This window comes from Acinetobacter sp. ANC 3929, from assembly GCF_000369405.1.
In the GTDB taxonomy this organism is placed as follows: domain Bacteria; phylum Pseudomonadota; class Gammaproteobacteria; order Pseudomonadales; family Moraxellaceae; genus Acinetobacter.
On record NZ_KB850002.1, the window covers coordinates 230,685 to 288,355 of the forward strand.

Genomic DNA, 57,671 nt, shown 5'->3' on the forward strand with positions numbered 1-57,671 from the left:
GTTTTGATGTTGCGTATTCTAGCAACTTATTCAGCTAACACAAGAGGAAATTCAAAAACATGTGCATGATTGTTTATAAAAAGCACGATTTCCTCTTTTTTAGCTAAAAAATAAACTAGAAACGGTATTGATAGCTTTGAATATTATCAAAGATCTCAGTGTTTACATCACTATAGCTACTTGCGCCTGGTAATAAAACCAGTAAACGTTCAGACGTTTTACTCGGATTAAACGAGTCTTCTTTGAGTTTATTCTTCTGGTATTTAAATGTCCCAGTTGTTTCAACTTTCTCTTGAACACGTAAAAAGACGGGAATGGCATAAGAAGGCAAGCATTTCTTAAACACATTGACCATGTCGCTTAAATCCGTTTCATTGAGTTCTGCACCATCGACCAAGGTGATCGCTGCCATACCTGCGCGACCATTGGTATTTGGAATTTCCACGCCGTATACCACAGCCTCTACGATCTTTTCATATTCGCAGACCATGTTTTCAACTTCTGTTGTAGAAACGTTTTCACCTTTCCAGCGGAAAGTGTCGCCTAAACGATCCACAAACTGTGCATGGCGGAAACCGATATCACGAACCAAGTCGCCCGTATTGAAATAAGAATCACCTTGAGTAAACACATCTTTCAAGATCACAGATTTGTTCTTCTCTGGATCTGTATAGCCATCGAATGGTGAACGGCTAGTGATCTTACCAATCAGTAAACCGACTTCGCCTGTTTTTACTTTTTTGCAGTGACCTTTCTTATCACGTACCAACTCATTCTTTTCTTTATCGAATTCAACGATGGCATATGGTGTTGGTGAGAAACCAACGGTATTGTCAAAGTTAAAGATATTGCTGAAACCTACATTACCTTCACTTGATGCATAAAGTTCAAGTACTTCTTCCACACCAAAACGTTCTTTGAACTTGCCCCAAATATTCGGGCGCATGCCATTACCAATCATTTTGGTCACGCGGTGTGCACGATCTTCTTCAGTCACGGGTGCATCGATGAGGTAACGACACAGTTCACCGACATAACCGATCGCAGATGCATTGAACTTTTGGACGTCTTTCCAGAATGCACTGGTTGAATATTTACGACGCACAGCAAGTGTTGCACTGCCTGCGATTACGCCACACCAGCACACCACCACACCCGTCGCGTGGTAAAGTGGGAGGGTCACGTACATTACATCATCTTTGCCCAGATTGAGAATGTGGCCATAAGTGCCATAAGCGAGCGTCCAGCGACTATGGGTGAAAATCACCGCTTTTGGTAAGCCTGTCGTACCCGAGGTATAGATATAGAACAAACCATCTTTACCTGTCACGGTACGTGTGGTCGATGGATTGAATTTTGGGAATTGATCAATTTGCTGGGCAAGATTTACATAACCTTGTGGTGCAGTCCCTGCATTTTTACGGGTTTCTTGGTCAGCAAACCAGTGGAAACGATCTTGAGCAACCTTCAAGTCTTGGCGTGCTTCATCAATTGCAGCACGAACTTCTTCACCTGCAATCACCGCAATTGGATTGACCAAATTAATACTGTGCGCCAGTACCTTACCCACTTGAGAGGTATTTACAAGCGCAATGGTTACCCCTATTTTTGCTAAAGCAACGATAGAGGCAATCAGCTCAGGACGGTTTTCAACCATCACAGCAATAACATCGCCTTTTTTTGCCCCAAGTGACAAATAGTAATGTGCAATTTGGTTTGCCCATTCATTGAGTGCTTGATAGCTGTAGCTTTGATCTTCAAATAACAGTGCGATGCCTTGAGGGTTACGCTTGACTGCTTTTTCAAAGGCAATACCTAAACCTGCGGGAGATGTTGGCGTTCGCAAATATGCTTGTTTAAGACCATTGAGGATATGAGGGACTTTAGTAATGAAGTTCGGAAGTCGAGTAGCAACATCACCAAGGGTAATAATATCGGTCTGCGTAGTTTGGCTCATATCAATCCTGTTTATTTTTCGATCAATCCAAGAAATGGCTATCCGTTAGAACACAACCATTCACACCATTGTTGTTGATGCTGTTTTGTAATGGTAAGTGCCTAGAGCAATCAACCTAATTTGACAAAATAACAAAAAAGCCTAGTCATCGAAATGACTAGGCTTAGCCTTATTGAGTGCAATTTAGCAAATTACTCACTCAGCTGTGGCTTTTTTAGGTGGACGACCACGTGGACGACGAGGGCGGCTCGACTTTTCTTTTTCAGCTTTCGCTGCTTCATCGTCTAGTTCTGCTTCTGTAGCAGTTGTCGCTTGTTCAGTTTTTTCAACAGCTTGAGCTGTCTCAGTAACTTCTACAACGGCTTCTGGAGCAGCTTTAACCTCATCAGTAACAACAGGTTGTTGTTCTGATACTGTTTCAACTGGTGCAGATTCTGCTGGAGCAACTTCGGCATTGGCAAGTTCCAAAGGTTGCTGTTCAGGTGTTGCAACAACAGCTTCCTCTACAACAGCCGCAACTTCTTCTGTTACTTTCACTTCTTCTTTCGATTCAGGGTTTTCTACAGGAGCTGGCGTCGCAATTGAAGCAACATGTGCTTCTTTTGCTTGTTCCGCAGCCATTTTCGCTAAACGGCGACGTTCACGCGGGTCATTGGCAACACGGATCGCTGCAGCTTCAGGCGGTGTCAGTGCTAATACTGGCGCTGGTTCAGCTTCTTCCACTACTTTTTTGCTTGGAAGTTCAGCATCACGCGTAACAGGGCGCTTATCTTCTTGGACAGATGTTTCCACCACTAAAGAGCTTGCATATTGTTCAGCAAACTTTTGTAGCGCGCGGTTAAACGTGGTGATTAAGCCAAATTGATCAATCAGAATGGTGCAATCCTCACCATACACATGACGAATCAAACTGCTGACCGTGTATTGACCCAAAGTCGGAATTTGCGATGGTGCCACAACGACTTTAGGTGCTGCTTTTTGAGCTGCTTGTGCACCACGTTGACGACGACGTGAACGTGGGTCATTGGCAGCACGTTTTACAGGTGTTTGAGCAGTTTCAGTCGCAGGTGCTTGTTCAGCAACAGCTGCCTTTTCTGCTTGAACCTCAGCTGCAGCTTCAACTTTTTCCACAACCTTAGCAGCAGCTTCAACTTTAGCCGTTGGAGCAGGTGCCTGTTGTGCGTTGAGTGCCACAATTTCACTTTGGCCTTGATCAATGTTCACAATCAATGCCGTGTTCATTGGTGCTGAACGTGGTACATCTACCACATCAACTTTGACCTGTTGTGGATTTGCTGCTGCTTCAGTTGTTGCTGGAGCTTCATTCAACACGCTTTGGTCGCGATGACGATTTGGACGATTTGGGCGTTGTTGATTACGGTCACGACGTGGCAACGGTGTAGCTTCATTACCATGTGCAGCATCATTGTTATGCGGTTGCTGGTTTTGTTGCTCTTGAGGTTGCTGACGTTTTTGCTGACGTTTTAGCTCACGTTGCTCATGACGCTGTTCTTGACGTGAAAGCTGTACCACTTCTTCATGCACTTGGGCTTGTTGTTCATGTACATGCGCGTGTTGCTCACGTTGTTCTTTGTGCTTACGCTTCTTCTGGTTTTGATTTGGACGGTTTGATTTCTCGTCTTTATCAAATTGCTCACGCGCTTCTTGTTTCACAGGGTTTTGCGAAATATAAGCATTGTTAGCTGCTGGGGCTGCGACTTCAGCAACGGCAGGTGCATTCACCTGACCAAATTGACCACGGCTTACAGCACCATTATTCACCATTTGTTCAATGGCCGCCGCTGCATTTTGTGCAGAACGTGCTTGGTCAGTCGTTTGTGCTTGCTTTTGAACAAATAAGTTCTCTAACCATGCACAAGGACTTGCTGACTTTTGTGTGGTTGCTTGTGTCTGTTTTGCTTGAGCAGCTTGTTGTTGTGCCGCTTTCTTTTGTGGTGCTGCATTATTTTGTGTTGGTGCAGCATGATGGTGTTCAGCATCTTCTAAATGCCAGTCAGAAGATTCATAACCGAGTTCTTTTTCGCTTGAACGGGTTGCTTCTGTACGTTCATAACTCGAAGGTGCAAAGCCATCTGGATTGAACTGGATTTGATAGTGTGGTGTTTCTAAGTGCGGGTGAGGTAATACTGTCACACGAACATTGGATGTTTGTTCAAGGTAAACCAGGCTGTGACGCTTTTCATTCAGTAAGAATGCTGCAATTTCAACAGGGACTTCGACTTGCACTTCACCTTGACGCTCACGTAAAGCGATTTCTTCCACTTTACGCATAATCGAAAGTGACAGTGAACGTAAGTCGCGTACCATGCCTGTGCCATGACAGCGTGGGCAAACATAGCCAGTCGCTTCTTCTAAAGAAGGGCGTAAGCGTTGACGGCTCATTTCCATGAGACCAAAACGTGAAAGCTGACCGAACTGGATACGTGCGCGATCGCTTTGCGTTGCTTCACGTAATTTCGCTTCAACCATACGCTGGTTGCGGTCTTTGGTCATGTCGATGAAATCGATCACGACTAAGCCGCCGATATCTCGTAAACGTAGTTGACGTGCAATTTCTTCGGCAGCTTCTAAGTTGGTGTTGAGCGCAGTTTCCTCAACATCATGGCCACGTGTTGATTTTGCCGAGTTGATATCAATCGATACCAATGCTTCGGTTTGGTCAATCACGATTGAACCACCAGAAGGAAGTTTGACTTCACGCTCATACGCAGTCTGGATTTGGCTTTCGATACCGAAGTGAGCAAATAAAGGCTCGTTCAAGGTATAGGTTTTTAATTTGTCGAGCTGACGTGGCATCACTGCTTTTACGAAGTTATAAGCTTCGTTGTAGGCTTGCTCACTATCAATCAGGATTTCAGCAACATCATCACGTAAATAATCGCGAATCGCACGGGTGACGACACCCGCTTCTTGATGAACCAGCATTGGTGATGGGCCAGAACTTGCTGAACCTTGAATTTGTGCCCAGAGATCGAGCAAATGTTGTAAGTCGAGTTGTAACTCTTCTTGGGTGCGACCAATACCGGCGGTACGAACGATGACGCTCATGCCACGTGGTAGATTTAAAGACGCTAAAATTTCTTTCAGCTCTTCACGAACTGAACCAGAAATCTGACGGCTAATACCACCACCTTTCGGATTGTTTGGCATGAGTACCAAATAACGACCTGCAAGCGAGATAAAAGTAGACAGGGCAGCACCTTTATTGCCGCGCTCTTCTTTTTCAACTTGAACCAGTAATTCAGTGCCTTCAGTGATGAGTTCACGAATATTTGAGGTTTGACGGGGGTCAGCTTTGAAGTACGAGTTTGCAATTTCTCGCATTGACAAAAAGCCTTGACGCTGCGCGCCATACTCAACGAAAACCGCTTCTAAAGACGGTTCAACGCGAGTGACATGACCTTTATAGATATTTGATTTTTTTTGTTCGCGTGTACGATTCTCTAAGTCGAAATCGTAAAGACGATTACCAGTGATAAGTGCAACGCGAACTTCTTCTGCGTGGGTTGCATTAATCAACATACGTTTCATGGGTGTGACACCTAATAGTGATGCACACAAACAACCAGCTCAATATTTTTGAGCAGACATCAAATTGGCGCGATCAAGACTCAGAAGCAACGTTGTGTAGGCTGCTCTGAAACCACTGACTGTAAATATCCAGCGGGGGTTTTGATACGGTTACTTCGATGTCAGCAATACTGCTTCAATCTTGAATCCGTTGATATTTCATGTATGTCTTACATCTGTGAAATATCACTAGATCCGACATAATCAAAGTTTCCTGTACGCTTCACTGGCGGGTGAGCGGTGCATTGGATGGTGACTTTCACTGTCATTAAGCATTGAAGTCGATCCATCTGGAAGTCTTGATACGGAATGATCATCGTATCTCTGCTTAGCAGTTCCAATGCATCAACGCTTTAGCCTGAATGCGACATCAGGGAGCAAATTGTCTGATGTGGATCAGTTTACGTTTAATAACCAGCAAATTGCTGGCGACATATTTTTTCTGAACAAACTGTATGTGCAGATGCACAATTAAACGCAACAGTTTGCCATTTTGCCGATATAATAAGCCTTCGGCGTCGGCATAATTCTTTAGGACCTATCCGAGTTGTTGGTGAATATCTCATCGATTTAAAATTTTATCTAAATAAAATTTTTGATTTGATGCTCACTTACGGTGGTATCCGTGCGCTGAATATATCAAACCTTGCAGCATCTGCCTATGGGCTAAGTTTAGGTTTCTTGTGAAATAACTTAGCTAAATGATCAATTTTTAATCATATTTAACAAATCTTGGATTAATCGAGCGTATGAATTCTACACAGCAATGGCAAAGTGTCACTTGGTTTGACGTGGATGAACATCAAGAAGGGCAGCGAATAGATAATTTTTTATTTACCCGATTAAAAGGTGTTCCAAAAAGTCGCATTTATCGTTTAATTCGTGAAGGGCAAGTACGCGTTAATAAAAAAAGAATAAAAGCAGAATCACGTTTGAGCATTGGTGACCAAATTCGGGTCGCTCCAATTCGTTACGAACAAAAAGATGAATCTGATGTACCCGTGAGTGATGATGTGGCACAAAGCCTACTGAGTCGCGTGGTCTATGAGGACGAAGGCTTGTTGGTGATTAATAAACCTTCAGGGATTGCTGTACATGGCGGCAGTGGTGTGGCCTATGGCTTGATCGAAGCATTACGTGCTGCGACAGGCAAAAAATATTTAGAACTGATTCATCGTATTGACCGCGACACTTCGGGTCTGGTGATGATCAGTAAAAAGCGCAGTACCTTAAAATTGCTGCAAGATTTATTACGTGAGCATAAAATTCAAAAAACTTATGCTGCAATTGTGAAAGGTCAGGTCAGTTTAGATCAGCAAATGATTGACGCGCCATTATTGCGTTATGAATTGGCCAATGGTGAACGTCGTGTTCGTGTGACCAAAGAAGGCAAGCCAAGCAAGACCAACTGGAAAGTGGTTGAGCGTTATAAAGCAGCAACTTTGGTTCACGCTTCTCCGCTGTCGGGTCGTACTCATCAGATTCGTGTTCATGGCTTGAGTATCGGTCATCCTTTGGTGGGTGATGATAAATATGGGCACAACACGCCATACGCAGGTCCTGAGGCACGCCGTTTGTGCCTGCATGCCATGCGTTTAGACATTCCAAACTATCCAAGCATTGAAGCGCCGATGCCTGAAGATATGCAACAGGTGATTAACGAATTGAGAAAGCAGAAATGAAGCAGAATATCGAACTCGTTATTTTCGATTGGGATGGCACCTTATTTGATTCGGTTGGTCAAATCGTGGCAAGTCTGCAATATGCTGCCCAACAGTTTGAGCAACCCCTCACAGATGACGCGGCAAAAAGCATTATTGGTTTAGGCTTGCCTGAAGTGATGCAGATTTTATTCCCGCAGGTACCGCACCTGCAGCAAGATATTTTGCAGTGTTATGCAGACCATTATGTCGCCAATTCAAAAGGTGATGCTTGGTTTAATGGTGTTTCAGAATTACTCGCAGATTTAAAACAGCAAGGCTTAAAGCTCGCGGTGGCAACAGGCAAAAGCCGTAAGGGCTTAGACCGAGTTTTGGCACAAACCAATAGCCATGCGCTGTTTGATATTACCCGTGCAGCCAGTGAAACCAAATCCAAACCTGATCCATTGATGTTGCAGGAAATTCTTGCCGAGATGGGTGTGACAGCTGATTGTGCTGTGATGGTGGGTGATACCAGTTATGACCTCGAAATGGCTCGAAATCTGAATATGCCGCGTATCGGGGTCAGTTATGGGGTGCATAGCATTGAAACGTTACAGCAGTACCAACCTTTGACGATTGCGCACAATGTGCAGGACCTACATGCTGCTTTGCAAAGCATTTTGCCTGTGGTCGATGTAAGCGCAAGTTAAACTGTTCATTGAGATGAAACAATAATGATGGGAGAGTGCGCTGTCCCATCATTCATAATAACAATAGGGACCGTATGAGTCGTTCAATCCGCTTGCTTAATCTATTACAGCTACTCAGAGAATACCGCTATCCTGTGACCGCACAGGTATTGGCAGAGCGTTTGCAGATTAGTCAGCGCAGTGTTTATCGAGATATTGATACCTTGCGTGAGCAAGGCGTTTGTATTGATGCCGCGGCTGGATTAGGCTTTCAGCTGAAACAAGATTTCTTATTACCTCCCATGACATTGAATGAAACTGAAATTGAGGCTATTTTTTTGGCCTTAAACTGGTTGAGTGAAATTCCTGATCTGGCTTTGAAATCAGCTTCGACTTCAGTATTGGCCAAACTCAATGCGGTATTGCCTGAACACTGCCAGCATCAGCTTGAACATACCACTTTACGATCAATCAATGCTTGGTTACCCGTAGATGAAACGTTGGTGGAACAGGTACGTTTGGCCATCCGTCAACAAGTTAAAATTGTGGTGGATTATGCTGACGAGCAGCAACGTGTGAGTTCTCGGACCATTTGGCCGTTTGCTTTAGGTTATTTTAATGATCGGATTGTACTGGCGGCATGGTGCGAGCTAAGGCAGAGTTTTCGGCATTTTCGGATCGATCGTATGCGGCAGTTAAGTTTGAGTCAGGAACTGTATCCTCAATTCAAACAACAACTATTTCAACAATGGTGGACACAAGAGATGTGTCGTTCGACTACTGACAAAAACTGACAATCAAAACAATTACATTGAAATAAGAATAACTCATCAAGGAAATATCAACATGGCACTTCAACTTTATACCAATAATTTTTCGCGTGGCGTCGTCGTAGACTGGTTGCTGATCGAACTTGGCATTGAATGTGAACGCATCGAAGTCGCTTTTCAAACCGAAATGAAAACACCTGAATATTTAAAAATCAATCCATTTGGCAAAGTGCCTGTCTTGGTTGATGGCGATATCGTCGTGTATGAACTGGATGCAATTTGTGCTTATCTGGCAGATAAATTTGCCGAAAAAGGTTTGGCACCTGCTCTGAATGATCCAAAACGTGGTGTGTATTATCGCTGGCTGTTTTTTATTTCTGGCCCTTGGGAAGCAGCAGCGACCAATAAAATGTTAGGCGTAGAGGTTAAACCTGAGCAAAAATCATCGGTTGGTTATGGTGACTATCAAGATGCTTACAATGCGTTTGTACAGGGCTTAAGTGAGGTTGATCCGTATTTATGTGGCAAGCAGTTCACCGCTGCGGATGTATCCGTTGCCGCAATGTTATTTTGGCAACTTAAAATGGGAGAGGTCGAGTCTCATCCTGCTATTGAGCATTATTTGGAAAACATCAAACAACGGCCAAGCTATCAGAAATTTGCAGCATTCTTTAGTAATGTGTAGAGATTAAATAGCAGTAAAAAAAGCCGAATCAATCGGCTTTTTTTACGTTATGTGACTTTGCTTGGATGCAAACGGCTTTTCTAAGCCAAATACAGTTTGAATTTCATCTATGAGATGTTGTGTTGCTGTACTGGATTCGTGCTTTGGGTAACTCATAAACACATCGAGATAGGGAAGAGCATACTCTAATGGTCGTACCACAATTTGATCTGTGGCCAAGGCCTGAATGTATGCTGGTAAAATCGCACAACTTTGCCCAGAGCGTACTGCTTGAATTGCTTCGCCAATCGTATTGGCTTCATCGATGTTTTGAAAATGGATCTGCTGCTGTTTGATGTATTGGGTAATCGTTTTGGCGAGGGGCTGAGAAAGCTTGTCGGTCAATATGGTGAGAATGAGACCTTGTAATTGGGCGGTGGTGATTTCTGAACATTGGGCCAGAGGATGTTGCTTGGGCAGCATCAAAACCAACGGTTCTTTTAATACCAGTTGGCTGGCAAACGTTTCATTTTCAAATTTTTGATTAATAAAAATAATGTCTAAATCACCTTTCTTCAGTTTGGCAATTTGGTCACTTTCTTTGAGATTGAGGCTGCGAATTTGTAGTTTGGGTAACCTGACTCTCAAACGGGGCAAGATATAAGGGAAAATACGAATTTCAGCAGAAGGCACAAAACCGATTCTTAAGCACAAGACTTTAGCTGCGGCGACCTGTCTTGCCATGGTCACGGCTTTATCTGCTTGCGTCAGCGTTAAGCGAGCTTGCTCCAGAAAAACCTGCCCTTCATCGGTTAATTCAACTTTTCGTTTGGTACGGTGTAAAAGCTGCACACCTACACCATCTTCAAGATCTTTAATTTGTTGACTTAAAGAAGGCTGAGCTGTGTGTAATTTAAGTGCCGCTTTACTGAAGCTGAGCTCTTCAGCAACGGTAATGAAATAGCGTAAATGACGTAACTCCATAAGGCAGGTCCAAAGGTGTCTGACTGTTTTTATAGTTTTAGTGATGAGAACACCATGCTATTGGCGAATTATAGCTAAGGTGATTTTATATACAATATGCTTTTTTATAAAATATAAAAAAAGATAAAAAACTCATGCTTACCGATTGGCCTGAATTGTCAGCAGGGTTTATTAGTTCGGTAAAATTGTGTTGACTCTGCATCAGAAAATCAGCATAACTAACAAGCTTATGTTAGGATCAAAGACCGATTTTATGAATCTGGAATAAGACGAGAATCCTAAAAAAATCATCATGGTTTGAAAGGTTCAGCTTAAACAGGATTCATGATCTGAACGGGATATAACATTACCCACCTCATGCGATGAGATTCCACCAAAGAAGACGTACATGAAAGATAAGCCGACATTAACCTACCAATTGCCGACCCAATCTTGCTTGAGCCATACTTGGGGGAAACCTCCTTTTCCACACGAGGCTTCTGATCATTGTGGGATCGATCGTTTCTATAATTTACAGAAACCGCTCACACCTTTTGATCGTAAAGGCCTGTTAAAATGGTTGGCGACTCGTCAATCATCCACTTGGAATGTAGATCGTTCGCATGAGTGGAATATGCGAAATCACATGCTGGAGCTGCCACAAAATCGTGCACATGCCGATCTCAATGACTGGCAAATCTGGTTTGTTGGACATGCCACCGTTTTAATTCAAATTGGCCCCTATAATTTTCTAACTGATCCCGTCTGGTGTGAATATGTCAGCCCGAAACAGGGGAATGGCCCACGCCGTGTCTGCCCTGCGGGGATTGCTTTAGAACACCTGCCAACGATTCATGGCGTGCTGTTGAGTCATAATCATTATGACCATATGGACTTGGCGACTTTAGAATGGCTGCATCAAAAATTTGAAATGCCGATTTATACTGGTTTGGGTAATGCCTATTACTTGCCGAAGCATCTGCATGTCATCGAGATGGATTGGTGGCAGGAGATTCCGTTTCATGATGAGTTGAAGATTGCCTATACACCTGCGCAGCATACTTCTGGACGAGGTGTACGTGATCAAAATAGAGCACTGTGGGGCGGTTTTTCATTAGTTGCTAAAACAGGACATTGTTTTTTTGCTGGGGATACGGGTTATTCCCCGCACTTTAAGCAAATTCATGAGCGTTATGGCGATGTCCGTGTGGCGTTATTGCCAATTGGTGCTTATGAACCACGTATGCTGATGCGCTATGTACATATGAATCCACAAGATGCATTTCATGCCCATCTCGATTTACATGCCCACCGTTCTTTGGCAATTCATTATCGAACCTTTCAATTGACTGATGAAGATCGTGATGACCCTGAGCATGAACTACAGCAAGCCATGAAATCATCTTCTAAATTGGTCAATCCATTTTATTGCATCCGTGAAGGACATTTTATTCGTGCTTAGCATTCTGCAGTGCTTTGATACACCACAATGAAACCACTGAAAGGCTTGCAAGCGCAATATTCATGACAACGGGATTGAAAGCTTGATAAACCTTGTCTGGATAAATGCACAACACGAAAATAAGTAAGCTGATCAGGCTGATGATGTTGAGCCAGTGCAAATATTGATGGCTAATCCATAAAAATAGGCCGCCAAAAATCATTTCAGCAATCCCTGAGAATGAAATCATCCAAGCAATATAGGTTGGAGCGATATTGAGTTGTTGCCAGACATACTGCTCATCTTGCACCTGAAAAATCAATTTGGGAATCAGTCCTTGATAAATCCAAAGGCTTGCAATAATCAACTGACAAAACTTTAAGATCTGTTGAAGGGTTGGGTTCTCGCTGTTCATATTAGGGCCTCATCTAATAGAAAATGTTGCTGCGTTTCAGGTGTGACGCGATAGCATTGTTGGGTTTTCCCAAAGAGGCGGTAACGATTGAGTGCAATTCGGCGATAAGCAAAATCACGGATGGTTTTTGGAATGATGCTGGCGTATTTCAAACTGGTGTATGGGGAATCTAGGCGCTGAATGATACGTAGAAAGGCAGTTGATTCGGTATAGTATTGACCATTCTCTAGCAATACCATGGTTTCAAAATGGTCAGTCGGAAGATGGCAATAGGCGAGAAGTTGTTGTCCAATATGCGATTGCACGGACACCAGTTTGAATTGATAGCTGGTATCCTGCTTGATCATAAAGTCAGCCCATGCTGAACACAGCACACATTCTGCATCAAACAAGATGATGTGATGGGCTTGAATCAGTTGCTCTAATGGTTTTGGCATGCTTATTTTTCTAATTGGGCATTGAATAAATTGTCCCCTAACTGCATTAAAAAAGCCATCCGAAGATGGCTTTTGTTTTAGTCTTTCAAAGCTTATAGGAAGCTTGGTAAATGACGCGCTGGATCAGTTTCACGCGCTGCCTGAGCATCTGCAACGGTGAGCCCTAATGCTGCGGCAACACCTTCACCATAAGCTGGGTGGCATGCGTAGCAGTTACGGATATGACGATATTTGATGAAGTCTAAAGCATCACCCATCGCACGTGCGGTATTACCAAACAGTGCTTGTTGTTGCTCAGGTGTCATCAGTTCAAATAACGCACGTGGCTGACTGAAATAATCATTGTCATCTTCACGATAATCCCAGAAATCAGCATCGCCATTAATTTTCAATGGAGGCTCTTTGTACTGTGGCTGCTCTTGCCATTGGCCAAAGCTGTTTGGCTCATAGTGAGGTAAACCGCCATAGTTGGCATCGATACGGCCTTGGCCATCACGGTGATTACTATGTACAGGGCAGCGTGCTGCGTTGACTGGAATTTGTTGGTAGTTCACACCGAGACGATAGCGTTGAGCATCTGCATAGTTAAACAAACGCGCTTGTAACATACGGTCTGGTGAAACACTGATCCCTGGCACTAAATTGCTTGGTGCGAAAGCTGACTGTTCCACATCTAAGAAGAAGTTTTCAGAATTACGGTTTAACTCAAATTCACCAACTTCAATCAATGGATAGTCGCCATGCGGCCAAACTTTGGTTAAATCGAATGGGTGATATGGAACTTTTTCTGCATCTTGCTCAGGCATGATTTGTACAGCCAAAGTCCATTTAGGATAGTCTTTGCGCTCAATTGCATCGAATAAATCACGTTGGTGGCTTTCACGATCTTGACCCACCAATTCGCCAGCTTCAGCATCGGTTAAGTTTTTAATACCTTGCTGAGTTCTAAAGTGAAATTTGACCCAGAAACGCTCATTGGCAGCATTGATAAAGCTATAGGTATGACTACTAAAACCATGCATGTGACGGTAGCTTAAAGGGATACCACGATCAGACATAACAATCGTGACTTGGTGTAACGCTTCTGGTAATAAAGTCCAGAAATCCCAGTTATTGGTCGCACTACGCATATTGGTTTTAGGGTCGCGTTTTACTGCCTTGTTTAAATCAGGGAATTTACGAGGATCACGCAGGAAGAACACAGGCGTATTATTCCCCACCATGTCCCAGTTACCTTCTTCGGTATAAAACTTTAAAGCAAAACCACGGATGTCACGTTCCGCATCCGCAGCGCCACGTTCCCCTGCAACCGTGGTAAAGCGTGCAAACATTTCAGTTTTTTTACCGATTTCGCTAAAGATTTTTGCGCGCGTATATTGCGTAATATCATGGGTGACCGTGAACGTACCAAATGCACCTGAACCTTTGGCATGCATACGACGCTCAGGAATGACTTCACGAACAAAGTTGGCAAGTTTTTCATTTAGCCATAAATCTTGGGCTAATAATGGTCCTCTGGCACCAGCGGTCATGCTGTTTTGGTTATCAACGACAGGTGCACCAAAATCAGTGGTTAAGTGGCTGTAAGGACATTTTTTATCGTCTTGGCTCATGTTCTATCTCCGTCAACATGACCTGTGAGCTAGGTCATCTCAACTGTTGGACCGTTCTAAGATATGAATGCTTCGCTGTATCACTCATCAATTGGGTATCGAAATTTCAGATGCCTAAATGTGATTTGTAATGATTAAGCTCAGCCTTTGTATTTTTACTCTAGGTTGATGAAAGCTTTTTTTCCAATGGATTAAAGTTGATGTCATAAATGCTTTATTCGATTGAAGCTGTCTAAATCTTAAACATGAGTCATGCTTTTGTGGATATGAAAATTGTTAAAAAAGGATAAAAGATAATGGAAAAATAAAGACTTACTGTTTTAGTTGGGTTGAATGGAAAGTCAGTGATGGCATCCTTTAAATGGAATAAATAGACTCCAATTTGTTCTAAGAAGGATGACTTTTGCCTGTTGCAGTTATGTAAAAAGGCCTAAATAGATTTCTAGAATTAATTTTTCCGTATCGCTAACGCTGCGAGCTACATTCTAAAAAGATGATTGCTGCCCTTAAGCAATTTAAGTTTCTAAACATAAAGACTAAGTTGGAGATATGTAAATCCTCAGATTTTAGGTGCTAGCATATTGCTTTAGCTTACTTTTATGAGATTAAAATAAATGAAAAAATTAGCATTAAGTTTCGGATTATCTTTAACCGTTTTAGCAGGATGTACTTCCATGCCACAAAAAGATGAGGCTAAAGCAAACTCATTGAATGTTGAGTTTGTTGGACAAGGTAATTATGCGATAACGCCACAGCAGGGTACAGTGAGTTTGTATGCGGTGGACAGTCAGATTGCCGATGTTCCAGCAACGTTGATTCAGCAGAAAAAGGTTCAGATCTCTCAGGTGCCATTTGTAGTTGATTTTACTGTGCCAGCAGATCACCGTAAGCTTATTCAGCCCTCAGTTCGGGATGACGCAAATATCAAGTATTACGTGACGTGGGAATCAGATGCCAAGAATTTGACAGGCAAAGATGCGATTGTGATCGATTATGATCGTAAATTTCCGAACGTGACGTTAAATGGCACTAAACAACAGATTTACCTACGCCTAGCAAAATAAGCAGATAAATTGAAAAAGGGCGATCTTGTTGAAAGAATCGTCCTTTTTTATGTTTGGTCTTATGTGGAAATGTCTCGTTTAGACATTGAGCATGCGATTTGATTTCACCATATCGGCCAAACCGTGGGTTCTAAAATAATGTTCGAGCCAGCTTTTAATCACCAGTGGGTTATTCATTTGCAGAACGTCATCCAAGAGTTTCTTGGCATCACTCATCGGAACATGGCAAATTGCTTTGCGGACTCTCAGAATATTACTTGAACTCATCGACAGGGTATTAAAGCCCATTGCCATCAGGAGAATAGCTGACAATGGATCACCAGCCATTTCACCACAGATGCTGACGGGTTTTTGATGCTCATGACAATCCTGTACCAAACGTTTTAAGGCACGTAGGATAGATGGGTGGAAATGCGAATAGACGTTGGCCACATGAGGATTATTACGATCAACGGCCAGTAAATATTGGGTTAAATCGTTGGAACCGACCGAGAAGAAATCAACCAGTTCTGAAAACTCATCAATTTGTAACAGGACACTTGGCACTTCAACCATAATGCCGATCTTCGGTTTGGTAATCTTGACCTGTTCTTCTTCCTGTACTGCGATCCAGTCACGCTCTAACAGATATAGGACTTCTTCAACTTCACTGACACTCGTGACCATTGGCAACAAGATATGCAAATTATTCAGGCCGATACTGGCTTTGAGCATGGCACGGATTTGTGCAGAGAAAATTTCTGGATGATCCAGTGTAAAGCGTAAGCCACGCCAGCCTAATGCTGAGTTTTCTTCTTCAATACTAAAATAAGGTAAGTCTTTATCCGCCCCAATATCCAGGGTACGCATGATTACGGGTTTATTGGCAAAATGGCTGAGCTGTTGACGGTAAATGGCACGTTGCTCTTCTTCACCAGGAAAGCGTTCACGTAGCATGAATGGAATTTCACTACGATAGAGACCAACACCTTTAGCACCACGTTGTACGCCACGGACCACATCAATCATCAAACCTGTATTGACGAACAAAGGAACCGATACGCCATCTGGAGTAATCGCATCTTTGGTTTCATATTGCTTTAAATCTTTTGCAATTTGTTCTTCTTCTTTTTGAACTTCTTTATAGCGTTGACGTAAGCGACGCGGAGGATTGACGAAGATACGCCCTTGATAGGCATCGACAATCATCTCGATATCATCGAGTGTAGTAATGGGTAATTCGGTCACACCGACGACCGTTGGAATGCCCAACGCACGTGCCACAATCACCATATGTGAGTTTGCAGCACCTTCAGAAGTAACAATTGCCGCAATATTATCCACCGGAAGCTCAACCAATGCCGCGGTACTGATTTCTTCGCCAATCAGAATACTATCGGGACTGAGTTCGCGGTGACTGGTATCATTTTCTTGCAAGCAAGCCAGAATTCGACGACCGAGATCTTTCAGATCTGAGACACGTTCACGCAGGTAGTCATCTTCCATTTGAGCAAACAGCGCAACATGTTTATCGATGACTTTACGCACAGCACCTTGGGCCCAACTGCCTGCACGAATATGGTCTTTGATTTCGCTTGGCAAAGCATTTTCATCAAGCATTCTTAAGAACACGCTAAATAAGGCACGCTCTTCAGACATGAGTGAGTCTTGCATTTTTTCATCTAGAGATTGAATCTCCAAACGTACTGCAGCAATGGCTTGATCCAATAATTCTAATTCATCACTGATATCTTCTGCTTCACGATCTGGAATCGCAGCAAGATCAGCAGGCGGATAAAGAACAATGGCACGACCTAAAGCGACACCACCTGCACCCGAAACTCCTTGGAAGGTTTTATAGCTAGGACCATTGCTGGGTTTACGGAAAACATCAATATTTCCCACTGCGTGTGCATGGGCAATAACCCCTGAAAGTTGCGCACACAGTGTAACCAAGAATGATTCAGCCGCTTCGCTAAAGTCTTGAGATTCTTTATTTTGAACAACCAAGACACCCATAACCTTGCGGCGATACATCACTGGAACGCCAAGGAATGAGTTGAACAGTTCTTCACCTGTTTCAGGTAAATAAGCGAAGCGTTCATGTTTTGGTGCATTGTCTAAGTTAACGATTTCTTCACGTTGACCAACGAGACCGACCAGACCTTCACCCACACTGAGTGATACTGCACCAACTGCTTCAGGCTTTAAACCTTTAGAGGCCATTAATACATAGCGGCGATTACGTTCGTCTAATAAATAAATCGAGCAGACATCCACTTGCATGGCATCGGCCACATGATTGACCATAATGTCCAAGGAATCATGCAAACTGACGGACGCATTGATTTCTTGCACAATGCGTCTAAGCGTGTCGAGTTGCATGTTTGACATGGATGTTTACTCCAATTTATTGAATCGTTATAGGCCTAGTTATAACAGCTCTGTTGCCAAAAATCATTGCTTAAAATGATGATTTCATGACAATTAGCGCTGAGGTAGTTGTAAACATAATTCCATCATGGCTTTACGGTAAACATCACGTTTGAAGTTGACCACTTGACCCAGTGGGTACCAGTAACTTACCCACTGCCATTCATCGAACTCGGGTGGGTCTGATAGGTTTAACTGAATATGATGCGGCGAGGCCGTTAACTTCAGTAAAAACCATTTCTGCTTTTGTCCAATACATACCGGATCTGAATCTGACCGAATGTACCGATGTGGCAAACGATAACGCAGCCAACCTTTTGTTTGCGCTATAATTTGGACATGTTCGGGCAATAAACCGACTTCTTCTCTTAGTTCACGAAAAAGTGCCTGTTCAGGGGTTTCTCCAAATTGGATTCCTCCTTGTGGAAATTGCCAAGCATTGTGACCAATGCGTTTTGCCCATAAAACTTGTCCGTCATCGTTTGCCAAAATGATCCCGACGTTGGGTCGGAAACCTTCTGAGTCGATCATTTGGCTACCTAAATTTTATCTATATCGTTGACTTTGATCTCGGGGACAGACTATCTTCCATGTCCAACTCGAAAAAGGTCAAAGTAAAATGTTTAAATTGCTACGATCTTAACGAATTTTTAGTGACTTACGGAAATAGATTTACGTTTTTTTTCTTTAATTTGCATTTAAATGAGCATTTATATGAAATTGGCTTTATTTGATTTAGATCACACCCTATTAAATACTGACTCTGATCACTCTTGGGGTGAATTTTTGGTCAATGAAGGTTTGGTTGATCCAATTCATCATCGCCAAATGAATGACAAGTTTTATGGGGATTACAAAGCAGGGCAACTTGATCCGATTGCCTATAATGAATTTGTTTTTCAATTTCTGACTAAACATGATAATGATTATTTAACTGAGTTACATCAGTTATTTATGCAGAAAGTAATCCGTCCACAGATGCGACCTAAGGGTTTTGAGGCGATAAAACGACATCAAGCACTGGGTCATGAGCTGGTTGGAATTACAGCGACCAGTGATTTTATTACTGCACCTATTTTTCGTGAATTTGGCATTACTGAAATTATTGCCACCAATGCCGAAGTGCTTGATGGTCAATATACAGGTAAGGTGACAGGTATTCCTTGCTACCAAAAAGGTAAGCTGGCACGTTTGGATCAGTGGTTGGCTGGACGGACGGTCAATGAATCTTGGGCCTATTCCGATTCAATCAATGATCGTTTCCTACTGGAATATGCGACGCATGCGATTGCAGTAAATCCAGATGATCGTTTAGAGAAATTGGCACAAGAACGCGCTTGGGAGATCCAGGACTGGTCGATATAAGCCATGCTTTAATGCCAAATATCACCTTAGGCAAGAGGGATATTTGGCAATGTATGAACAACAATAAAAAATATTGAATGACGCATTATAGTTTAGAGAAATATAGAAAATTTTACTCAATAGATTGAGCGCGTGATATGCCAAAACAACGCATTGCATTACCAGAAAAACTTTGGACAGCACAAAGTATTGATCTCACTCGACACCGCTATCAAGGCAAATTGCTCACTAAAAGTGATGGCTTTGCTTTGGGAAAAGCACAACGTAAAAAAATTCCACGTGAGCAATTGGCTCACTTGTCCGAGCGACCCAAAGATATCACGGCCTTAACACTCTATGATTGGAGTAATGAAGGTCGTTTAGAGCGACTAAAACCCATTCGTGCCAAGCGTATGAGCGTATCTCCGTTTACCTTCTATCGTGGCATGCCTGCGCTGATGTTGTTTGACCAAGTGTGGGAACAGCACAATTCAGGCCTATTTCAACAGATTTGTGGGGATTGTCATTTAAGTAATTTTGGTGGATTTGCCAGTCCAGAACGTAATCTTTTATTTGGTATTAATGATTTTGATGAAACGCTGGTTGCGCCATTTGAGTGGGATCTCAAGCGCTTGGTCACTAGCTTTGTGATTGCAGCAAAAGAGATCGGTTTAGGCGAAAGTGCGGGTTTAAAAGCGATTCAGCGCATGCTCAACGCCTATATCTCGCATTTAGATCAACAAATTGCATTGTCTCCTTTGCAAATCTGGTATGAGAAAATTGATGCCAGTATTTTATTGGAAAAAACTGAAAACCAAAAAGTCCGTAAAAAATTAGCAAAGAAAGTGAATAGTGCCTCAGCTCGAGACAGTGCTTCGGTGTTGCCAAAACTGACTCAACAGGATGATGAGACCGGATTTCGGCATTTTATTGAGGACGCGCCTTTACTTTGGCATCCCAAAGCAGGTGAGCCATTTAGTCAGGATAATGATGCATTTTTTGAGTGCTATCGCAGCACGCTGAAATATGATCGCCAAGTTTTATTTGACCGTTACCAATGTACTGACATCGCATTAAAAGTGGTGGGTGTCGGGAGTGTGGGAACGCGCTCAGCCATTGCGTTATTTGAAGATGCTGATCGGGAACCGCTTATTTTACAAATGAAAGAAGCCAACCCTTCGATTTTAAGCCCACTGTTTTTGCAGAAAGTGCCTCATGAAGGTGAACGGGTGGTGTATGGTCAGCAACTTATGCAAGCCGCCAGTGATATTTTCTTGGGATATTCAACTGCCCAGCAGCAACATTATTTGATCCGTCAATTACGTGATATGAAAGTGTCTATCGATTTGGCTGGGATGGATGATGCATTTTTTTATGAATATGCTGATAGCTGTGGTTTGGCTTTGGCACATGCACATGCTAAAGCAGGTAATGCCGACGTTTTGATTGGATATCTGGGGGAAGGCGGGACGATCATCCAGATCTTGCAGGATTATGCGATGCAGTACGCGGAGCGAAATTTAAGTGATTATCTGCAATTCATGAATGCGATTGCCGATGGTAAAATTCAGCTCGCTGGAGAGGAAGCACTTTAATCATAAATTTGCTGCTCAAGATGAAATCATCGTCAGGATCTGAAAGAAAAATGTTGAATAAAATTATGTCGGGTTTAGGCTTGCAAGGCGTCACTGTTGAAACACATTTGCATAATCCAACAGTACAAGCAGGTGCAACATTACAGGGAGAGATTAGTTTTAAAGGGGGCTCATCCGATAAGGACATTAAAGGTTTATATTTGCAATTGATGACCATGGCAGAAGTTGAGTCGGGAGAGCATGAATTTAATCAGCCTTTGATACTCGTCCAATGGTTAATCAGTTCAAATTTTTCTTTACCAGCACATCAAACCCACCATGTTCCATTTAGCATAGATTTGCCGCATGAAACGCCGATCACCGAAGTGGTTTGTCGCCGTAATGGTACGCGAGTGTGGATCAATACCCACATGGATGTAGATTGGGGATTGGATGCCACGGATCGAGACTACTTGAGTGTATTACCAACCCCGGCAATGCACGCGTTTTTACAGGCCATGCAGCAATGTGGTTTTGTACTTTCTTCTGTTGATGTGGAAAAAGGTCAACTTACTGGGCAAAATTTTAGTTCAACAATCGGTTGCTACCAAGAGCTAGAGTTTGTTTCTTCGCATATGTTCAGCGGCTTTAATGAAGTTGAGGTTTCTTTTGTCGCCGAAGCAACTCAAACCCATGTCATGCTTGAAGTTGATCGCCACTTTCGTTCCGATCAATTACTCACCATGACCGTGTTGCATCACAATTTGGATGTCGACCAAATAGCGCAACAAATTCGCCGTTTATTACACATCTGATCTGTTTAATTTGACCTCCCTAACGGGAGTTTTTTTGTCATATTACTGTCATCATTTATTTTTAAGATCAAAGCATGAAAATAAAAATAAATCAGGAAGCACAGACTTCCAATTTGCTTGATGCATTATTGAAATTAGAACGACAACAGCCAATGATCAAAACACGATGGATCATCGTTCCAATCGTGCTGTTACTGTTGATGTACAGTTGGCGGCAACAAGTTTTTAGCGCTTGGGTGATACTTCCTTTTCTATGGGTAATCATTGTGCTGAATTTAGCTCTTATTGCTCGGTCTAAACGAGTGAAGTTGCAAAAGATTGAGCTATTCAAATTTGATCCAATCTTTTGGCGTAAATTTAGATTCTATTATCCAGAACTTGGTTTAAAACAACGACAACTTATCGAAGCTGGGTTTAAAGATTATTTGGCATTACATGTTATGCAAAAACAAGCCTATGCCATGCCTTCACATGCGGTAGATAGCTTATGGCATGTGATGTTGGAGTTTCCGAAACAATATCAACAATTATGTGAACAGGTGCTAGGTCGACAGTTGCATCATGATCCCTATGATGCAACCACTACATCTAAGCAGCAAACGCAACAATTGTTTGAAGCATGGCGAATGAGTTGCACTTTACATGCTTACCAGCCAAGAAATACTACTTTGTTGCCTAGACTATTTGCGATTGATCAAGCACTCCATTGGCAGGAGGGGCAATATTTTAATTTAGAGTTGATGACCAAGGATTATGCTCAATATTTACAAGCTCAGTCCTCGTCATCTTCTTCAAGTTGTGGAAGTAGCAGCGGCAATAGCTGTAGTAGTTGCAGCAGCTGTGGTGGGGGTGGCGGAGATTAATCGAGGCTGCTAGCCAACCTGCATCATTCGAATCAGTTCTTCCGCTGCTTTGGACTGAATTCTTGCAGGATGCCAAACCATGCCCAGTTGACGTTGCATATCCAGTTTCAAATCGAGCTGTTTTAAATCCTGATTGACCAAGGTTTTTGGTAAAACCGACCAACCTAAACCAATTGAAACCAACATTCGAATAGATTCTAATGGGTTGTTGCTCATGGTGATTTTGGGTTTTAGGTTATTCTTTTCAAATTCAGCTAAGGTGATTTGACTGGTATAGGTCTGTGCTGCAGGTAATAGGCTTGGATAGGCAATCAGGTCTTCGAGTTGAAGTGGTGTTTGTTGTGCCAATGGATGGAAGGGCGCAGCAACAAAAACCAAAGGATCATTCCAAATGGTCATATATTTAAGACGATCATCCCCAACCGGTGGCAAGGTTAAAAAAGCGAGTTCGAGTTCACCTGCCAATACCTGCTCATGTGCCTGTTCAGAATCGACAAAATGTACGTCTAAGATCACTTGGGGATAATGTTGGACGAAATTTTTAAGTAGTTCAGCTAAATGGTGCAGACCAATGTGATGACTGGTGCCAATCTTTAAACGACCTTGAACCTGCGCTTGTTCATGGCTTAAGGTATGGTGAATTTCTCCCAGTTCATTGAGCCAAGTGCGAACCTTCGGTAATAGAGAGTGTGCGGCATGGGTTGGCTGAATTCCCCGACCTGCAGATTCAAACAGTTTGACCCCAAAATAGTCTTCTAGGCTATGAATTCGTTTGGTGACTGCAGGTTGGGTAATAAATAATTGTTCTGCCGCGATGGAAATTGAACCAGTTTCCATCACTTTTACAAATGCTTCAAAAGCAGCGAGGTTCATACAAGCTTGTCCAAGGAGATTTTAAAATTAGTTTTATAAGCAGTATTTTTGAATTAGAAATAATTCCATACTTTTTCATGAAAGAAAAAAGCAAAGGCTTGTACTGTCGGCTCAATCAAACTTAGTGTTGCTGCCATGAGCCAATTGCCTGTAATGAGATAAGCAACGATCATCGCAACACTAATATGCATGATGTAATAACTCAAGGTTTTTTTCAAAGTCCTGCTATTGTTCATTACGAATTGTTGAATATTTGACATCGGCTTCGCCCTACACAATCTCTATTTAATTAAATAATAATCATTATCATTTAAAATGTAAAAAGGAAATTTCAATTTAGGATGATTGGATTTATAAATCATGAGATGATTCATTTCAAATAAGTAGCTCAAAGCTATAATGTGCATGAAATGTACTAAGCTAAGATTATTTAAATTTTTTTTAATTTAATGAGACGATCAAGATATAAAATTTCAATTTATCATTCCTAAAAGTTTGTTAATTTATAAAAATGATAAATTAGATTTATGTGAAGTGATTGCTATAATGAATTCAAGATGAAAAATACCCAGACCAATGGCAAGCACGATGGAGGGCGACGACATGGCAGGCAAGACTTTATATGACAAATTATGGGACGACCATTTAGTAAAACAACGCGATGATGGTTCGAGCTTAATTTACATTGATCGCCACTTATTACATGAAGTGACTAGTCCTCAAGCATTTGAAGGTTTGCAACTTGCTGATCGTCAACCTTGGCGTTTAAGTGCCAATGTGGCAACACCTGACCATAACGTACCGACCTCTAAAAAAGAGCGTGAACAGGGAATTGCAGGGATTGAAGATGATACTTCTCGTATCCAAGTCCAAACCTTAGACGATAACTGTAAAACCTTTAATATCGTTGAATTTGGGATTAATGATATCCGTCAAGGGATTGCCCATGTGGTGGGTCCCGAGCAAGGTTTGACTTTACCTGGTATGACTGTGGTTTGTGGTGACTCACATACCGCAACCCATGGTGCTTTTGGGTGTTTGGCACATGGTATTGGTACCTCAGAAGTTGAACATGTCTTGGCAACACAATGTTTAGTACAGAAAAAATCGAAAAACATGTTGGTTCGCGTCGATGGTGTATTAGGTAAAGGCGTGACTTCAAAAGATGTCGTGTTAGCAATTATTGGCAAAATTGGTACAGCGGGCGGTACCGGCTATGCCATCGAGTTTGGCGGACAAGTATTCCGTGATATGTCAATCGAAGGCCGTATGACCGTATGTAATATGGCAATCGAAGCGGGTGCTCGTGTCGGGATGGTTGCAGTTGATGACAAAACCATTGCTTATGTGAAAGACCGTAACTATGCACCAAAGGGCGAACAGTGGGATCAAGCTGTAGCCTACTGGGATACCTTGCATTCGGATGACGATGCTGTATTTGATGCGGTCGTGGTCTTGAATGGTGCCGAGATTGAGCCACAGGTCTCTTGGGGAACTTCTCCAGAAATGGTGATTCCTGTTTCCCAAGCAGTGCCAACATTAGAACAAGCCAAAGATGATGTACAACGCAATGACTGGACCCGTGCTTATCAATATATGGGCTTAACTGCAGGTCAAGCTTTGGCTGATATTCAGTTAGACCGTGTCTTTATTGGCTCATGTACCAATTCGCGTATCGAAGATATTCGCGCCGCCGCAGATGTGGTGAAAGGCCGTACAGTTGCTTCAAGTATTAAGCAGGCGATGATTGTTCCTGGTTCTGGTTTAGTGAAACAACAAGCTGAGCAGGAAGGTTTAGATCAAATCTTCTTGGCAGCAGGTTTTGAATGGCGTGAACCTGGTTGTTCAATGTGTTTGGCGATGAATGCTGATAAGTTACAACCTGGTGAGCATTGTGCTTCGACCTCGAACCGTAACTTTGAAGGTCGTCAGGGCAATGGTGGGCGGACTCATTTAGTCAGTCCAGCGATGGCAGCGGCAGCTGCGATTGCAGGCCATTTTGTTGACGTTCGTTCATTCTAAGGGAGCAATATCATGGAAAAATACACTGTAGAACAAGGTGTTGTTGCACCTTTAGATCGTGCCAATGTTGATACCGATTTGATCATTCCAAAGCAGTTTTTGAAATCGATTAAACGTACTGGATTCGGTGATAACTTATTTGATGAGTTGCGCTATTTAGATGAAGGTTTCTTAGGCCAAGACATCAGCAAACGTCCGAAGAATCCTGACTTTGTATTAAATAAACCACGTTATCAAGGTTCAAGCATTTTATTGGCGCGTACGAACTTTGGTTGTGGTTCAAGCCGTGAGCATGCGCCATGGGCATTGAATGAATATGGTTTTCGTACCGTAATTGCGCCAAGTTTTGCCGATATTTTCTTTAATAACTGCTTTAAAAATGGCATGTTGCCTGTGATTTTGGCTGAAGAAATTGTTGATCAGTTATTTAAAGAATGTGCTGAAGCAGAAGGTTATCAACTTACGATTGATTTAGACGCTCAGGAAGTTCGTACGCCTACAGGTGAAGCATTTAAATTTGAAATTGACCCATTCCGTAAACATTGCTTGTTGAATGGGTTGGATGATATTGGCTTAACTTTACAGGTTGCGGATGATATCCGTGCTTATGAAGAGAAAGCAAAACAATCGCGTCCTTGGGTGTTTCAGGAGATCCAAGCCTAGGTTTGGAGCGAAGAAATAAGACTTGGTCTTGGACATTTGTAACATAGCCATAGCGCAGAGATTGAACTCTTGTTAACATGCTAGCGGATAATATTTTGCTTACATGTTAACAAGACATGAGGACTGGGCTTGAATAATGAAAAGAAGACTCGCTCGCAGTATTTTACTGTGTCTAGGCGCTGCTACGACTCTAACTGCGTGTCAAAATGCACCGAATGTGGTTGATCAAGTTCGTATCGCACAAAACACGTTAGAAAGCAAAGCGGACAACGCAACTTTATATTGTTCAGGTGTTGAGAATTGTGAGTTTGAACGAATCGGTGATATTGCGGTCATTGATGCAAAGACACATCGGATCAGCCAACAGGCAATGCAACGTGGTATTGTTCGATTACATGGTTCGGTATTTAGCCGAAAGCAGCAGGTCTATTTAAGTATGCCTGCGAAGCAATATGAAGTCGTAATCCGTTTCTATCCAATTTCTCCAGATCGTGCGGAGACCTTTCATGTCATTCATGCATTTAAACCGCATGTGCGCTATACCTTTAAAATGTATCGAGACCGAACACGTCGTTCTTCAGGTAGTTTGTTGAATGTTTCTGTACCTGATCCGTTGTGTGTAGATTTACAGCAAGAGCAACACACCATTCGCCGTTTCTGCCGTCCTTTTGATGTCAGTACAGGCCTAGGTGAATTTGTTGAGAAAAAGATTTAATCGGCTCGCAGTCTCAAAGCTGCGCATAGGGAAACTGGAAAAATAGATGTCTAAACATATTTTAATTTTAGCGGGTGATGGCATTGGTCCTGAAATCGTGGCTGCTGCAGAAAAGGTTTTAACCAAGGTCAATGATAAATTTAATCTAGGTTTGACATGGGAACATGGTTTACTAGGTGGATCTGCGATTGATGCACATGGTGAACCGTATCCAACCGTGACCAGTGAGCAGGCAAAAAAAGCAGATGCAATCTTATTAGGTGCCGTCGGTGGTCCAAAGTGGGATACGATTGAACGTTCAATTCGTCCTGAACGTGGTTTATTAAAAATTCGTAGCGAATTAAATTTATTTGCCAATTTGCGTCCTGCAATTCTGTATCCGCAATTGGCAGACGCCTCAAGTTTGAAGCCAGAAATTGTTGCAGGCCTCGATATTTTGATTGTTCGTGAACTCACAGGTGGGATCTACTTTGGTCAGCCACGTGGTATTCGTGAACTCGAAAATGGTGAAAAGCAAGGTTATAACACGGATGTGTATTCAGAAAGTGAAATCAAGCGTATTGCCAAAGTTGCTTTTGAGCTTGCAGGATTACGTGGTGGAAAAGTATGTTCTGTCGATAAGGCGAACGTGCTTGAAGTGACTGAACTATGGAAGCAAACCGTCACTGACTTACAACAAGCTCAATATTCAAATATTCAGTTATCGCATATGTATGTTGATAACGCAGCAATGCAACTGGTTCGTGCTCCAAAGCAATTTGACGTGATCGTAACAGGCAATTTGTTTGGCGACATCTTATCTGATGAAGCAGCCATGTTGACGGGTTCAATAGGTATGTTGCCTTCGGCGTCTTTAGACGAAAATGGCAAAGGAATGTATGAACCATGCCATGGCTCTGCACCTGATATCGCAGGACAGAACATTGCCAATCCATTGGCGACTGTACTTTCTGTCGCGATGATGTTGCGTTACACCTTTCGTGAAGAGGCTGCTGCAAAAGCGATTGAGGATGCAGTCGGTCAGGTCTTGGATCAAGGTCTACGTACAGCGGATATCATGTCTGAGGGCATGAGTAAGGTAGGTACAGATGCGATGGGTGAGGCTGTCGTTGCAGCACTAAGCTAAGTACTTAAATCAATAAAAAACGCAGCATTGGCTGCGTTTTTTATTGGAGAGTTAGCAAGCTTTGCCTTCATAGCGAATTGAGCGCGCAATTTGTTGTTGATCAAGTTCAAAAATAATATGGCAATAGAAGTTCACATCATAGGACTGTTGGCTGGTCGAGACAGAGCCTAAACGTACAGAGCCACTCATGGGTGAACTTGCATCGCCATAAGACTGTGCGATTGGAACTGGAATATTGATTGGGCGAAGCACGGTAAAAACTAAATTTTGATTGCTTTTTTGTGGTTGTTTTAGCGTTTGAAAGCCTAAAGTTCTCAGGTTAAGATTCTGCTGAATTTGATCGGCTGATTGACCAATATAAGGTTGTAAATAGTCTTGTAGTCGCACTGATTGCCATCCAGACGTTGCACATCCTTGTAATGCTAAAACAGATGCAAGTAGACATATTTTATAATTCATCATCTTATTTTCCTTAATTTATCGTCCATAAATATAGTCTAATAATAGAAGATGAAGACAAAAATGTACAAACTTGTCTACTTTAGGGCAATGTTCAAGTTCAGCAAAATATGCTTAGATAGTGATGATAATTAAGCGATTTGGAAATTTCATGCGCAGAATAATATTGAGCCTCATCTGTGGTGCGATGGCGACATTGAGCTATGCAGATAATTGCGATAACGCTCGCAATACTTATGATGATATCTACTGTACCAATAAAATTTATGCCAGTGCTGATACCGATTTAAATAAAAACTACCAGCAACTAAGAAAACAATTGAATGAAACACAACAAAAAATTTTGAAGAAATCACAACTGGCTTGGATTCGCCACCGCGATGCAGAATGTACGGATGACGTGCAAAGCTCTGTCAATGTGCAGTGTCGATTAACGACCACGCAAGAACGCAATAACTGGCTGCAAGAACGTATACGCGAATGTCAGACAGTGGGCTGTAAAACCACGCGTTTGAGTGAATAAACTCACGTGAACAGTATAAAAAAAGCCACATGATGTGGCTTTTTTGCATTCACTAATCTGAGTTAGCGCGCACGATAAGTGATACGACCCTTAGTTAAATCATAAGGTGTCATTTCAACTTTTACACTGTCACCTGTCAAAATACGGATATAGTGTTTACGCATTTTACCAGAAATGTGAGCAATAACTTCGTGACCGTTTTCTAAACGTACACGGAACATCGTATTAGGAAGCGTTTCGGTGACAACGCCTTCGAACTCAATGAGTTCCTCTTTATTGGCCATAGCCTACCTGAGATCAAATTGGGAAGGCGCAAATTATAGTCAATTTATTTAAAATTTACAAGATCAAGTCTGCGAGAGGCTGTCAGATATTAACCGAAAGGAACTGTCGGACAATTCGTGATTTTTTTTAACAAAATAAGCAGAATATTGTTGTCAGTTTGGTCAATCAACGTTAATCTAAAATCGTTGTTCATTGTCATAATAACGTATCTACAGGGAAGGGCACTGCGTGGGTCAGCTAACAGATGCATCAGTTGTATTGCGCTTTGGTTATCAGGCAATTCGTAAAGCCGGATTACCGACTGAAGAGATTTTAACAAAGGCCGGCGTGGCATTAAATCAAATAGATACCAATGCCAGAACGCCGTTAAGTGCACAAAATGCATTTTGGATTGCTGCACAGGAAGTCAGTCATGATCCAGACATTGGGCTACATTTAGGCGAATATCTACCTCTGTATCGTGGCCAAGTCATTGAACACTTATTTATTAGCAGTGAGACTTTTGGTGAAGGACTGAAACGGGCTTTGGCCTATCAGCGCTTGATCAGTGATGCGTTCGATGCCAAGTTGGTTGTTGAGGATGGTCGTTGCTATTTGACCAATGCTGAGCAATTCTGGTCAGATAATTTAGTCAACCGCCATTTTTCTGAATGTGCGATGTCAGGCATTTTACGTTTCTTTAAGTTTATTACAGAAGGTCAATTTCAGCCGATTTACATTGATTTTAATTTCAGTGAGGGGGCGGCTGACGATGAATATTTTAGAGTGTATGGTTGCCCTGTAAGCTTAGGGCAAAAAGCAACACGGCTTTATTTTGATGTTGCTGTTTTGGATTATCCATTATGGCAAGCTGAACCTGAGTTACTTCAATTACATGAACAACTTGCGATTGAAAAATTACAAGAGCTGGCACGATATGATTTAGTCGGTGAAGTACGCCGTGCGATTGGTTCAACGTTAGAGAGTGGTGAAACAACCTTGGAAACGGTTGCTGCTCAGTTAAATATCACCCCTCGTCGCTTAAGAACACAGTTGAGCGAAGCCAATACCAGCTTCCAGCAAATTCTTTCTGATTATCGTTGTCGTTTGGCGAAAAAACTTTTGGCGAATACCAATGAAAGCGTAGAACGTATTGTGTATTTAACTGGTTTTTCTGAGCCAAGTACGTTTTATCGTGCCTTTAAGCGTTGGACCAATGAAACACCAGTCGAATACCGCAAGCGAAAACAGCGTTAATTATTTCTACAGAAAAAGCCTTATCACATTGATAAGGCTTTTTGTTATTCAGGCAAATTCAACCAGTGTGGACCTAAAGGCAGCTGTGGTAAATCAAACTCATCGGGATAATAAGATTGAATAAAATATAAGCCATCTGGTGGAGCGGTAATGCCTGCAGCTGTGCGGTCTTCTGCGGCAAACATGGTATCGATATGATCAATCTCATATTGACCTTGCCCGATCTCAAGTAGACATCCCATGATATTACGGACCATATGGTGCAAGAAGCCATCTGCTTGAATATCTAAGACTAGATAACGACCATGTGCAAATAAGTGACAGTGTTTTACATGGCGTACAGGTTGGTTGGACTGACATGCTGCCGCACGGAAAGTCTCAAAATTATGTGTACCCTCGAATTTTGCAGCAGCGGCAATCATTTTTTGTATATCAAGTGTTTGATAAAGATGTGTCACCTGTTTATACAATAAGGCAGGGCGAGTCGGGGCGTTATACACTACATAGCGATAACGACGTGCCACAGCTTTAAAACGTGCATGGAAATTTTCATCCATGCGTTTAATCCACTGGATGGAAATATCTTTGGGAAGTTGGCTATTGGCACCGCGGATCCAGCCAAGTTCAGGACGGATTGCTTCGGTGTCGAAATGTGCCACCATATTGGTTGCATGCACACCTGCATCCGTACGCCCAGCACCATGCAATACGATAGGTTCATCGGCAATCGTACTCAATACTTTTTCAATGGTTTCCTGAACAGTGATCACGCCAGCCTGTTGGGTTTGCCAACCACGGTATTGAGTACCGCAAAATTCAATACCAATTGCATAACGCTGCATGTTCTAACCTCAAAATTAGTGTTGATGCCAATGTTCGAACCATTGTTCGTGGGTCGGGTATTTTAAATACATTTGCAGGGCTTTTGCATATAAATCGGCATGGCTATGACAATCATTGACTAAAACCTTAGCAGATTGGATCCAAGAGCTGATGGCATAACGTTGATCGAGCTGACCAAAAGTCACTTGCGTGCTGATAATCGGCAGACATTGTTGCTCATATAAACGATCAAATAGTTCAATCACTTCGTCATTCACTGCAATATTACCCGTTCCGAAGCCTTGCAGAACTAAAAAGTTCGGAGGTACATTTAAGCTATTTTTTAATTGTAAAACCAGTTGCTCTTTGGCGATGGGTTGCAGCATCAGATTCAGTATGCTGAGTTGTGCTGCCCGTTCAAGATGTTCATTTTGAACCACAAAACAGTCAGCAGTTGTTGGACAGCTTTGCTCAGCCTTGATGCCGACAAAGGCATCTAGTTCAGTGGTATGCACTTTTAAAGTAGTTTGGGCATGAAAGACTTGCTGATGAAAGGCAAGATAGACACCACTGGCTAAGGTTAAGACCTGTTCGAGGGCTAAATACAGGTTGCCAATGGCATCCGTAAATTCGCGGGTATCATTTCCTTCAACATTGAGTAAAGGGTATTGGCTGCCTGTAATAATGGCATGGCAAGAATGCCCTAAGAAACGTGCCAGGGTTGCAGCAGCATAACTGAGTGTGTCTGTACCATGAATAATGACGAAATGCTGAAAACCCTTTAATTGTAGTTGTTGAATTTGTTGTACCAGTGCAAGCCAGTCAGTTGCTGTGCATGCACTACTATCTTTAATGCTTGGGGCTGCGAAACATTCGACTTGTAAATGCGGTGGAATGACCTTACTTAATAAAGGTAAAAATTGCTGTTCAGGCATTGGCATAAGTGGTTCACCAATACAACCAAACGTCCCACCCATATAAATTAAAGCGATTGTTTTCATCATAAAAAAAGCAGTCTGAGAGACTGCTTATATTAGACTGATCAAATTCAGGAAGCTATTTTATTCAGTAAATTTTCTGAACGTTGTTGTTGCTCTGCATTAAATGACGGGTTGTTTTTTAACAATTCACGAGCAGAATCATAAGCACCCAGTTCAATATACTGCTCTGCAAGCTCTAAATTAAGCTGTGCTTCATCAAGTTGTTGAAGGTCTGGAAATGATTGTGCTAAAGGATCATTGACTACAACATGAGGTGTCGTCGTAGCAGGGGCAGCAACCTCAATTTTGGGTTCAGCTACGGCAGCAGGTTCTGCAACTTCAAACGAAAACGCTGGGGTTTCAATTGACGGTTGAGGTTCTGTTTTAGCTAATGTCGGTTCAAAATTAAAATCTAAGCTTGGTGCAGTTTCTGCAATAGGCTCTTGTGATTTTGTTTGATTTGAGTCGACGTTTAAGTTTGAAAAATTAAAGTCGAGTTCAGGTGTTGTTTCTTCAGTTTTGGTTGCTTCAACTGGAGCAGCAGTATTTGGCTCTAAATTAAAAGAAAATTCAAGTGGTTGCTGTTGCTTACTTTCAGGTGCTTCGACGGGAACCTGTACTGGTTCAACAGCTTCTTTTTGCTGAAAAGAAAAATCAAAGTCCAAAGGTTGAACTTCAGGTACAGGTTCAACAGGCTTTGCTTCTTCGGCAGGTGCTGCATATTCTGACTGTAAATCATCAAAAGACTGTGCTGTTGGCGTTTGAACTAAAGCATCGAAATGGGCCGTATTGTTTTGCGTATTCGATTCAGCTGGCGTGTGGGTTTGATGAAAACCATGAATCGCTGAGTTAAATTCAATCGAGTCAGGTTGTTTATTCTGTTCGTATTCACGACGTTTTGCTTCAGCTGCTTGTGCAATATCTTCAAGTTTTAAGGCATGGATATGTTTGATCAATTGATCAATCGCTAAATCATCTTTTTGCTTCAAATGAAGATCAAGTAAAAAGAGATAAAGTTCATGTTGAGAGTTATCTTGCTTTAAGGCTTGATTGATTTGAGCTTCAGCGGATTGTAAATTTCCAGTTTGAATTTGTTGCTCAAGCTTTTGACGCAAACTTTCAGAAATAGCAGTTGTCGCTGGTGGGGCATATTCTTGTTCTTCTCGGACCAGTGTGGTACGCGAAGCCGATCTTGTCGCTGCTTTTTTTGTCGTTTTACTTGCACCTTTTTTAGGCGCAGTATTGGCTTGATTGCTTTCACGTTTTTTTAAAACGATAGCTACAATCAGTACAATGACGAGCAGTACAATGATTATAGTTGACATGATCTATACCCCTTAAAGATAGAGCCGCTTTTATGCAAATTTATGAGAATATTCTCGCAACCTAGCGTGTTGGCTTTTTAGTGTCCTGTTGCGCTTTCAACTGATCTTGGAGTTCGGCAAGCCGAGCATTTAGCAGGTGAATACGTTGTTCCTTCTGACGTAGTGCCAATTCTAACTGTGTTACGTTTCTTTGTAATGTAACGGTTTTTTCTCGTGCTGTCATAACTTTTAATGATAAATCGGCACTGGTTTTTTGCTGTAATGTGTCTTTTTTGGCACTTCCAGTACTGGAATCTTGATTACTTTCTGCGACTAAAGACATTTCAGCTTGTTGTAAACGATATTTGGCTTTTCCTGCTGCTGGACCTTGTGTTTGTGCTGCAATTTGATTGGCACTCTTATTCTGCTGCGTTGTTGTTGCAGCAAGATTAAAGTTTAAATTTGAGCCCTGTCTAAGACGATTGGCATTACCCCCAATAAAAGCATGCTCATTTTGTGCTTTGATTTGATTCATGACTTTGGAGACAGGTTGATGAGTTTGCCCTGCAATGCGTTGTGCAATACTCCATAACGACTCATTGCGTTGGACTGTATGTTTTTGGTTGTTTTCATTATTCGGAGTTGATGCTGGGCTTGTTGGGGCTTTTTTCTTGGCAGATTGAATAGTTTCTTTAACCTGATTTTGTGCTTTATCTTTTTCTTTTAATGCGACTGTTTTTAAATCCGTAGTTTTTAATTCAGTATCAAGCGCTTCGCTGCTCTTGGTCGCTGTTGGCGGCAGAGTTGCTTGAGTTGTTTCTTGTTTCAGTGGTGCTGTTGCTGGCTGAGGTTTGGTTTGTTCTGCAACAGGTGTGGTTGGCTGTGGTGTAGCTGTTGCGGTCGCCATTGTTCCTGCTTTAACTGTTGAAGCAATCGGAATAGCACTGGTATTTGCAGTTGTTGTGACTGCTGGCTTTGATGTCTCTAATATAGGTGGAAGAGCAAAAGGTGCGTTGAGGAGTTTTTCTTGTTTTAAGCCCTGAGGTTGTGGAGTTGTATTTGCAACATTAAATCGTGTACTTTCTGGTAAGTTTAAAGCAATGTCTTTTTCACTCACAATAAACTTAGGTGTCAGTGATTTTTCATTTGCATTTTTAACTGAAGGTATTTTTGCGATCTGACGCATTGGCTGGCGAATATGCTTTAAATGAGATGCACCGCCTTCCTGAATTTTTAAAATAATATTCAGCTCCGCATCGGTCATTGGGCGTGATGAAGTGATCACAATCACACCTTCACCTTGATTATTGCGGCGCGTAAAAAAATTAAGACTGGAAGGAGGCTGATGCGCAGCGCCTATCATTAATAAATCTTCTGGAGTTGCCAAACTGACATCTAATTTCGAGTTGGCATCCGCTTGGTGGAAACTCATTTCTGCATAGAGTAACTCACCAGGCGCAGATTGGATTTGTACTGGATCAAGTGTAATCGCATAAAGATGTTGCGAAGAAAATATGGCTAAAATGGCAATTTTTAATTTGTTATAAACAGTCATCTCGATCCATGAAAAAGTGATGTTATAGTCAGGAAAAAGTATACATTACCGTGATGTAAATGAATTGTAAATTAATCATCTTTCATCGCAATAAAAAAGCCGATCAAATGTGATCGGCTTTTGATTTTTAGACATTTTTGCTTAAGCGTTCTTATATTCCACCAAGATGCGAAGCATACGGCGTAATGGCTCAGCAGCACCCCAAAGCAGTTGATCACCGACAGTGAATGCACCAAGATATTCTTTACCCATATTGAGCTTGCGTAAACGACCAACAGGAACAGTTAAAGTACCTGTCACCGCAACAGGAGTAAGATCAGTCATAGATGCTTCACGAGTATTCGGCACTACTTTTGCCCATTGGCTAGAGTTACGAATCATGTCCTCGATTTCATCAAGCGGCACATCTTTTTTCAATTTCAATGTAATTGCTTGGGAATGGCAGCGCATTGCACCAATACGGACACAGTGACCATCAATTGGAACGATTTGTTGATTGCCCAAGATCTTGTTGGTTTCAACCTGACCTTTCCACTCTTCTTTCGACTGACCGCTTTCGAGCTGTTTATCGATATAAGGAATCAAAGAACCAGCCAATGGCACGCCAAAGTTTGTTTTCGGGAAGCCTTCACCACGTTGCAAGTCCGCAATTTGACGGTCAATATCAAGAATTGCAGATTTAGGATCATCCAATAACGTTTTGGTATTGTTATACAAATAACCCATGCCCGTGATCAGTTCACGCATGTTCTGTGCGCCTGCACCAGATGCTGCCTGATAGGTCATAGAGGTCGCCCATTCCACTAAATTGTTTTGGAACAGTGAACCTAATCCCATCAACATTAATGAAACGGTACAGTTACCGCCAACAAAGGTTTTAGTACCGTTGACTAAACCATCTTTGATCACATTTAAGTTGACTGGATCAAGTACGATAATGGCATCATCAGCCATACGCAGAGTCGATGCTGCATCAATCCAGTAACCATCCCAGCCTTCGGCTTTAAGTTTTGGGAAAACTTCAGAGGTATAATCACCACCTTGACAGGTTAAAATGACATCCATTTGCTTCAGACTGTTAATGTCCGTTGCATCCATAAGTGCTGGGGCAGTCTTACCACCAAATACAGGTGCTTCACCACCTGCATTACTGGTAGAAAAATAGAATGGTTCGATATGAGCAAAATCATTCTCTTCAACCATACGTTGCATGAGGACAGAACCAACCATCCCACGCCAACCGACCAGACCTACTTTCATGTCATTGTGCCTCGGTATGTAAAAAATTTTAAAGGGGTTTGAGTGTATCAAAAGTGCCCACAACTGCAAGCTTTACAGAAATAAAACAGTGCATTTATTGAGTGGAATAACTTGTTTATATTAGATAGAAAATTGATAAAGCGGCAACTTTATTGTAAATCTATGCTACGCCTAAGAGAAAAATGAACATGATATGGATTCAGATTTGCGCAGCACTGGTAATATGGCTTTCTTTTTGGTCTTTGATTCCCAGAGATGAATGGTGGATTCGGGGTGCTGATTTTCCTAGATTGCAGATTTTAGCATTGGGGATCATTACGCTTGTTGCGATGTTGTTTGGTCTATCTGATTGGACTTTAAGTACAGAGCTACTTTTCCTGGGGTTGGTGGCTGCAGTTGCTTATCAATTAAAAATGATTTTGCCCTATACCCCGTTGTGGCGAAAACAGGTCCAGAAAGTGAAAAAGGCACAAGCCAATCCTGAGCAACAGATTTCCTTATTGGTTGCCAATGTACTGACACCAAATCATAAATATCATCTGTTAATCGAGCAGATCAAGACTTTAAAACCTGATCTTGTACTCACACTTGAATCCAATACAGCTTGGCAGCAAGCATTGAGTCAGATTGAACAGGATTATCCATTTCGCGTGCCTGTTCCTTTAGAAAATCTATATGGGATGCATCTGTATAGCCGTTTACCTTTAAACAATACTGAGGTTAAATTCATCTTAAGTGATGAAATTCCCTCTATTCATACATGTTTGACTTTGGAGTCGGGTGTACAGGTTCAGTTGTACTGCTTGCACCCAAAACCACCAAGTCCAACCGAGGCGAAAGATTCCACATTAAGAGATGCAGAATTGTTAATTGTGGGGGATCAAATTAAAGATCTAGATCAGAGCTGCATTGTGATGGGCGATTTGAATGATGTGGCTTGGTCGAGAACAACGCGTTTATTTCAGCGGATTAGTGGCTTACTTGATCCGCGGGTGGGACGCTATTTTATGAATACCTTCCATGCGGATTATCCTTTATTAAGATGGTCACTGGATCATATCTTTCATAGTACTGATTTTGGTTTAGTCGAAATGAAACGCTTATCTCATATCGGTTCAGATCATTTTCCTGTTTATGTAGTATTGCAAACAGGGCGTGTTTTCGAGCAACAGCAACAAGCTCTAGAGCAGACGGCTGAGGATGAGCAGGATGCGCAAGACGCGATACAAGAGGGAATAGAAAAGGCTGAAAAAGAAGAGAAAAAAGTAGTCGATCCTTTAGCACAACCGCATAAGCAGCAGATGCAAAGTTAATCAAATTTGATCGGGTTGATGAGAGGTGATTTTAAAGTTTCACTAATCAATGTACGTTATTTCGTACATAGATTTAAGTCTGCAACGCATAGTGCATCATCGGCAAAAGGTTTATTCTAAATACATCAGCACAGGGAAGCAGGAATGGAATTCCGATTACGGATAGCGACGCTGAGATGGAAAAGTCATCATGGATATGATGCATGCGATGGACGCAGGATAATAAGAATATTGTGAAAGCACAACCTCATTTACCCGAGTTTTGCAGGATGCAGAACTCGGGTTTTAATTTTTTAATATCAGTCAATATTTAATCTGCTGTATCACCACTTGGGATTTCAGGGACGCTTTCTGTTGGCTCTTCTGTTCCAATCACTTTTGGAACACGACGTTTATGAATAGGAACGACCATCTTCGCAGCCTCACATTTTTTCCATGCTGTATCTGCCTTTGGTAGTTCTGTCTGGTAAAAAGCGTTGTAACTGACGATGAATGGAAGTTCGGTTTCTGCAAAGGTTAAGTTCAGCTCATAAGTACGTGTTTCATATGGGCGAAGAACTTGCAGTTCATCTTGATCGGCACCACATCTTAATGGTTGAGAAAAGGCCATGGGGGTTTGGTCAAGCTGAAATTCAATTGGGCTGCATAGTGGAACCAGTTGATATACATAATTGGGTGTGGTGTTCTTAATCTCAATTTGTAAGGGTGTGATGTTAATCTGCTGAACACGACCGATTGGTAAAGCTTGTTTGGTTTCCCAGTCGATAAAGCGCATGTTACGTTGTATGCCCATGCAGGTGTCTTGGGTTTCCTGTGGAATAGCAACTACATATTCATAGACTTCATCTTTATCACCAGTAGACGGGTTTGAAATTCCCCCAGTGTCACCACCAGGAAGGGGCTTCTGGGTACCAGATCCACTTCCGCCAAGACTGACATTGGCGACAGAAAAGTTCTCTCCACAAGCAGTTAAGCTAACTAAAGGGATTAGAGTAACAAAGGGCAGCAGTAAGCTTCTCATTTTTATTTATCCTTAAAAATATAAGGCACTTGTAGTTTTATCTGACTATCGTATTGGTAAACGCCAAATCGAAATTGATAATGTGCATCATCTTTTTCTTGGTCTTGTTCACAATGCTGGATCGCGGCATTTAAGAGTTGTTTTGCCATGTCTTGCCAAAGTTCGATACTTAACTGTCGAAGTGCTTCAACCGATTGGGCGGTTAATTTCTCCGCATGTACGGCTTGTTCGAGATGCGTAAAGGGTTTTTCACTAATAAAGTTATCAATTCCTGCGGCCAAATGATCACTGAGATTGGCTGAAAACAGGGTTTTACTTTCTTGCATTTGGTTATTGGGGGTAAAGCTATTTTGTTGCAGAATGACATTTTGCCCAGTTTGTTCAACGACACCCAAACGCTGTAATTCAAACAAGATTGAACGTGGATGTTTCTCTGTTGAAATATGCCTGACCAGTGATTCAAAGCTATTTTCCTCACCTGAAACAGGAATTTGATGAGGCAGATCAAGTGCGATCCAACGCGCAATAACGCGTGCAGGCACGCTGATGGCAAAATTGGGTGTTTCAGTTTCATTCTGATGGGTCTGCTGTCTAAAAGCACTGACATCTTTGCGATGTAGACCTGACAATAAACTGACGGCCGAATCGGTTTTGTTTTGTTGAATTCGATCTAGTTCTGCGAGTGCTTGCGCATAAAAAATTGGCTTTAAGGCAGCAACGAAATCAGTATAGCCCACACCAGAATGAATCAACCAACGTGCAATATGCTGCATCATTGGAAAGATACTTTCCAATGTCGTTTCCGCATCTTGTGGAATCACGCCTTGTAGATTAAGCCCAGATTGTTCGTTGCTTATCTTGACTCGTTCTGTTGGTTTTACCATTCAATCACCTTAACAATAGATTCGATATAAATTACTTTAAGCATAAGTTGGGGAGGGAAATGATTCTGCCCCGCTATTGTCGATATTAAAATGAGTGAAAGAGACACTCATGGAAATATCTAAACTCTCAACACAATGCCACCAGCCGAGAGGAATAAATAAAGCTTCACCCTCATTGAGAATGCATTCGAGTTTACTGCTTTGAGCAAAGTCTGGAAATGATTCGAGCACATTGGGGTGATGGGGATCCGAGATTTTACTAAATACTGCAACATCATTATAGAGATGCGGGGTTTGTAGCGCAGGAATCAGTGTTACTTTTTTCCGACCATAAATTTGTACTAGAACGTTGTTGGTCAGATCATGGTGCAATGGGGTAAATGCGCCTTTCGGCCCGAACCAAATAAAACTACGGTCATATACCTGCGTATGGTCGGTATAACCATGAAAGTGATCAATATCCTGAAATAATGCGGCCAAACTGGACTGACTGGCTTTGGCATTATTTGCCGTCATATAAAAATTATTGGAATGTTGAGTCTGTTCGATTAAATCGACGAAATCACTCATCCGCATTTGAGTTTTATGTTGAGTCGAGTTGCGTTCAAATAGGGGATCTTGCTCACGATTGAATTGCACTTCAATCTCTTGAGTACCTACGGTTTGCTTGAAATATTGGGGTGACCATTTTTGCAGAGCTGGCCAATGTTGGACTGAATTGGTCAAAATCACAGGTAAATTTCGACTGTAATAATGCTGAATAAAATCGGAAAAAGTGGGTTTTGCAATACGACTGATCTGTTGATATTCAGGATTTAAACGAGCAAAGCGATCTAATGTATGCAGCAACCAATTACGCTTTTTAACTAAAAAATGCTGTTCTTGAGCAATTTGAAAATAAGGATGTTGTTTTAATTGTACAAATTCAAAAGCAATATCAATTTCGCTCAATCCCTGTTGCTGCAAGGATTGATAAATATAAGCTTTATGAGATCCATCTAAAACCGCCAGCGCTAACCATTTTTTTTGTTGGGTATTCAAAGCGCTGCTGAGCTGAGCCTGTTTTTCTGTTGCACTGTCTTCGAGATCACGATAATGCTGCTCATCGATTTGTATGTGAGTAGAAAACTCTTTATTGAGATCAATCAATCCTTCACGCAATAGAATATTGGTCAACTCGATCGGAGCGCAGCCTCGCTCTAGGTTTTCTTCTAGCCATAGCTGCCATTCCAGCGGTAAGGCACTGAACTGTCTAGCTAAATTCTCTTGCATATCCATACATTTGAACCATCAATAAAAATGATTTTGACCTTTCGTTATTAATTTACGCATAAACATATTTGCACTCAAGAAGAAAAGTGTTAAATTTTCACATACACAATATGTGAAAAAATCACACAGAGGGTGATACAATGAAAAAAATATGGACACAATTAGCACTAAGCGTGACCTGTGCAATCTTGGTGGGTTGTGGATCTGATAACGATTCGGATTCAACACCGACGCCAACCCCAACCCCAACCCCAACGCCTACACCGACTCCAACACCTACACCAACTCCAACGCCTACACCGACCCCAGTCGTAGCTGATCGTTTTGTCGGTTCATGGTTAGGAGGTTTCTGCTTTGAAGGACGCCGTTCAAATCTAACAGTGCATAAGACGTCAGATACTAGTGTTCGTTTTACCACTGAAACTCGTCAATTCGAAAAAGAGGATTGTACGGGAGCGGTAATCAAAACATATCCTGTTGCTTCGGATGATGCGCTTATTAGTGAAATTTCGACTACAGAGACCAGTGGTACAACGACAGTCAATCGGGTGAAATATAGTGATCGACATCGGCCAAACGGCTTTGCCTCAGCATATGGCTTTAAGGGCGATGGCATGTGCGCCGTGAACGAAAAGGCAAGTGCAAAAGATATTCAAACCTATATGGACGCAGTTGATCCATCAAAAACAGTGACGTGTTATACCCGTACTAATGTCGAAGGTTATAGTTTATTGAAACCAACAGTGAAGAAGGCAACGGCAAGTTATCGTCTGTTAGATAATCAAAGTTCGTGGGCGAACTTCTTGGCGCAAGCCAATGAGCAGGGGGGACAAGGTTTTGCTTTGGCAGGCACCTCTTTAGATGTGAAAAAAGCAAATAGTGATTTCCCCGAACCTAAAAATTTGTATGTTAAAAATAATGCTTCAACGGATACCTATAGCTATAAAATCGTAGATGTAACCACCAGGATTGTTGCCGATAGATATTTGCTGCGTTTGGCGGAAATGAAAAAACAAGGTGCGTTAGGTTTTGCGTATAAGTCATACCTGAGAGAAGATCCAAGCTATACCTATAAACATTTATTTGTCAAAAATGATAAAAAACCAGCAACCTATAGTTATGATAATCGGTTCATATTAGCCAGTCAGGCGACCCGATCTGTTATTTTAGAGGCCTTTAATACCTTAGGGGCGCAGGGTTGTAAGCTGGTTTTTGCAGGTAGTACTTTTACCAATAATGGTACAACCAATGATACGTTTTATGTACCTACTTGTGTAAACAGTAGTATCCACAACGGAACCTATTCGTATCGCTATTTTGAAATGCCAACCACACCAGCTGGTTTTTATGAGGATAATCCAACCAAGCTTGATCTATTACTGAAGCAACAAGCGGCTGAAGGTTATCATTTAATTGATAAAGACAATGCAGTTGAATTCTATAATACCAAAGGCTATTTATTTGAGCGCGATAGTGCTAGTACTGCCAATATTGAATCTAAAGTATTTAAAGAAGATGCGATTTATAAACTTGATCTACCGAGTGAAATCCAAAATCGCTTACAAGATCAGGGGAATTTAGGTTGGTTCATCAATGTCAAACTCGGTTCAGTGTATAGCAACACGCCAACTTATTTTGATTTAAGTACTGGGGTGATATTTCCGAACTAAATTATTGTTACTGTTTTAGAAAAGAGCCACTTCTATTTATGCAGTGGCTCTTTTTTGTATTAATAGATTTTGTCGTAACCTTCAGCTCTGTTTTTAAAACGACGGTGGAACCACATCCATTGGGTTGGGGCAATACGAAGTTGAGCCTCGATAATTTTATTCACGCGAACCGCATCATCGACTTCATTTTCACTTGGCATGTTTTCGACAATCGGTTCAATCAGCACTTTATATTGTGGATTGCGAACATCGCCATACCGGTAGAAATATAAGGGAATGGCGACTGCTTTAGAGATTTTTAATAAGCGGCGATGTGCCGTGACGGTTGCAGCAGGAACACCAAAGAATGGGGCCATAACCCCTTGTTTTAATCCAAAATCTTGATCTGGACTATACCAAATCGCACCGCCATCTTTGAGTCGGCGAATCAATCCGCGCATATCATCATGATCAATCTGGTGTTGATAAATGGTGGCACGGCAACGATAAATCAGCATGTCTAGCATCGGATTGTTCTGTGGGCGGTACACCACATCGGGTTCGAAATATTGCGAACAAATATAACCGCCTGCATCCAGCAAAGTACTGTGTGTTCCAAGCAATAACACACCTTTGCCTTGTGCTTTTGCATGAGTAATGTGCTCTAAACCTTCAATACTATGACGGTCTTTAAACCATTTTGGACAATACCAGGCATTCAGTGTTTCAAACATCCCAAGCATCATATCGACGAAGACTTGTTTTGCTTGGGCTTCAATTTCAGCAGGAGACCATTCTGGAAAACATAGCTCTAAATTTCGAAGCGTGGTTTTACGGCGTGACTTGAGTAAACGCCAGCATAAAGCAGCTAAACCATGTGCCAAGCGCCACTGAATTGCCCATGGGAGAATGGCCAATAGCATGAGAAAGAGAATGGCGATCCAAATTTTCCAGTATTTGGGTAATAGAAATTTCCATTGAAATTCGCCAGGGATATAAGACTGATTTTGACTCATAAACTTAGTAAAGAGAATAACGTTGAATTTCAGAGCAGTGTAACATGAAGTGAGTTTGGCAACTTTAAATGTAAAATAAAACTCAAGCTGTTTTTATCGTTCGCGATCTCTTATATATCACAATGAAAAGGGGAGTCTTTTGAAAAGTATCAGAATAATCAAAGGGGATATTACCCAAATCGCAGTAGATGCAATTGTGAATGCAGCCAATACTTCACTCCTAGGCGGTGGAGGTGTAGATGGTGCGATTCATCGTCGTGGTGGCGCAGCGATTTTGACAGATTGTCAAAAAATCCGTGCTAAGCAAGGTGGTTGTGCAGTTGGCGAAGCGGTCGTGACCAGTGCAGGAAATCTACCTGCGAAATATGTCATTCATACAGTTGGACCGACATGGGGTGAGGGGCAACATCAGGAAGTCGTGCTATTAGAAAATGCTTATCGGAATAGTTTTAAATTAGCAGAAGAGTTGAAACTACAAAGCCTTGCATTTCCAAATATTTCAACTGGGATTTATCGCTTTCCCAAACAGCTTGCTGCACAGATCGCGTTAAAAATCATTGCTGAACAACTCAGAACGGGAATATTTGTACAAGAGGTTGTTTTTGTTTGTTTTGATGATGAAAATTTTAATATTTACCAATCTTTGAAACAAGATTTTGATTTAGCGTAAACTTAATCGAATGCAGTGAAGCATTTACTCTCGAAAGAGTAAATGCTTCATCGATTTAGTTGCCTTTCGACATATTTTCTAAAATGTCCCAGCGTTCCAATTTTTCAAGCAATACTTCTTCAATTTCCGCCAGACGTTGGCTGGCTGCGGTTGCTGCATTGGCATCACTGACAAACCATGAGCCATCTGCCAGTTTTGCCGACAATTCTGTTTGCTCGGTTTCCAGTTTTTCAATCTCAGCAGGCAGTTGTTCAAGCTCACGCTGATCTTTATAACTGAGTTTTACCTTTTTAGGTGCTGCGGCCGCTTCTGCTTTGGCTTGCGCTTTTTTTACATCACTTTTCTGATCAACCACCTTCTGATCTGGGCGCTGTTCCAAATAGTCTTGATAGCCACCGATGTATTCATCAATGTTACCTTTACCATCAAATACCCAAGTCGAGGTCACGACATTGTCCATAAAGGCACGGTCATGCGAGATCAACAGCAAAGTACCTTTATAGTCAGACAGCATCTCTTCAAGCAGCTCAAGGGTCACCATATCCAAGTCATTGGTTGGTTCATCCATGACGATTAAATTCGATGGTTTAAGCAGAAGTTTTGCCAACAAGATACGGTTTCTTTCACCCCCTGAAAGTGCTTTAACTGGGGTGCGTGCACGTTCTGGTGAGAATAAAAAGTCTTGTAAATAACTATAGATATGACGACGGTTACCATTCACATCAACAAAATCAGAACCTTCTGAAACGTTGGCCATGACGGTTTTTTCAAGGTCTAAGGCATTACGCAACTGGTCAAAATAGGCAACTTCGAGTTGTGTTCCCGTTTTAACCAAACCGCCATGCTCGATTTCACCTAAAATGGCTTTGATCAATGTGGTTTTGCCGACACCATTGTCACCCACCAAACCAATACGATCACCGCGCAGGACGATCGCCGAGAAGTCGTTAATCAGTGGCTGCGCACCATAGCTGACACTCAAATGTTCAATTTCAAATACTAATTTACCAGAGCGATTGGCTTCTTGTGTTGCCATGCTGACCTTGCCTTGTTGTGAACGACGTGCTTTAGATTGTTCACGTAAGTCTTTCAACGCACGGACACGACCTTCATTACGGGTACGACGTGCCTTAATACCTTGACGAATCCAAGCCTCTTCTTCCGCTAACTTTTTATCAAATAAAGCATTCTGTTTTTCTTCTGCTTCCATTTGTTGGGCTTTGAGATCGAGATAACGAGAATAGTTACCTTCGTAGCTACGCAGAATCCCGCGATCAAGCTCGACAATACGGGTGGCAATGCTGTCGACAAATGAACGGTCATGCGAAATAAACAACAGGGTCAGATTATTTTGATCCATTAAAAACTTTTCTAACCATTCGATACTTTCCACGTCCAAATGGTTGGTTGGTTCGTCGAGTAGTAGTACATCTGGTTGAGTCAGTAGGGCGCGCGCCAACAATACGCGACGTTTACGTCCCCCTGATAAATCTGCTAAATCAGCATCGGGATCAAGTCCCATTTTGCTCAGAATCGAGTTGACCTTATTTTCTAATGCCCAGCCATCCAACTGATCGAGTTTATGTTGCAACATCCCCATGCGATCACAGGCATCCATATCACCCAAAACGCAGGCATCGCTTGCTTCATGGTATTCTTTGAGCACAATGGCTGCTTCGCCTGCACCATCTGCCACGATGTCGGCGACTTTACCTGAGTCCATTGGGACGTCTTGGGCTAACATTGAAACAGTTAAACCATTTTGAATTGAAACTTCACCGTTATCAGGTAAGAGACTTCCCTCAATCAGTTTTAATAAAGTAGACTTACCTTCGCCATTACGACCAATTAAACAGACTCGTTCGCCACGTTCTAGGCTGAAATTCGCGCCGTCGAGTAGGGCAGGTCCGCCAAATGCGAGATGGACATCCCTTAAAGTAATATAGGCCATAATGTTTCCTAAAAGTTCAGATGAGGTCTGAAATGACTAAACCACAAAATTTTGATAATCACGCGTCATTCTCCGCACCCATTGAAGATTTGCAAGTCCGAATTGCATTTTTAGATGATTTAGTTGAACAATTGAATCAACAGCTCGCAATTCAAACGCAGGAAATTGCTGATTTAAAAAAACAAATGCAATTTTTATATCGTCGAGTTGAATCTTCAGATTTATCGGAAGGAATTGCCGCTTTTGACCCTGTGAATGACAAACCCCCTCATTATTAATAAATCATGCAGCAATGCGGAGTTGCATTGCTGTAAGATTTACCTTGAATGATTGCATTTAAAAACCATGCAGCACAATTTTCCCTTTGGTTGTACCCGTTTCGATTTGTTGATGTGCACGTTTCAGGTTTTCGGCGTTGATTGGTGATAGAACCTGACTCACTGTAGTTTTTATTTTTCCAGCATCAACTAAGCCTGCAACCTGATTCAACAGTTGGCTCTGTTTGATCATATCTTCGGTCTGGTACATAGAACGCGTGAACATAAGCTCCCAATGAACCGAAACAGACTTTGATTTAAAGGGCTGAATGTCGAGTTGCTCAGGATCATCAATTAAACCGAAATGCCCTTGGGCTGCGATCAGTTCTGCAATATCAGCGAGATGCTGATCGGTTTGCGTGGTTGAAAATACATATAAAGGCGCATTTAAACCGAGCTGTTGAATTTGTGCCGCTAAAGCTTGGCTATGGTCCAATACATAATCTGCGCCCAACTGTTTTATCCATTCAGCAGTCTCTGGTCGAGATGCCGTACTGATGATGGTCAGATTGGTTAATTGTTTCAGCAATTGAATGGTAGTTGAACCAACGCCACCCGCACCACCAATGACGAGGATCGACGTGTTTTCAGTGGCAGTTTGAGGTACTTGTAATCGATCAAACAGCATTTCCCATGCGGTAATTGCAGTCAAAGGCAGTGCTGCTGCTTCGCTTGCATCGAGTGATTGGGGTTTATGTCCAACAATGCGCTCATCAACCAGTTGTAGTTCACAGTTACTGCCTGACCGGTTGAGCGCACCCGCATACCAGACTTGATCACCAATTTTGAATTGAGTGACGTGTTCGCCAATGGCCTCAACAACACCAACCGCATCCCAGCCCAGAATTTTCCATTGATGATCTTCTGCGCTTTTATTGTTTCGAATTTTGGTATCGACTGGATTGACTGAAATAGCTTGCACACGGACGAGTAAATCATGCCCTTGTGCAACCGGTGAGTCGATCTCAATATCGACAAGTGCATCGTCTAATGTAATTGCACCTGCCTTTTGATATGCCACAGCTTTCATCGTTATGCTTCCACTTGATTGGACTCTCAGCATAACTTAAGCTTAATTTTGGTGACTACAGACAAATAACGCTCATAGTGTCAAAAAGGATACTGTAAAATGGCAAAAATGCGACATTCGAGTTTTGATTGTTCCCCAGGCTGTTCCGTCGAAGCTGCCATCAGCTTGATTGATGGTAAATGGAAGTGTGTCATTCTCTGGCATTTATTTAATGAGGGCACCTTGAGATTTAACGAAATTCGCAAGCGTGTACCGAGTATTACGCAGAGAATGCTGACCAATCAGCTACGTGAATTAGAACAAGATGGCCTGCTGCATCGAGAGGTCTATCCTCAGGTGCCTCCAAAAGTTGAATATTGTTTAACTGATTTAGGCCGTAGTCTGGAGCAGATTATTGTTGCATTGAAGAATTGGGGAGATGCACATCTCGATCAATTCGGAAAATTAACGCTTGTTGAATAAAATAAGCGTGTTAAACGTATTTTGTTTTTAGGCTTTGGGTGGTCTGCAAAGGGATGCTTCAAAGGCTATCGTTGAATCCAAGATTATTTTTACGTTGTAACTTGCCTTTTGGATTCAACTTATGTAACGCTAATAAAAGAAAGTTTTGGGCTACTTTATGAGTAATATTGGAATTTGGATCACGGTCGCGATTGTACTTTTTGTACTCGGTTCGATTTTTGGCTTACGTGTCAGCCCGCGTGAAAAGGCATTGGGTATGATGCGTGACCAAGCACGTAAAATGGGATTGCATCCTCGTTTAATCGTTGCGCCAGAATGGACCAAGATCCCGATGGCCTCGGAAAAACGTGCCAGTATGGTGGCCTATTATAGTGTTCTTATTCCAGATGCCCGTTTGGCGTTGATGCGTGCGCGTGTGGTCGATGGAAAACTTCAGGTGGTGCAAGGTGATCAGAAATTTAATGATTTAACCATTGCATTAAAAGGAGTTTATGCTATTGATATGCAGGCAAACTGTGTCGGACTATATTGGGATGAAGAAACAGACCTAAGAGCCACACAGCTTGAACAGATAAAAGCTTATTTACATGATTTAGCACAGCGCTAACTCTCTGATTGATCATAGGAAAAACGATTTATTATGGCGAATACTCCACGCTCTGCTTCAGAAAGCACAGCAGCTTCCGCATCTGCTGCAAAGAAACGTGCCTTAGTGATTGTGGAGTCGCCTGCAAAAGCGAAAACAATTAATAAATATTTGGGTTCACAGTATGTGGTGAAGTCATCGGTAGGTCATGTGCGTGATTTACCGACAGGAGGTGGTGCGAAGTCTGCGGAAAAGAAGCCTGCAACTCGTGCCAAATTGACTGAACAGCAGAAAACTGAAAAGGCTCAATCTGCCCTCATTAACCGTATGGGTGTTGATCCAGAGCATGATTGGATCGCACACTATGAAGTACTGCCAGGCAAAGAGCATGTGGTTGCCGAACTGAAAAAACTCGCCAAAGATGCAGATGCAATCTATCTCGCAACGGATTTGGATAGAGAAGGGGAAGCGATTGCTTGGCACTTGAGAGAGGTCATCGGTGGTGATGATAGCCGTTACCATCGTGTGGTTTTTAACGAGATTACCAAAAATGCCATTCAAGAAGCGTTTAAACAGCCAACACGACTTGATTTAAACCGTGTCAATGCTCAGCAGGCACGTCGTTTCCTCGACCGTGTTGTGGGCTTTATGGTGTCACCACTGCTATGGGAAAAAATTGCCCGTGGCCTATCAGCTGGGCGAGTGCAGTCTGTTGCTGTGAAATTGGTGGTTGAGCGTGAACGCGAAATCCGTGCATTTATTCCAGAAGAATATTGGCAAGTCTTTGCAGATACCATTTCCAAGAAAGAAGACATTCGCTTAGAAGCGGTTAAACAAGCAGGTAAAACACTTAAGCTTAAAAACAAAGCGGAAACTGATGCTTTACTCAGCGTATTAAAAGATGCTGAATATAAAGTAGCATTGCGTGAAGATAAACCAACCAAAGTTAATCCAAGTGCCCCGTATATCACTTCAACCTTACAACAAGCGGCGAGTACGCGTTTAGGGTTCTCTGTAAAGAAAACCATGATGTTGGCGCAACGTTTGTATGAAGGTGGTTTTATTACTTATATGCGTACAGACTCAACCTTTTTGAGTGATGACGCTGTGAATATGGTGCGTAACCATATTCAACAAAATTTTGGTGAAAAATATGTACCTGCCAAGCCAAATCGTTATGGCAATAAAGCGGGTGCACAGGAAGCCCATGAAGCAATCCGTCCTTCAGATGTTGGTTTGACTGGCGATAAACTTGCGGGCGTAGAGCGTGATGCACAGCGTTTATATGATTTGATTTGGCGTCAATTTGTTGCCTGTCAAATGACACCAGCAGAATATTTATCTTCGACGTTGACTGTTGAAGCGTCAAATGTTGAGTTAAAGGCCAAAGGCCGTACACTGGTATTTGATGGTTTTACCCGTGTTCGTGGTGCCAATAAATCGGATGATGATATTTTATTGCCTGCGGTGAAAGTTGGTGAAGTCCTTAAGTTAGAAAAACTTGATCCGAGTCAGCATTTTACTAAGCCACCTGCACGCTTTACCGAAGCGTCTTTGGTGAAAGAATTAGAGAAAAAAGGCATTGGCCGTCCATCGACCTATGCTGCGATTATTTCGACCATTCAGGAACGTGGTTATGTAAAACTGGAAAACCGTCGTCTCTTTGCCGAGAAGATGGGTGAGATCGTTACAGATCGTTTGGATGAAAGTTTTAATAACCTGATGAATTATGCTTTTACCGCTGATTTAGAAGGTCAATTAGACCGTGTTGCAATGGGTGAGCGTAACTGGAAAGAGTTACTGGATACCTTCTACGGTGATTTTAAGAAACGTTTGACCAATGCGCAGGGTGAAAGCGGTATGCGCCGTAATCAGCCAGTCGAAGTTGCCGATGTCTCTTGCCCTGAATGTTCACGCCCAATGCAAGTTCGCACGGGCACAACTGGTGTATTCTTAGGATGTTCAGGTTATAACTTGCCACCGAAAGAGCGTTGTAAAGGAACACTGAACTTAACGCCAGTTGAGTCTTTGGCGGCATTGTCGGATGACGATGGTGCTGAAACTGCTGATTTGATGTCGAAACACCGTTGCCCTAAATGCGGTACAGCAATGGACAGCTATGTGGTCGATGGTGGTCGTAAATTGCATGTCTGTGGTAATAACCCAGATTGTGATGGTTACGAAGTCGAAGAAGGTGAATTCAAGATCAAGGGCTATGACGGTCCAACCATTCCATGTGATAAATGTGACGGTGAGATGCAGTTAAAAACCGGTCGTTTTGGTCCTTACTTTGCCTGCTCAAGCTGTGACAATACCCGTAAAGTATTAAAGAGCGGTCAACCAGCACCGCCGCGTGTTGATCCAATCAAAATGGAACACTTACGTTCAGCCAAGCATGATGATTTCTTTGTGTTACGTGATGGTGCAGCTGGCCTGTTCTTGGCAGCCAGCAAATTCCCGAAAATTCGTGAAACGCGTGCACCGAAAGTGGCTGAATTACGCAGTGTTGCTGAGCAGCTTGATCCGAAATACCAGTTCTTGTTGGAAGCTCCCGATGTTGATCCAGAAGGTAATCCAACGGTGGTGAAATTCAGCCGTAAGAACCAAGCACAGTATGTGGGTTCAGAGACTACTGAAGGCAAACAAACCAAGTGGAGTTTGGTTTTCCAAGATGGTAAATGGATAGAGGCTTAAACATTAAAGTTTAAAAAATGCTGGCAATTGCTGGCATTTTTTATAGCATAAAGAAAAATAATAATGACTTTGGGTTGGGGGAGAAGTTCATGTGGAAAAATATTCGAGTTGCATGCTTATTGCTGGTGTTGCTGATTGTTGCAGTAAATGCTTATCGTGATCAAAATCAGGATTGGAATCAGCCAATTAATATCTTACTTCATCCGATTAACGCGGATGGATTAGCCACAACACAGCAATATATTCAACAATTGCAGCAAGATGATTTTGCTGAGGTGAAGCAATATCTGGAAAAAAACAGTCAGCAATATCGAGGGCAAAGCAGCTACTTTATCATTCAAATTGGGCGTGAATTAAAGCAAACACCACCGAAGATGTCTGAGCAACCAAGTATTTTGAATAATATGCTGTGGAGTCTCAAGTTTCGCTTTTATGCATGGAAACAGCACCAGTCGATTGATGGATCACCGAGCCTAACTCTATATTTGAATTTCTATGACCCAAAGCAAACACGTGAGTTAAAACACTCGACTGCATTAGAGCGTGGGCGAATCGGTTCGGTCAATTTATTTGCTTCAGCAAAACAGGCAGAACAGAACAATGTGGTATTGGTACATGAGTTACTGCATGGTTTTGGCGCGACAGATAAATATAATTTAAGCAATGGTGAGCCTATTTTCCCTATTGGCTATGCACAAGCAGATAAACAACCTCTATTTCCACAAACAGAGGCTGAAATTATGGGGGGACGTATCCCACTCTCAGAACACAAAAGTACAATGCCAAATAATTTAGAGCAGACGGTATTGAGTGTGCTAACAGCCCAAGAAATTGGCTGGATCAAATGAATTGTGGATAAGTCTCGGCTTATCCATAGATGGATCTTGATGAACAGAATCGTGGCCTAACGAGAGACCATTTAAATAAAACATGAGTTTTCCTGACATTACATTATTAATTATCAACATGCCTTATACAGAACTGAGCGGGAAACTCGCTCAAAATGGAGATATAACATTGATGATAAAAGAGTAAATAATGATGAAAACAGTGGGTAACGATCTGATTCGCAATCAGCTACATGCTGATCGTAAATGGTATCTGTTATTGGGTGTGTTATTGGTTATTTTTGGCCTAGTTCTTTTAGCGGCTTTACCATTTGCAACATTATCTGCCGTGTTGTTGTTCGGTGTGTTGATGATGTTGGGTGGTATTTTGCATTTTGTTGCCGCATTTATGGTGTTTAAAGGTGGCACACGTTGGTTGTGGGCCTTGTTTGGTGTGTTGTATTTGGCAGCAGGTTATTTTGCCTTTACTACGCCTGTGATTACCGCGGTGGTGCTCACCAGTTTCTTGGCCATTGCCTTAATTATTGCGGGGATTATTCGTAGTGTAAATGCTTTTATTTTACGACCAATCTCAGGCTGGGGCTGGGTACTGTTTTCGGGTATATTGACCCTATTAACAGGAATTTTGATTCTTTCATCACCTGATTCACCGTTTTGGGTGTTGGGGATGTTCCTTGCGATTGATATTTTGTTCCAAGGGATTAATTACCTGACTTTTGCGGGTGCAATTAAGCAGTTGCCGCATAGTTCAACTACAGTTTAAGTAACCAAGCTAGAAGGAAGAGCATGTATGACACATGCTCTTTTTGTTTTTGTAGCAGAAAACATCTCGACTGCTTTAGTCTGTTAAAATAGCGCTTCATTTCTAATTGACCAATTGTATGACGCTTGCCAAGCTAATTGATGAACTGAATCCGCAACAAAGACGGGCAGCCACAACAGTGGCACAAAATTGTCTAGTTTTGGCAGGAGCTGGTTGCGGTAAAACCAAGACGATTGTAGCGAGAGCAGCGTATTTAATTGATCAAGGTTTGCCAGCACAACAGATCCAGATTCTGACCTTTACCCGTCGTGCAGCAAGTGAAATTGTAACCCGTGTTGAACAGCATATGGGCGTGCAGGCTAAAGGGTTACGCGCATCGACGTTCCATACTTTTTGTATGTATCTACTACGTCGTAATCCACGTGCGTTTGGTCTGACCCAGTTCAGTATTATTGATCGAGATGATCAATTGCTGATGTTCCGTTTGTTACGCGGTAAAGACCAGGGTAATGTGTTGCCGAAAGCGGCTGAATTGTGTGATCTCTATTCCTATGCCCGTAATACCAAAGCCAAACTGTCGGATGCTTTGGTTGAGCAGTTGCCTCAAGCGGTCGAGTATAAAGCGCAAATTACTGAATTGATGAAAGCCTATGAACAGCGTAAGCAAGAACGTAATTTCTTGGATTATGACGATATTCTGGCGATTGTCGCAGTGCATTTACAAAGTTCACCTGAACTGGTGAAGTGGGTCACTGGTTTTTGCTCTGCCTTGTTGGTTGATGAAATGCAGGATACCAATCCACTGCAATGGGCTTTGTTACAGCCGCTGGTGGGCAAGGTCAAATTGTTTTGTGTCGGAGATGATGCACAATCCATTTATGGTTTTCGTGGCGCAGATTTTGAAAATATTCATCATTTTAAAGAACGTGTGCCTGATGCCGAAGTACTGACTTTAGAAATGAATTATCGTTCGACCCAAGGTATTTTAGATTTATCTAATTGGTTGCTGGAGCAGAGCCAAATTGAATATGACAAACATTTACAGGCTTATCGCGGTAAAGGTTTAAAGCCACAATTGCATATCTTGAGCAATGAGTTTGAAGAAGCCAATTGGATGATCCAAGATTTGAATCGTCGCCATATACAAGGTGCGGCTTGGGCGGAACACATGGTGCTATTGCGTTCTGGTTTTAGTGGGCGTTTTTTGGAAGGAGCATTGATTGCGGCGAATATCCCTTATCGCTTTATTGGTGGGGTAAAGCTACTTGAATCTGCGCATGTTAAAGATGTATTGAGCTTACTGCGGGTGAGTGTTAACCCTCAAGATGATTTAGCGTGGATGCGCTTCCTGACGCTCTGGGATGGGGTAGGTGATGTCGGTGCCAGTAAGTTGGCACAGGAGTTGATTCAGCTTCCTGATATCGAAGCGCGTTGTCAACGTCTGGAACGACACGGCAAAGTACCACAGCAAGCGATTTTAATTTTGATGCAGCTGGATGTGTTGCAGCAACATGTCGAAGCTTGCATCGGTCTGGCAATCGATGCATTGAATGAACAGCTAGAAAATAATTATAAAACCAAAGATTGGTCACGCCGTGTCAAAGACTTTGACTTGGTCAAGCAATTGGCACGTAAACATAGCTCTCTTGGTGAGTTCTTAGAGGAATATGTGCTTGATCCAATTTCTGTTTCAGAAATTGATAAAACGCCTGACCAAGACTTAGTGACGCTGATTACCATCCATTCAGCGAAGGGTGCTGAACAGAAAGTCTGCTATGTTCCGCATGTTTCTCCGAATCAATATCCTCATGCACGCGCACAAGGTGATTTTGATGATGTTGAAGAGGAGCGTCGCGTACTTTATGTGGCCTTAACACGTGCAGAAGATGAATTGATTTTGACCAAACAGAATTTAAATTTATGGTCACAAGATCAATATGATGAGTTAGGAAGAAAAATAGAAAGCTACTTCCTCAATGATTTACCTCAACATTTAGTGGATGTTCAGATTCATCGAGATATTCCACGTGCCTATGCTCAGAGCAATCGCTCTCGTGCTGCCACAATCAATTTAGGTTTTGGGATTGATTTCGATTAAACTAAGCAGATTCAATTTCTTTTGATTCATTGATTAAACAATGAATCATCTTTTAGGTTTTAGCATGAAAATTTTAGTTCGTAATTTAGACCGTAATGTGACTGATGCGGAAATTCTCGACTTATTCAAAGCATATGGAAAAGTTGAGTCTTGTGTCGTGGTCAAAGATGAAGGAACAGGTAAATCGAAAGGTTTCGGTTTTGTTGAAATGCCAAACCCTCGTGAAGCAATTAAAGCAATTAAAGGTTTAAACACCTTGAAAGTAAAAAGCCAAGGCATTCGTGTCAAAGCTGCGGATGACAAAGCTTAATTATCGATGTTAAAGCAATATACCGCTTTATCAATTGTTGCGCCAAATGCTGAGCGAATAGCCAAGAAAATTAAAACGCTTGAAGTTCGCTCATGGCAACCTGAAATGTTGCCACTGAAAGATTTAATGATTGTAGAAAATCAAAATTTTCTTTTGAATGATGGGGGTGAAGACGTTGGTTTTGCAGTTGCACTGGTGGATATTGAATCAGTGCATTCGTGGCAATCTGATGAAGTTGATGCCGCTTGTGCGACGGATTGGACTGAAGGATATTTGGCTTGGATCATTCGCAATATTCGTCCGATTGATCCACCGATTCAAGTCTTGGCCAAGCGAAAATTCTATCTGCTTGAGCTGGATGTTGAGTAATTTTTGTCTTCGGCTTATTTGCCCCACGTTGAACCCCAACCCTGACAGGGATTGGAAAAGTATTGGTAAATGTTGATGATCTCTTGTTGATCAATGAGACCATTGCGATTGAGATCTAAGGCTTTAAAGATTTTTATTTTTTTTGAATCGATGGCAAGAATCTGTTTCTGCCAAGAAACGGGTTGACCTTGTAAAAGGATCAGTTTTTTCCATTCATTTTGATCAATCATTTGATCATGGTTGAGATCATAATCTGCATAGAGCTTTTCCCAGTCTAATCCTGCTGGCTCGCAGCTATAGGTGGTTGGGATGACCACACAGCATATTAAGCTCAGTATGGCTTGTTGAATATGACGCATGGACAGGCTCAAAAGATATTGATTTTATCATTAAAGCATTTAATCTTAAGTAGGGTCTATTGATATTTCAGCCATGCATTGCGTTATCGGCTAAAATGACATAAACAAGGCATGAAACGAAGACAATGGCGACTCCCTTGTTAAGTTTCATAACGCAGTTTATGGATGTTTTAGCCATAACCCTACGGGACAGGGACATTTTTTGCTGCTACTGCGTTATGTCTTATTTATTTAGAATAACTAAATTACATAAGACCTGCCTTGTAGCATCTAAAAAATGCCCTCTGTCGCAAGCATCTGTGAAATATCAATAGGCCCCAAACCAAGAGAAAGGATCTTTAAGGAAAATATTATGTCCCGTGTTGCTCGTTATCATGCAGATCGTACCAATCAAAAACTGTATTTTGCTCGTCTTGCATGTCAACAAGCGGAGCAAACTGAACATATTCAGCAGGCACAGGCTTATCGCGAAGCTGCGGTTTTCCATTTGCATGGTGCAATTTTAGCTTTTTTGCAGGAATTGGTACGTTATTACCGGTTGAATGAGTTACAGCCGACCTTTAAATCGATTGAGGAAAAGATGGCTGATAAAGGACAGGTTTCCCCAGAAATTTTAGTGTTACAACAGCTCGCAAAAGATGGTTTTGTGGCAGAGTTGAAGCGTGCTTACCGTATGTGCCAATACGCGCCTGAGCCAACTGCGCCTGAACCTGAAAATGAGACCTCTTCAAACCTCATTATTAAAGTCACACAAAGCCCACAGGCATGGTTGCCTGATGCTAAAATTTTACGTGAATGGCACCGTGAATTGAGTCATTTAATTGATGGTTTCCGCAATGAAATGGTGGAGTTCTAAGTCGAATGTTTAGGCCGACTTGAAATCTATACCAACAGCACTTATATAAATAAGACGTGAGCGCAAAATACTTTGCCACCATGTTGAAGCATGGAGAAAATTTATGTCAATGCAACAGTTAAAAGAATTATTTGGTAATCAGGAAGCAGTTCTTGAGTTGGTTCAACTCGAAGGTGGTGAGCTTGCTTTGCGCAATGCGGGTTCTGAAAATGAGCCTTTAGTTAAGATACAGTTTAGTGACGAAGTTAAAGCCATACTTGGTGATCAAACAGCAACTGTCGCACAGCATATGATTCAAGCCGCTTTGTTTGGTTTGTTAGAAAAGCAGATGAATGAGTGGCAAGCAGAAGTGGTCGATGAGCAACCTCAACACTTGAGCTAATCTCAAAGAATAAAAAAGCGTACTTAAAGTACGCTTTTTTATTCTGGAAATATTTAGTGAGCTTCGGACTGATGCGCCAGTTCGATTTGACTAAGAATATGATGGCTCATATTTTTTGCCATTTCTTCTTTGGCATAGAACACTTCACCGATGTTTTCCTCACGGATAATCACCGCTTCCTCTTTGCTTTCCGCACAAATAAGGACCTGAATCTCAGGATTGAGCTGTTTGGAAATATCCACGATACGATGAATATCTAGAATATCCATCGGTGAAATGACCAACAGACGGGCATGTTGAATATGCGCTTGAATTAATACATTGGGTTCAGTCGCTTCACCACTGACAGCAGCAATGCCTTGAGCACGTAGTTTTTCAACAATTTCACGATTTTCTTCAGCAATCACGACTTTGATATTTTGTTGCATCAGATTTTCGCTGATGCGACGTCCAACGCCACCATAGCCGATAATGACCACCTGATCGCGCAGATAAGCCTGATCTACCTCATCTGGCAACATAGCCAGTGGGTCACCACTACGTTCTAACATACGTGCCAAATGCGAGCGCTCACGAATCCAACGTTGCACAGGTTCGATTGCAGAGAACACAAATGAATTTAGGGTAATTGAGAATAATGCCCCTGCAAGGATCAGGTTTTGTGCATCAGGTGTGAGTAAACCGAGCGATAAGCCGAGTGTCGCCAAGATGAAGGAGAACTCCCCAATTTGTGCCAAACTCGC

At 42.1% G+C, this 57,671-nt stretch carries 55 protein-coding genes (1 of these 55 only partly in view); 30 read left to right on the forward strand and 25 right to left on the reverse strand.

Translation table 11 applies throughout. From position 1 onward, the window contains the following. Positions 1-115: 115 nt before the first annotated feature. Together F909_RS00450 and F909_RS00445 are read right to left on the reverse strand one after the other, a co-directional pair. Positions 116-1,957, reverse strand: coding sequence for a long-chain-acyl-CoA synthetase (locus tag F909_RS00450; RefSeq protein WP_005155046.1), 1,842 nt, complete (start codon positions 1,955-1,957; stop codon positions 116-118). A gap of 195 nt (positions 1,958-2,152) precedes the next feature. Continuing rightward, positions 2,153-5,509, reverse strand: a complete 3,357-nt coding sequence (locus tag F909_RS00445) for an Rne/Rng family ribonuclease (protein WP_005155048.1) — start codon at positions 5,507-5,509, stop codon at positions 2,153-2,155. A gap of 788 nt (positions 5,510-6,297) precedes the next feature. Between F909_RS00445 and F909_RS00440 the strand changes: the two genes are divergently transcribed. The 4 genes from F909_RS00440 (at position 6,298) to F909_RS00425 (ending at position 9,335) form a co-directional block, all read left to right on the forward strand. Further along, the gene (locus F909_RS00440) at positions 6,298-7,230 is read left to right on the forward strand and encodes an RluA family pseudouridine synthase (protein WP_005155051.1); all 933 of its coding nucleotides are present in this window, start codon (positions 6,298-6,300) and stop codon (positions 7,228-7,230) included. After that, positions 7,227-7,901, forward strand: coding sequence for an HAD-IA family hydrolase (locus tag F909_RS00435; protein ID WP_005155053.1), 675 nt, complete (start codon positions 7,227-7,229; stop codon positions 7,899-7,901). The genes F909_RS00440 and F909_RS00435 overlap by 4 nt, the downstream gene beginning before the upstream one ends. 74 nt (positions 7,902-7,975) lie before the next feature. Beyond that, a complete protein-coding gene (locus tag F909_RS00430; RefSeq protein WP_005155055.1) occupies positions 7,976-8,674 on the forward strand; it encodes a helix-turn-helix transcriptional regulator in 699 nt (232 codons plus the stop codon). Between the two features lie 52 nt (positions 8,675-8,726). Next, positions 8,727-9,335, forward strand: a complete 609-nt coding sequence (locus tag F909_RS00425) for a glutathione S-transferase family protein (RefSeq protein WP_005155058.1) — start codon at positions 8,727-8,729, stop codon at positions 9,333-9,335. Between the two features lie 42 nt (positions 9,336-9,377). On the opposite strand, the gene hcaR is transcribed toward F909_RS00425, so the two are convergent. Further along, positions 9,378-10,298, reverse strand: coding sequence for a DNA-binding transcriptional regulator HcaR (hcaR, locus tag F909_RS00420; RefSeq protein ID WP_005155059.1), 921 nt, complete (start codon positions 10,296-10,298; stop codon positions 9,378-9,380). A 388-nt stretch (positions 10,299-10,686) separates the two neighbouring features. Here hcaR and F909_RS00415 point away from each other — a divergent pair, with 388 nt between their 5' ends. Continuing rightward, complete coding sequence (locus F909_RS00415; RefSeq protein WP_005155060.1) at positions 10,687-11,739, forward strand: MBL fold metallo-hydrolase; 1,053 nt, start codon at positions 10,687-10,689, stop codon at positions 11,737-11,739. Here the strand turns inward: F909_RS00415 and F909_RS00410 are convergent. The 3 genes from F909_RS00410 to F909_RS00400 form a co-directional block, all read right to left on the reverse strand. Continuing rightward, positions 11,726-12,133, reverse strand: a complete 408-nt coding sequence (locus F909_RS00410) for a DoxX-like family protein (protein WP_005155061.1) — start codon at positions 12,131-12,133, stop codon at positions 11,726-11,728. The two genes, F909_RS00415 and F909_RS00410, sit on opposite strands and share 14 nt — an antisense overlap. Then, entirely contained in the window at positions 12,130-12,570 is a 441-nt protein-coding gene (locus F909_RS00405; protein WP_005155062.1) for a thiol-disulfide oxidoreductase DCC family protein, read from the reverse strand. Before F909_RS00405 ends, F909_RS00410 begins: the two co-directional genes overlap by 4 nt. Before the next feature lie 92 nt (positions 12,571-12,662). Next, positions 12,663-14,183 (reverse strand): catalase, encoded by a 1,521-nt coding sequence (locus F909_RS00400; RefSeq protein WP_005155063.1) that lies wholly within the window; start codon positions 14,181-14,183, stop codon positions 12,663-12,665. Between the two features lie 614 nt (positions 14,184-14,797). Between F909_RS00400 and F909_RS00395 the strand changes: the two genes are divergently transcribed. Beyond that, positions 14,798-15,247, forward strand: a complete 450-nt coding sequence (locus F909_RS00395) for a hypothetical protein (protein WP_005155064.1) — start codon at positions 14,798-14,800, stop codon at positions 15,245-15,247. Between the two features lie 78 nt (positions 15,248-15,325). Here the strand turns inward: F909_RS00395 and ptsP are convergent, their stop codons facing one another. Both ptsP and F909_RS00385 read right to left on the reverse strand, forming a co-directional pair. Further along, positions 15,326-17,620 (reverse strand): phosphoenolpyruvate--protein phosphotransferase, encoded by a 2,295-nt coding sequence (gene ptsP, locus F909_RS00390; RefSeq protein WP_005155066.1) that lies wholly within the window; start codon positions 17,618-17,620, stop codon positions 15,326-15,328. 93 nt (positions 17,621-17,713) lie between these two features. Next, positions 17,714-18,190, reverse strand: coding sequence for an RNA pyrophosphohydrolase (locus tag F909_RS00385; protein WP_004656060.1), 477 nt, complete (start codon positions 18,188-18,190; stop codon positions 17,714-17,716). Positions 18,191-18,373: 183 nt separating this feature from the next. On the opposite strand from F909_RS00385, the gene F909_RS00380 reads away from it, so the two are divergent. The 4 genes from F909_RS00380 (at position 18,374) to F909_RS00365 (ending at position 22,255) form a co-directional block, all read left to right on the forward strand. Next, a complete protein-coding gene (locus F909_RS00380) occupies positions 18,374-19,024 on the forward strand; it encodes an HAD family hydrolase (protein ID WP_005155069.1) in 651 nt (216 codons plus the stop codon). 137 nt (positions 19,025-19,161) lie between these two features. After that, positions 19,162-20,598: a DUF2252 domain-containing protein gene (locus F909_RS00375; RefSeq protein WP_005155071.1), complete on the forward strand. Its 1,437-nt coding sequence runs from the start codon at positions 19,162-19,164 to the stop codon at positions 20,596-20,598. Between the two features lie 50 nt (positions 20,599-20,648). Continuing rightward, complete coding sequence (locus F909_RS00370; RefSeq protein WP_005155074.1) at positions 20,649-21,392, forward strand: sporulation protein; 744 nt, start codon at positions 20,649-20,651, stop codon at positions 21,390-21,392. Positions 21,393-21,466: 74 nt separating this feature from the next. Next, positions 21,467-22,255 (forward strand): glycine-rich domain-containing protein, encoded by a 789-nt coding sequence (locus F909_RS00365; protein ID WP_005155078.1) that lies wholly within the window; start codon positions 21,467-21,469, stop codon positions 22,253-22,255. Between the two features lie 9 nt (positions 22,256-22,264). Here F909_RS00365 and F909_RS00360 read toward each other — a convergent pair whose 3' ends face one another. After that, positions 22,265-23,128 (reverse strand): LysR family transcriptional regulator, encoded by an 864-nt coding sequence (locus F909_RS00360; RefSeq protein ID WP_005155080.1) that lies wholly within the window; start codon positions 23,126-23,128, stop codon positions 22,265-22,267. A gap of 53 nt (positions 23,129-23,181) precedes the next feature. Continuing rightward, positions 23,182-23,388, reverse strand: a complete 207-nt coding sequence (locus F909_RS00355; protein WP_004656050.1) for a DUF2061 domain-containing protein — start codon at positions 23,386-23,388, stop codon at positions 23,182-23,184. Between the two features lie 343 nt (positions 23,389-23,731). Between F909_RS00355 and leuC the strand changes: the two genes are divergently transcribed. The 4 genes from leuC (at position 23,732) to leuB (ending at position 27,654) form a co-directional block, all read left to right on the forward strand. After that, a complete protein-coding gene (gene leuC / locus F909_RS00350) occupies positions 23,732-25,150 on the forward strand; it encodes a 3-isopropylmalate dehydratase large subunit (protein ID WP_005155081.1) in 1,419 nt (472 codons plus the stop codon). A 12-nt stretch (positions 25,151-25,162) separates the two neighbouring features. Next, positions 25,163-25,813 carry a 3-isopropylmalate dehydratase small subunit gene (gene leuD, locus F909_RS00345; protein WP_005155083.1) on the forward strand — a complete coding sequence of 217 codons (651 nt, stop codon included), beginning with the start codon at positions 25,163-25,165 and terminating at the stop codon, positions 25,811-25,813. 136 nt (positions 25,814-25,949) lie between these two features. Next, positions 25,950-26,528 (forward strand): hypothetical protein, encoded by a 579-nt coding sequence (locus F909_RS00340; RefSeq protein ID WP_005155099.1) that lies wholly within the window; start codon positions 25,950-25,952, stop codon positions 26,526-26,528. A 46-nt stretch (positions 26,529-26,574) separates the two neighbouring features. Beyond that, positions 26,575-27,654: a 3-isopropylmalate dehydrogenase gene (gene leuB / locus F909_RS00335; RefSeq protein WP_005155101.1), complete on the forward strand. Its 1,080-nt coding sequence runs from the start codon at positions 26,575-26,577 to the stop codon at positions 27,652-27,654. 51 nt (positions 27,655-27,705) lie between these two features. Here the strand turns inward: leuB and F909_RS00330 are convergent, their stop codons facing one another. Next, complete coding sequence (locus F909_RS00330) at positions 27,706-28,116, reverse strand: hypothetical protein (RefSeq protein ID WP_005155105.1); 411 nt, start codon at positions 28,114-28,116, stop codon at positions 27,706-27,708. 148 nt (positions 28,117-28,264) lie between these two features. Between F909_RS00330 and F909_RS00325 the strand changes: the two genes are divergently transcribed. Further along, entirely contained in the window at positions 28,265-28,636 is a 372-nt protein-coding gene (locus tag F909_RS00325) for a lysozyme inhibitor LprI family protein (RefSeq protein ID WP_005155107.1), read from the forward strand. 62 nt (positions 28,637-28,698) lie between these two features. Here the strand turns inward: F909_RS00325 and infA are convergent, their stop codons facing one another. After that, complete coding sequence (gene infA / locus F909_RS00320) at positions 28,699-28,920, reverse strand: translation initiation factor IF-1 (RefSeq protein WP_001284370.1); 222 nt, start codon at positions 28,918-28,920, stop codon at positions 28,699-28,701. Between the two features lie 229 nt (positions 28,921-29,149). Here infA and F909_RS00315 point away from each other — a divergent pair, with 229 nt between their 5' ends. Then, positions 29,150-30,157 carry an AraC family transcriptional regulator gene (locus tag F909_RS00315; protein WP_005155109.1) on the forward strand — a complete coding sequence of 336 codons (1,008 nt, stop codon included), beginning with the start codon at positions 29,150-29,152 and terminating at the stop codon, positions 30,155-30,157. A 44-nt stretch (positions 30,158-30,201) separates the two neighbouring features. Here F909_RS00315 and truA read toward each other — a convergent pair whose 3' ends face one another. From truA to asd, 5 genes are all read right to left on the reverse strand, one after another. Continuing rightward, on the reverse strand, positions 30,202-30,999 hold the full coding sequence (gene truA, locus F909_RS00310; protein ID WP_005155110.1) for a tRNA pseudouridine(38-40) synthase TruA: 798 nt from the start codon (positions 30,997-30,999) through the stop codon (positions 30,202-30,204). A 15-nt stretch (positions 31,000-31,014) separates the two neighbouring features. Next, on the reverse strand, positions 31,015-31,983 hold the full coding sequence (locus tag F909_RS00305) for an asparaginase domain-containing protein (protein WP_005155111.1): 969 nt from the start codon (positions 31,981-31,983) through the stop codon (positions 31,015-31,017). 44 nt (positions 31,984-32,027) lie between these two features. Beyond that, positions 32,028-33,284 (reverse strand): hypothetical protein, encoded by a 1,257-nt coding sequence (locus tag F909_RS00300; protein ID WP_005155113.1) that lies wholly within the window; start codon positions 33,282-33,284, stop codon positions 32,028-32,030. 61 nt (positions 33,285-33,345) lie between these two features. Next, positions 33,346-34,818, reverse strand: a complete 1,473-nt coding sequence (locus F909_RS00295; RefSeq protein WP_005155114.1) for a FimV/HubP-related protein — start codon at positions 34,816-34,818, stop codon at positions 33,346-33,348. 141 nt (positions 34,819-34,959) lie between these two features. Next, positions 34,960-36,078, reverse strand: coding sequence for an aspartate-semialdehyde dehydrogenase (asd, locus tag F909_RS00290; RefSeq protein ID WP_005155117.1), 1,119 nt, complete (start codon positions 36,076-36,078; stop codon positions 34,960-34,962). Positions 36,079-36,266: 188 nt separating this feature from the next. Between asd and F909_RS00285 the strand changes: the two genes are divergently transcribed. Continuing rightward, entirely contained in the window at positions 36,267-37,391 is a 1,125-nt protein-coding gene (locus tag F909_RS00285; RefSeq protein ID WP_005155119.1) for an endonuclease/exonuclease/phosphatase family protein, read from the forward strand. 310 nt (positions 37,392-37,701) lie between these two features. On the opposite strand, the gene F909_RS00280 is transcribed toward F909_RS00285, so the two are convergent. From F909_RS00280 to F909_RS00270, 3 genes are read right to left on the reverse strand one after another with little or no spacing between them, the layout of a single operon-like run. Beyond that, a complete protein-coding gene (locus tag F909_RS00280; protein WP_005155121.1) occupies positions 37,702-38,412 on the reverse strand; it encodes a hypothetical protein in 711 nt (236 codons plus the stop codon). Between the two features lie 2 nt (positions 38,413-38,414). After that, on the reverse strand, positions 38,415-39,296 hold the full coding sequence (locus F909_RS00275) for a DUF6502 family protein (protein ID WP_005155122.1): 882 nt from the start codon (positions 39,294-39,296) through the stop codon (positions 38,415-38,417). Between the two features lie 36 nt (positions 39,297-39,332). Beyond that, positions 39,333-40,574, reverse strand: coding sequence for a cupin-like domain-containing protein (locus tag F909_RS00270; RefSeq protein ID WP_005155124.1), 1,242 nt, complete (start codon positions 40,572-40,574; stop codon positions 39,333-39,335). Positions 40,575-40,708: 134 nt separating this feature from the next. Here F909_RS00270 and F909_RS00265 point away from each other — a divergent pair, with 134 nt between their 5' ends. Continuing rightward, positions 40,709-42,238 carry a PT dipeptide repeat lipoprotein gene (locus F909_RS00265; RefSeq protein ID WP_005155125.1) on the forward strand — a complete coding sequence of 510 codons (1,530 nt, stop codon included), beginning with the start codon at positions 40,709-40,711 and terminating at the stop codon, positions 42,236-42,238. 59 nt (positions 42,239-42,297) lie between these two features. Here F909_RS00265 and F909_RS00260 read toward each other — a convergent pair whose 3' ends face one another. After that, positions 42,298-43,233, reverse strand: coding sequence for an LpxL/LpxP family acyltransferase (locus F909_RS00260; protein ID WP_005155129.1), 936 nt, complete (start codon positions 43,231-43,233; stop codon positions 42,298-42,300). A gap of 139 nt (positions 43,234-43,372) precedes the next feature. On the opposite strand from F909_RS00260, the gene F909_RS00255 reads away from it, so the two are divergent. After that, positions 43,373-43,903 carry an O-acetyl-ADP-ribose deacetylase gene (locus tag F909_RS00255; protein ID WP_005155131.1) on the forward strand — a complete coding sequence of 177 codons (531 nt, stop codon included), beginning with the start codon at positions 43,373-43,375 and terminating at the stop codon, positions 43,901-43,903. Between the two features lie 55 nt (positions 43,904-43,958). On the opposite strand, the gene F909_RS00250 is transcribed toward F909_RS00255, so the two are convergent. Then, the gene (locus F909_RS00250; RefSeq protein WP_005155132.1) at positions 43,959-45,854 is read right to left on the reverse strand and encodes an ATP-binding cassette domain-containing protein; all 1,896 of its coding nucleotides are present in this window, start codon (positions 45,852-45,854) and stop codon (positions 43,959-43,961) included. 32 nt (positions 45,855-45,886) lie between these two features. Between F909_RS00250 and F909_RS00245 the strand changes: the two genes are divergently transcribed. Further along, positions 45,887-46,132, forward strand: coding sequence for a SlyX family protein (locus tag F909_RS00245; RefSeq protein ID WP_005155133.1), 246 nt, complete (start codon positions 45,887-45,889; stop codon positions 46,130-46,132). Between the two features lie 58 nt (positions 46,133-46,190). Here the strand turns inward: F909_RS00245 and F909_RS00240 are convergent, their stop codons facing one another. Then, the gene (locus F909_RS00240) at positions 46,191-47,201 is read right to left on the reverse strand and encodes a zinc-binding alcohol dehydrogenase family protein (RefSeq protein WP_005155134.1); all 1,011 of its coding nucleotides are present in this window, start codon (positions 47,199-47,201) and stop codon (positions 46,191-46,193) included. A 99-nt stretch (positions 47,202-47,300) separates the two neighbouring features. Here F909_RS00240 and F909_RS00235 point away from each other — a divergent pair, with 99 nt between their 5' ends. The 8 genes from F909_RS00235 to F909_RS00200 all read left to right on the forward strand — a co-directional run bounded on the left by F909_RS00235 (position 47,301) and on the right by F909_RS00200 (position 55,331). Continuing rightward, entirely contained in the window at positions 47,301-47,663 is a 363-nt protein-coding gene (locus F909_RS00235) for a winged helix-turn-helix transcriptional regulator (protein WP_005155135.1), read from the forward strand. A gap of 157 nt (positions 47,664-47,820) precedes the next feature. After that, positions 47,821-48,270, forward strand: coding sequence for a hypothetical protein (locus F909_RS00230; protein ID WP_004802536.1), 450 nt, complete (start codon positions 47,821-47,823; stop codon positions 48,268-48,270). 33 nt (positions 48,271-48,303) lie between these two features. Beyond that, the gene (gene topA, locus F909_RS00225) at positions 48,304-50,943 is read left to right on the forward strand and encodes a type I DNA topoisomerase (protein WP_005155136.1); all 2,640 of its coding nucleotides are present in this window, start codon (positions 48,304-48,306) and stop codon (positions 50,941-50,943) included. Between the two features lie 89 nt (positions 50,944-51,032). Further along, positions 51,033-51,791, forward strand: coding sequence for a hypothetical protein (locus F909_RS00220; RefSeq protein ID WP_005155137.1), 759 nt, complete (start codon positions 51,033-51,035; stop codon positions 51,789-51,791). Positions 51,792-51,981: 190 nt separating this feature from the next. Then, entirely contained in the window at positions 51,982-52,554 is a 573-nt protein-coding gene (locus F909_RS00215) for an HdeD family acid-resistance protein (RefSeq protein ID WP_005155139.1), read from the forward strand. A gap of 118 nt (positions 52,555-52,672) precedes the next feature. After that, the gene (locus tag F909_RS00210) at positions 52,673-54,652 is read left to right on the forward strand and encodes an ATP-dependent helicase (RefSeq protein WP_005155140.1); all 1,980 of its coding nucleotides are present in this window, start codon (positions 52,673-52,675) and stop codon (positions 54,650-54,652) included. Between the two features lie 64 nt (positions 54,653-54,716). After that, the gene (locus tag F909_RS00205; protein WP_004659070.1) at positions 54,717-54,962 is read left to right on the forward strand and encodes an RNA recognition motif domain-containing protein; all 246 of its coding nucleotides are present in this window, start codon (positions 54,717-54,719) and stop codon (positions 54,960-54,962) included. Positions 54,963-54,968: 6 nt separating this feature from the next. Next, a complete protein-coding gene (locus F909_RS00200) occupies positions 54,969-55,331 on the forward strand; it encodes an ASCH domain-containing protein (protein ID WP_005155143.1) in 363 nt (120 codons plus the stop codon). Positions 55,332-55,345: 14 nt separating this feature from the next. On the opposite strand, the gene F909_RS00195 is transcribed toward F909_RS00200, so the two are convergent. Continuing rightward, complete coding sequence (locus tag F909_RS00195) at positions 55,346-55,690, reverse strand: EF-hand domain-containing protein (RefSeq protein WP_005155150.1); 345 nt, start codon at positions 55,688-55,690, stop codon at positions 55,346-55,348. A 352-nt stretch (positions 55,691-56,042) separates the two neighbouring features. Between F909_RS00195 and F909_RS00190 the strand changes: the two genes are divergently transcribed. Together F909_RS00190 and F909_RS00185 are read left to right on the forward strand one after the other, a co-directional pair. Further along, the gene (locus F909_RS00190) at positions 56,043-56,546 is read left to right on the forward strand and encodes a DUF6586 family protein (RefSeq protein WP_005155152.1); all 504 of its coding nucleotides are present in this window, start codon (positions 56,043-56,045) and stop codon (positions 56,544-56,546) included. A 103-nt stretch (positions 56,547-56,649) separates the two neighbouring features. Then, the gene (locus F909_RS00185) at positions 56,650-56,928 is read left to right on the forward strand and encodes a hypothetical protein (RefSeq protein WP_004802556.1); all 279 of its coding nucleotides are present in this window, start codon (positions 56,650-56,652) and stop codon (positions 56,926-56,928) included. 53 nt (positions 56,929-56,981) lie between these two features. Here F909_RS00185 and F909_RS00180 read toward each other — a convergent pair whose 3' ends face one another. Beyond that, positions 56,982-57,671, reverse strand: the 3' portion of a protein-coding gene (locus F909_RS00180) for a cation:proton antiporter (RefSeq protein ID WP_005155153.1). The gene runs 1,026 nt beyond the window's last position; only the last 690 of its 1,716 coding nucleotides appear in the window; its start codon lies off the right edge, out of view; it ends in the stop codon at positions 56,982-56,984.

Coding starts and splice junctions, on each gene's coding strand:
- F909_RS00450 (WP_005155046.1), bottom strand. CDS start 1,957: ATGAGCCAAACTACGCAGACCGATATTATTACCCTTGGTGATGTTGCT.
- F909_RS00445 (WP_005155048.1), bottom strand. CDS start 5,509: ATGAAACGTATGTTGATTAATGCAACCCACGCAGAAGAAGTTCGCGTT.
- F909_RS00440 (WP_005155051.1), top strand. CDS start 6,298: ATGAATTCTACACAGCAATGGCAAAGTGTCACTTGGTTTGACGTGGAT.
- F909_RS00435 (WP_005155053.1), top strand. CDS start 7,227: ATGAAGCAGAATATCGAACTCGTTATTTTCGATTGGGATGGCACCTTA.
- F909_RS00430 (WP_005155055.1), top strand. CDS start 7,976: ATGAGTCGTTCAATCCGCTTGCTTAATCTATTACAGCTACTCAGAGAA.
- F909_RS00425 (WP_005155058.1), top strand. CDS start 8,727: ATGGCACTTCAACTTTATACCAATAATTTTTCGCGTGGCGTCGTCGTA.
- hcaR (WP_005155059.1), bottom strand. CDS start 10,298: ATGGAGTTACGTCATTTACGCTATTTCATTACCGTTGCTGAAGAGCTC.
- F909_RS00415 (WP_005155060.1), top strand. CDS start 10,687: ATGAAAGATAAGCCGACATTAACCTACCAATTGCCGACCCAATCTTGC.
- F909_RS00410 (WP_005155061.1), bottom strand. CDS start 12,133: ATGAACAGCGAGAACCCAACCCTTCAACAGATCTTAAAGTTTTGTCAG.
- F909_RS00405 (WP_005155062.1), bottom strand. CDS start 12,570: ATGCCAAAACCATTAGAGCAACTGATTCAAGCCCATCACATCATCTTG.
- F909_RS00400 (WP_005155063.1), bottom strand. CDS start 14,183: ATGAGCCAAGACGATAAAAAATGTCCTTACAGCCACTTAACCACTGAT.
- F909_RS00395 (WP_005155064.1), top strand. CDS start 14,798: ATGAAAAAATTAGCATTAAGTTTCGGATTATCTTTAACCGTTTTAGCA.
- ptsP (WP_005155066.1), bottom strand. CDS start 17,620: ATGTCAAACATGCAACTCGACACGCTTAGACGCATTGTGCAAGAAATC.
- F909_RS00385 (WP_004656060.1), bottom strand. CDS start 18,190: ATGATCGACTCAGAAGGTTTCCGACCCAACGTCGGGATCATTTTGGCA.
- F909_RS00380 (WP_005155069.1), top strand. CDS start 18,374: ATGAAATTGGCTTTATTTGATTTAGATCACACCCTATTAAATACTGAC.
- F909_RS00375 (WP_005155071.1), top strand. CDS start 19,162: ATGCCAAAACAACGCATTGCATTACCAGAAAAACTTTGGACAGCACAA.
- F909_RS00370 (WP_005155074.1), top strand. CDS start 20,649: ATGTTGAATAAAATTATGTCGGGTTTAGGCTTGCAAGGCGTCACTGTT.
- F909_RS00365 (WP_005155078.1), top strand. CDS start 21,467: ATGAAAATAAAAATAAATCAGGAAGCACAGACTTCCAATTTGCTTGAT.
- F909_RS00360 (WP_005155080.1), bottom strand. CDS start 23,128: ATGAACCTCGCTGCTTTTGAAGCATTTGTAAAAGTGATGGAAACTGGT.
- F909_RS00355 (WP_004656050.1), bottom strand. CDS start 23,388: ATGTCAAATATTCAACAATTCGTAATGAACAATAGCAGGACTTTGAAA.
- leuC (WP_005155081.1), top strand. CDS start 23,732: ATGGCAGGCAAGACTTTATATGACAAATTATGGGACGACCATTTAGTA.
- leuD (WP_005155083.1), top strand. CDS start 25,163: ATGGAAAAATACACTGTAGAACAAGGTGTTGTTGCACCTTTAGATCGT.
- F909_RS00340 (WP_005155099.1), top strand. CDS start 25,950: ATGAAAAGAAGACTCGCTCGCAGTATTTTACTGTGTCTAGGCGCTGCT.
- leuB (WP_005155101.1), top strand. CDS start 26,575: ATGTCTAAACATATTTTAATTTTAGCGGGTGATGGCATTGGTCCTGAA.
- F909_RS00330 (WP_005155105.1), bottom strand. CDS start 28,116: ATGATGAATTATAAAATATGTCTACTTGCATCTGTTTTAGCATTACAA.
- F909_RS00325 (WP_005155107.1), top strand. CDS start 28,265: ATGCGCAGAATAATATTGAGCCTCATCTGTGGTGCGATGGCGACATTG.
- infA (WP_001284370.1), bottom strand. CDS start 28,920: ATGGCCAATAAAGAGGAACTCATTGAGTTCGAAGGCGTTGTCACCGAA.
- truA (WP_005155110.1), bottom strand. CDS start 30,999: ATGCAGCGTTATGCAATTGGTATTGAATTTTGCGGTACTCAATACCGT.
- F909_RS00305 (WP_005155111.1), bottom strand. CDS start 31,983: ATGATGAAAACAATCGCTTTAATTTATATGGGTGGGACGTTTGGTTGT.
- F909_RS00300 (WP_005155113.1), bottom strand. CDS start 33,284: ATGTCAACTATAATCATTGTACTGCTCGTCATTGTACTGATTGTAGCT.
- F909_RS00295 (WP_005155114.1), bottom strand. CDS start 34,818: ATGACTGTTTATAACAAATTAAAAATTGCCATTTTAGCCATATTTTCT.
- asd (WP_005155117.1), bottom strand. CDS start 36,078: ATGAAAGTAGGTCTGGTCGGTTGGCGTGGGATGGTTGGTTCTGTCCTC.
- F909_RS00285 (WP_005155119.1), top strand. CDS start 36,267: ATGATATGGATTCAGATTTGCGCAGCACTGGTAATATGGCTTTCTTTT.
- F909_RS00280 (WP_005155121.1), bottom strand. CDS start 38,412: ATGAGAAGCTTACTGCTGCCCTTTGTTACTCTAATCCCTTTAGTTAGC.
- F909_RS00275 (WP_005155122.1), bottom strand. CDS start 39,296: ATGGTAAAACCAACAGAACGAGTCAAGATAAGCAACGAACAATCTGGG.
- F909_RS00270 (WP_005155124.1), bottom strand. CDS start 40,574: ATGGATATGCAAGAGAATTTAGCTAGACAGTTCAGTGCCTTACCGCTG.
- F909_RS00265 (WP_005155125.1), top strand. CDS start 40,709: ATGAAAAAAATATGGACACAATTAGCACTAAGCGTGACCTGTGCAATC.
- F909_RS00260 (WP_005155129.1), bottom strand. CDS start 43,233: ATGAGTCAAAATCAGTCTTATATCCCTGGCGAATTTCAATGGAAATTT.
- F909_RS00250 (WP_005155132.1), bottom strand. CDS start 45,854: ATGGCCTATATTACTTTAAGGGATGTCCATCTCGCATTTGGCGGACCT.
- F909_RS00245 (WP_005155133.1), top strand. CDS start 45,887: ATGACTAAACCACAAAATTTTGATAATCACGCGTCATTCTCCGCACCC.
- F909_RS00240 (WP_005155134.1), bottom strand. CDS start 47,201: ATGAAAGCTGTGGCATATCAAAAGGCAGGTGCAATTACATTAGACGAT.
- F909_RS00235 (WP_005155135.1), top strand. CDS start 47,301: ATGGCAAAAATGCGACATTCGAGTTTTGATTGTTCCCCAGGCTGTTCC.
- F909_RS00230 (WP_004802536.1), top strand. CDS start 47,821: ATGAGTAATATTGGAATTTGGATCACGGTCGCGATTGTACTTTTTGTA.
- topA (WP_005155136.1), top strand. CDS start 48,304: ATGGCGAATACTCCACGCTCTGCTTCAGAAAGCACAGCAGCTTCCGCA.
- F909_RS00220 (WP_005155137.1), top strand. CDS start 51,033: ATGTGGAAAAATATTCGAGTTGCATGCTTATTGCTGGTGTTGCTGATT.
- F909_RS00215 (WP_005155139.1), top strand. CDS start 51,982: ATGATGAAAACAGTGGGTAACGATCTGATTCGCAATCAGCTACATGCT.
- F909_RS00210 (WP_005155140.1), top strand. CDS start 52,673: ATGACGCTTGCCAAGCTAATTGATGAACTGAATCCGCAACAAAGACGG.
- F909_RS00205 (WP_004659070.1), top strand. CDS start 54,717: ATGAAAATTTTAGTTCGTAATTTAGACCGTAATGTGACTGATGCGGAA.
- F909_RS00200 (WP_005155143.1), top strand. CDS start 54,969: ATGTTAAAGCAATATACCGCTTTATCAATTGTTGCGCCAAATGCTGAG.
- F909_RS00195 (WP_005155150.1), bottom strand. CDS start 55,690: ATGCGTCATATTCAACAAGCCATACTGAGCTTAATATGCTGTGTGGTC.
- F909_RS00190 (WP_005155152.1), top strand. CDS start 56,043: ATGTCCCGTGTTGCTCGTTATCATGCAGATCGTACCAATCAAAAACTG.
- F909_RS00185 (WP_004802556.1), top strand. CDS start 56,650: ATGTCAATGCAACAGTTAAAAGAATTATTTGGTAATCAGGAAGCAGTT.